The 56,504-nt window shown below is 55.1% G+C and carries 57 protein-coding genes, 1 tRNA gene and 1 riboswitch (1 of these 59 running past the window's edge); of the genes, 34 read left to right on the forward strand and 24 right to left on the reverse strand.

Annotated features, from left to right (window positions below; all coding sequences use genetic code 11):
* Positions 1–1,477 precede the first annotated feature (1,477 nt).
* Both BLQ99_RS10250 and BLQ99_RS10255 read left to right on the forward strand, forming a co-directional pair.
* Positions 1,478–1,879: a hypothetical protein gene (locus BLQ99_RS10250; RefSeq protein WP_216093661.1), complete on the forward strand. Its 402-nt coding sequence runs from the start codon at positions 1,478–1,480 to the stop codon at positions 1,877–1,879.
* Positions 1,880–2,026: 147 nt separating this feature from the next.
* Complete coding sequence (locus BLQ99_RS10255; RefSeq protein WP_093690673.1) at positions 2,027–2,365, forward strand: YmaF family protein; 339 nt, start codon at positions 2,027–2,029, stop codon at positions 2,363–2,365.
* 219 nt (positions 2,366–2,584) lie between these two features.
* Here the strand turns inward: BLQ99_RS10255 and splB are convergent, their stop codons facing one another.
* Positions 2,585–3,610, reverse strand: coding sequence for a spore photoproduct lyase (splB, locus tag BLQ99_RS10265; RefSeq protein WP_245690418.1), 1,026 nt, complete (start codon positions 3,608–3,610; stop codon positions 2,585–2,587).
* Positions 3,611–3,723: 113 nt separating this feature from the next.
* Positions 3,724–4,584, reverse strand: coding sequence for a YitT family protein (locus tag BLQ99_RS10270; RefSeq protein ID WP_093690679.1), 861 nt, complete (start codon positions 4,582–4,584; stop codon positions 3,724–3,726).
* 254 nt (positions 4,585–4,838) lie between these two features.
* Here BLQ99_RS10270 and citG point away from each other — a divergent pair, with 254 nt between their 5' ends.
* The 7 genes from citG to BLQ99_RS10305 all read left to right on the forward strand — a co-directional run bounded on the left by citG (position 4,839) and on the right by BLQ99_RS10305 (position 10,456).
* The gene (gene citG / locus BLQ99_RS10275) at positions 4,839–6,230 is read left to right on the forward strand and encodes a triphosphoribosyl-dephospho-CoA synthase CitG (protein WP_093690681.1); all 1,392 of its coding nucleotides are present in this window, start codon (positions 4,839–4,841) and stop codon (positions 6,228–6,230) included.
* Between the two features lie 58 nt (positions 6,231–6,288).
* The gene (locus BLQ99_RS10280; RefSeq protein WP_093690683.1) at positions 6,289–7,533 is read left to right on the forward strand and encodes an HD-GYP domain-containing protein; all 1,245 of its coding nucleotides are present in this window, start codon (positions 6,289–6,291) and stop codon (positions 7,531–7,533) included.
* Positions 7,534–7,651: 118 nt separating this feature from the next.
* Positions 7,652–7,727 (forward strand) — tRNA-Thr (locus BLQ99_RS10285).
* Positions 7,728–8,065: 338 nt separating this feature from the next.
* The gene (locus BLQ99_RS10290; protein WP_093690685.1) at positions 8,066–8,368 is read left to right on the forward strand and encodes a hypothetical protein; all 303 of its coding nucleotides are present in this window, start codon (positions 8,066–8,068) and stop codon (positions 8,366–8,368) included.
* A 221-nt stretch (positions 8,369–8,589) separates the two neighbouring features.
* Positions 8,590–9,612 (forward strand): Gfo/Idh/MocA family protein, encoded by a 1,023-nt coding sequence (locus tag BLQ99_RS10295; RefSeq protein WP_093690687.1) that lies wholly within the window; start codon positions 8,590–8,592, stop codon positions 9,610–9,612.
* Between the two features lie 151 nt (positions 9,613–9,763).
* Positions 9,764–10,174, forward strand: a complete 411-nt coding sequence (locus BLQ99_RS10300; RefSeq protein WP_093690689.1) for a YkvA family protein — start codon at positions 9,764–9,766, stop codon at positions 10,172–10,174.
* Between the two features lie 117 nt (positions 10,175–10,291).
* Positions 10,292–10,456 carry a (2Fe-2S)-binding protein gene (locus tag BLQ99_RS10305; protein WP_245690420.1) on the forward strand — a complete coding sequence of 55 codons (165 nt, stop codon included), beginning with the start codon at positions 10,292–10,294 and terminating at the stop codon, positions 10,454–10,456.
* A gap of 109 nt (positions 10,457–10,565) precedes the next feature.
* Here BLQ99_RS10305 and BLQ99_RS10310 read toward each other — a convergent pair whose 3' ends face one another.
* Together BLQ99_RS10310 and BLQ99_RS10315 are read right to left on the reverse strand one after the other, a co-directional pair.
* Positions 10,566–11,477 (reverse strand): fumarylacetoacetate hydrolase family protein, encoded by a 912-nt coding sequence (locus tag BLQ99_RS10310; protein ID WP_093690693.1) that lies wholly within the window; start codon positions 11,475–11,477, stop codon positions 10,566–10,568.
* The gene (locus tag BLQ99_RS10315) at positions 11,477–12,043 is read right to left on the reverse strand and encodes a hypothetical protein (protein ID WP_245690422.1); all 567 of its coding nucleotides are present in this window, start codon (positions 12,041–12,043) and stop codon (positions 11,477–11,479) included. The genes BLQ99_RS10310 and BLQ99_RS10315 overlap by 1 nt, the downstream gene beginning before the upstream one ends.
* A gap of 132 nt (positions 12,044–12,175) precedes the next feature.
* Between BLQ99_RS10315 and BLQ99_RS10320 the strand changes: the two genes are divergently transcribed.
* From BLQ99_RS10320 to BLQ99_RS14945, 10 genes are all read left to right on the forward strand, one after another.
* Positions 12,176–12,598 (forward strand): DUF6917 domain-containing protein, encoded by a 423-nt coding sequence (locus BLQ99_RS10320; RefSeq protein ID WP_093690695.1) that lies wholly within the window; start codon positions 12,176–12,178, stop codon positions 12,596–12,598.
* Between the two features lie 73 nt (positions 12,599–12,671).
* Complete coding sequence (locus tag BLQ99_RS10325; RefSeq protein ID WP_093690697.1) at positions 12,672–13,130, forward strand: RidA family protein; 459 nt, start codon at positions 12,672–12,674, stop codon at positions 13,128–13,130.
* A 13-nt stretch (positions 13,131–13,143) separates the two neighbouring features.
* On the forward strand, positions 13,144–14,616 hold the full coding sequence (locus BLQ99_RS10330) for a hypothetical protein (protein WP_093690699.1): 1,473 nt from the start codon (positions 13,144–13,146) through the stop codon (positions 14,614–14,616).
* Between the two features lie 18 nt (positions 14,617–14,634).
* On the forward strand, positions 14,635–15,936 hold the full coding sequence (locus BLQ99_RS10335; RefSeq protein ID WP_093690701.1) for an FAD-dependent oxidoreductase: 1,302 nt from the start codon (positions 14,635–14,637) through the stop codon (positions 15,934–15,936).
* Positions 15,937–15,949: 13 nt separating this feature from the next.
* The gene (locus tag BLQ99_RS10340) at positions 15,950–17,323 is read left to right on the forward strand and encodes a hypothetical protein (protein WP_093690703.1); all 1,374 of its coding nucleotides are present in this window, start codon (positions 15,950–15,952) and stop codon (positions 17,321–17,323) included.
* Positions 17,324–17,566: 243 nt separating this feature from the next.
* The gene (kamB, locus tag BLQ99_RS10345) at positions 17,567–18,673 is read left to right on the forward strand and encodes a lysine 5,6-aminomutase reactivase subunit KamB (protein WP_483880756.1); all 1,107 of its coding nucleotides are present in this window, start codon (positions 17,567–17,569) and stop codon (positions 18,671–18,673) included.
* Between the two features lie 25 nt (positions 18,674–18,698).
* A complete protein-coding gene (locus tag BLQ99_RS10350) occupies positions 18,699–18,944 on the forward strand; it encodes a hypothetical protein (protein ID WP_216093662.1) in 246 nt (81 codons plus the stop codon).
* Positions 18,941–20,764 carry a cobalamin B12-binding domain-containing protein gene (locus BLQ99_RS10355; RefSeq protein ID WP_093690707.1) on the forward strand — a complete coding sequence of 608 codons (1,824 nt, stop codon included), beginning with the start codon at positions 18,941–18,943 and terminating at the stop codon, positions 20,762–20,764. Before BLQ99_RS10350 ends, BLQ99_RS10355 begins: the two co-directional genes overlap by 4 nt.
* A 147-nt stretch (positions 20,765–20,911) precedes the next feature.
* The gene (locus BLQ99_RS10360) at positions 20,912–22,708 is read left to right on the forward strand and encodes a heme NO-binding domain-containing protein (protein WP_093690709.1); all 1,797 of its coding nucleotides are present in this window, start codon (positions 20,912–20,914) and stop codon (positions 22,706–22,708) included.
* A gap of 132 nt (positions 22,709–22,840) precedes the next feature.
* The gene (locus BLQ99_RS14945) at positions 22,841–23,119 is read left to right on the forward strand and encodes a hypothetical protein (protein ID WP_171904655.1); all 279 of its coding nucleotides are present in this window, start codon (positions 22,841–22,843) and stop codon (positions 23,117–23,119) included.
* A gap of 158 nt (positions 23,120–23,277) precedes the next feature.
* Here the strand turns inward: BLQ99_RS14945 and BLQ99_RS10370 are convergent, their stop codons facing one another.
* From BLQ99_RS10370 to ilvD, 4 genes are all read right to left on the reverse strand, one after another.
* Complete coding sequence (locus BLQ99_RS10370; protein WP_093690711.1) at positions 23,278–23,919, reverse strand: bifunctional 4-hydroxy-2-oxoglutarate aldolase/2-dehydro-3-deoxy-phosphogluconate aldolase; 642 nt, start codon at positions 23,917–23,919, stop codon at positions 23,278–23,280.
* A 10-nt stretch (positions 23,920–23,929) separates the two neighbouring features.
* Complete coding sequence (locus BLQ99_RS10375) at positions 23,930–25,468, reverse strand: gluconokinase (RefSeq protein WP_093690713.1); 1,539 nt, start codon at positions 25,466–25,468, stop codon at positions 23,930–23,932.
* A 15-nt stretch (positions 25,469–25,483) separates the two neighbouring features.
* Positions 25,484–26,761 (reverse strand): nickel pincer cofactor-dependent isomerase, group 22, encoded by a 1,278-nt coding sequence (locus BLQ99_RS10380; protein ID WP_093690715.1) that lies wholly within the window; start codon positions 26,759–26,761, stop codon positions 25,484–25,486.
* A 65-nt stretch (positions 26,762–26,826) separates the two neighbouring features.
* On the reverse strand, positions 26,827–28,470 hold the full coding sequence (gene ilvD / locus BLQ99_RS10385; protein WP_093690717.1) for a dihydroxy-acid dehydratase: 1,644 nt from the start codon (positions 28,468–28,470) through the stop codon (positions 26,827–26,829).
* A gap of 297 nt (positions 28,471–28,767) precedes the next feature.
* Between ilvD and BLQ99_RS10390 the strand changes: the two genes are divergently transcribed.
* Complete coding sequence (locus BLQ99_RS10390; protein ID WP_093690719.1) at positions 28,768–30,105, forward strand: hemolysin family protein; 1,338 nt, start codon at positions 28,768–28,770, stop codon at positions 30,103–30,105.
* Positions 30,106–30,131: 26 nt separating this feature from the next.
* On the opposite strand, the gene BLQ99_RS10395 is transcribed toward BLQ99_RS10390, so the two are convergent.
* Positions 30,132–31,292 carry a molybdate transporter family protein gene (locus tag BLQ99_RS10395; RefSeq protein WP_143005897.1) on the reverse strand — a complete coding sequence of 387 codons (1,161 nt, stop codon included), beginning with the start codon at positions 31,290–31,292 and terminating at the stop codon, positions 30,132–30,134.
* A 39-nt stretch (positions 31,293–31,331) separates the two neighbouring features.
* Positions 31,332–31,467, reverse strand: a riboswitch (molybdenum cofactor riboswitch).
* Between the two features lie 185 nt (positions 31,468–31,652).
* Between BLQ99_RS10395 and BLQ99_RS10400 the strand changes: the two genes are divergently transcribed.
* The gene (locus BLQ99_RS10400; RefSeq protein WP_093690721.1) at positions 31,653–32,234 is read left to right on the forward strand and encodes a YqaA family protein; all 582 of its coding nucleotides are present in this window, start codon (positions 31,653–31,655) and stop codon (positions 32,232–32,234) included.
* Positions 32,235–32,281: 47 nt separating this feature from the next.
* Here the strand turns inward: BLQ99_RS10400 and nrdD are convergent, their stop codons facing one another.
* Positions 32,282–32,563: an anaerobic ribonucleoside-triphosphate reductase gene (gene nrdD / locus BLQ99_RS10405; RefSeq protein WP_093690723.1), complete on the reverse strand. Its 282-nt coding sequence runs from the start codon at positions 32,561–32,563 to the stop codon at positions 32,282–32,284.
* A 178-nt stretch (positions 32,564–32,741) separates the two neighbouring features.
* Between nrdD and BLQ99_RS10410 the strand changes: the two genes are divergently transcribed.
* Entirely contained in the window at positions 32,742–34,646 is a 1,905-nt protein-coding gene (locus BLQ99_RS10410; protein ID WP_093690725.1) for a sigma-54-dependent Fis family transcriptional regulator, read from the forward strand.
* Here BLQ99_RS10410 and BLQ99_RS10415 read toward each other — a convergent pair.
* Complete coding sequence (locus tag BLQ99_RS10415) at positions 34,591–35,790, reverse strand: two-component system sensor histidine kinase NtrB (protein ID WP_171904656.1); 1,200 nt, start codon at positions 35,788–35,790, stop codon at positions 34,591–34,593. The two genes, BLQ99_RS10410 and BLQ99_RS10415, sit on opposite strands and share 56 nt — an antisense overlap.
* 148 nt (positions 35,791–35,938) lie before the next feature.
* Between BLQ99_RS10415 and trmB the strand changes: the two genes are divergently transcribed.
* The 3 genes from trmB (at position 35,939) to BLQ99_RS10430 (ending at position 38,372) form a co-directional block, all read left to right on the forward strand.
* Positions 35,939–36,577: a tRNA (guanosine(46)-N7)-methyltransferase TrmB gene (trmB, locus tag BLQ99_RS10420; RefSeq protein WP_093690729.1), complete on the forward strand. Its 639-nt coding sequence runs from the start codon at positions 35,939–35,941 to the stop codon at positions 36,575–36,577.
* 85 nt (positions 36,578–36,662) lie between these two features.
* Positions 36,663–37,883 (forward strand): DUF2935 domain-containing protein, encoded by a 1,221-nt coding sequence (locus BLQ99_RS10425; protein ID WP_093690731.1) that lies wholly within the window; start codon positions 36,663–36,665, stop codon positions 37,881–37,883.
* A 66-nt stretch (positions 37,884–37,949) separates the two neighbouring features.
* Entirely contained in the window at positions 37,950–38,372 is a 423-nt protein-coding gene (locus BLQ99_RS10430; protein ID WP_093690733.1) for an EamA family transporter, read from the forward strand.
* On the opposite strand, the gene BLQ99_RS10435 is transcribed toward BLQ99_RS10430, so the two are convergent.
* Complete coding sequence (locus BLQ99_RS10435; protein WP_093690735.1) at positions 38,353–39,294, reverse strand: YncE family protein; 942 nt, start codon at positions 39,292–39,294, stop codon at positions 38,353–38,355. The genes BLQ99_RS10430 and BLQ99_RS10435 overlap by 20 nt on opposite strands.
* Before the next feature lie 119 nt (positions 39,295–39,413).
* On the opposite strand from BLQ99_RS10435, the gene BLQ99_RS10440 reads away from it, so the two are divergent.
* The 7 genes from BLQ99_RS10440 (at position 39,414) to BLQ99_RS10470 (ending at position 43,213) form a co-directional block, all read left to right on the forward strand.
* A complete protein-coding gene (locus BLQ99_RS10440; RefSeq protein ID WP_093690737.1) occupies positions 39,414–40,574 on the forward strand; it encodes an FtsW/RodA/SpoVE family cell cycle protein in 1,161 nt (386 codons plus the stop codon).
* Positions 40,575–40,630: 56 nt separating this feature from the next.
* Complete coding sequence (locus BLQ99_RS10445; protein WP_093690739.1) at positions 40,631–40,915, forward strand: PspC domain-containing protein; 285 nt, start codon at positions 40,631–40,633, stop codon at positions 40,913–40,915.
* Positions 40,916–41,034: 119 nt separating this feature from the next.
* Positions 41,035–41,385, forward strand: a complete 351-nt coding sequence (locus BLQ99_RS10450) for a spore coat associated protein CotJA (RefSeq protein ID WP_245690424.1) — start codon at positions 41,035–41,037, stop codon at positions 41,383–41,385.
* A 15-nt stretch (positions 41,386–41,400) separates the two neighbouring features.
* Positions 41,401–41,649: a spore coat protein CotJB gene (locus BLQ99_RS10455; protein WP_093690741.1), complete on the forward strand. Its 249-nt coding sequence runs from the start codon at positions 41,401–41,403 to the stop codon at positions 41,647–41,649.
* A 24-nt stretch (positions 41,650–41,673) separates the two neighbouring features.
* Positions 41,674–41,886, forward strand: coding sequence for a manganese catalase family protein (locus BLQ99_RS10460; protein WP_281240888.1), 213 nt, complete (start codon positions 41,674–41,676; stop codon positions 41,884–41,886).
* 87 nt (positions 41,887–41,973) lie between these two features.
* On the forward strand, positions 41,974–42,153 hold the full coding sequence (locus tag BLQ99_RS10465; protein ID WP_093690743.1) for a hypothetical protein: 180 nt from the start codon (positions 41,974–41,976) through the stop codon (positions 42,151–42,153).
* Positions 42,116–43,213: a replication initiation protein gene (locus BLQ99_RS10470; RefSeq protein WP_093690745.1), complete on the forward strand. Its 1,098-nt coding sequence runs from the start codon at positions 42,116–42,118 to the stop codon at positions 43,211–43,213. The genes BLQ99_RS10465 and BLQ99_RS10470 overlap by 38 nt, the downstream gene beginning before the upstream one ends.
* A 449-nt stretch (positions 43,214–43,662) precedes the next feature.
* Here BLQ99_RS10470 and BLQ99_RS10475 read toward each other — a convergent pair whose 3' ends face one another.
* The 10 genes from BLQ99_RS10475 to BLQ99_RS10520 form a co-directional block, all read right to left on the reverse strand.
* Positions 43,663–44,091 carry a S26 family signal peptidase gene (locus BLQ99_RS10475; RefSeq protein ID WP_093690747.1) on the reverse strand — a complete coding sequence of 143 codons (429 nt, stop codon included), beginning with the start codon at positions 44,089–44,091 and terminating at the stop codon, positions 43,663–43,665.
* Positions 44,092–44,128: 37 nt separating this feature from the next.
* Entirely contained in the window at positions 44,129–45,028 is a 900-nt protein-coding gene (locus BLQ99_RS10480; protein ID WP_171904657.1) for a type IV secretion system protein, read from the reverse strand.
* Between the two features lie 154 nt (positions 45,029–45,182).
* Positions 45,183–45,908, reverse strand: a complete 726-nt coding sequence (locus BLQ99_RS10485; protein WP_093690751.1) for a TrbJ/VirB5 family protein — start codon at positions 45,906–45,908, stop codon at positions 45,183–45,185.
* A complete protein-coding gene (locus BLQ99_RS10490) occupies positions 45,901–48,303 on the reverse strand; it encodes a TraG/VirB4 family ATPase (protein ID WP_143005898.1) in 2,403 nt (800 codons plus the stop codon). The genes BLQ99_RS10485 and BLQ99_RS10490 overlap by 8 nt, the downstream gene beginning before the upstream one ends.
* On the reverse strand, positions 48,300–48,590 hold the full coding sequence (locus tag BLQ99_RS10495) for a VirB3 family type IV secretion system protein (protein ID WP_093690755.1): 291 nt from the start codon (positions 48,588–48,590) through the stop codon (positions 48,300–48,302). Before BLQ99_RS10495 ends, BLQ99_RS10490 begins: the two co-directional genes overlap by 4 nt.
* Positions 48,587–48,916, reverse strand: a complete 330-nt coding sequence (locus tag BLQ99_RS10500; RefSeq protein ID WP_093690757.1) for a TrbC/VirB2 family type IV secretion system protein — start codon at positions 48,914–48,916, stop codon at positions 48,587–48,589. The genes BLQ99_RS10495 and BLQ99_RS10500 overlap by 4 nt, the downstream gene beginning before the upstream one ends.
* A gap of 27 nt (positions 48,917–48,943) precedes the next feature.
* Complete coding sequence (locus BLQ99_RS10505; RefSeq protein ID WP_093690759.1) at positions 48,944–49,882, reverse strand: ATPase, T2SS/T4P/T4SS family; 939 nt, start codon at positions 49,880–49,882, stop codon at positions 48,944–48,946.
* Positions 49,875–50,195 (reverse strand): conjugal transfer protein TraD, encoded by a 321-nt coding sequence (traD, locus tag BLQ99_RS10510; protein WP_093690761.1) that lies wholly within the window; start codon positions 50,193–50,195, stop codon positions 49,875–49,877. The genes BLQ99_RS10505 and traD overlap by 8 nt, the downstream gene beginning before the upstream one ends.
* Positions 50,196–50,197: 2 nt before the next feature.
* Positions 50,198–51,838, reverse strand: a complete 1,641-nt coding sequence (locus BLQ99_RS10515; RefSeq protein WP_171904658.1) for a type IV secretory system conjugative DNA transfer family protein — start codon at positions 51,836–51,838, stop codon at positions 50,198–50,200.
* Positions 51,839–51,852: 14 nt separating this feature from the next.
* Positions 51,853–52,896, reverse strand: coding sequence for a TraB/TrbI/VirB10 family type IV secretion system protein (locus tag BLQ99_RS10520; protein WP_171904659.1), 1,044 nt, complete (start codon positions 52,894–52,896; stop codon positions 51,853–51,855).
* Positions 52,897–52,908: 12 nt separating this feature from the next.
* Here BLQ99_RS10520 and BLQ99_RS14950 point away from each other — a divergent pair, with 12 nt between their 5' ends.
* On the forward strand, positions 52,909–53,085 hold the full coding sequence (locus BLQ99_RS14950; protein WP_171904660.1) for a hypothetical protein: 177 nt from the start codon (positions 52,909–52,911) through the stop codon (positions 53,083–53,085).
* Between the two features lie 13 nt (positions 53,086–53,098).
* Here BLQ99_RS14950 and BLQ99_RS10525 read toward each other — a convergent pair whose 3' ends face one another.
* Positions 53,099–53,749 carry a TrbG/VirB9 family P-type conjugative transfer protein gene (locus tag BLQ99_RS10525; protein ID WP_093690767.1) on the reverse strand — a complete coding sequence of 217 codons (651 nt, stop codon included), beginning with the start codon at positions 53,747–53,749 and terminating at the stop codon, positions 53,099–53,101.
* Position 53,750: 1 nt separating this feature from the next.
* Positions 53,751–54,389 (reverse strand): VirB8 family type IV secretion system protein, encoded by a 639-nt coding sequence (locus BLQ99_RS10530; protein WP_093690769.1) that lies wholly within the window; start codon positions 54,387–54,389, stop codon positions 53,751–53,753.
* A gap of 495 nt (positions 54,390–54,884) precedes the next feature.
* Between BLQ99_RS10530 and BLQ99_RS10540 the strand changes: the two genes are divergently transcribed.
* A protein-coding gene (locus BLQ99_RS10540) for a MobA/MobL family protein (RefSeq protein ID WP_093690773.1) crosses the window boundary here: on the forward strand, positions 54,885–56,504 show its 5' portion. It continues 90 nt past the right edge of the window; the window shows 1,620 of its 1,710 coding nt (coding positions 1–1,620); its start codon is at positions 54,885–54,887; its stop codon lies beyond the right edge, outside the window.

Genomic DNA, 56,504 nt, shown 5'->3' on the forward strand with positions numbered 1-56,504 from the left:
TTCTGACTGACCAGTCCAATACCATGCGTTGGGAAATATTTTTTATTTCCCAAAATTGTTACCAGGTAATAAATTATCTAATCACAAAAACCCAAGGGGTAGTCGAGTTGACCATCCCCATTATTAGCGGGAATAGATATTATCGTTGTTTTTTCATTTCGCTATGCCTGTTTTTATGCCAAAAACCCTAGTTTAAACCCTATTTTTTCAGGTTGTATTTTGCGGTAAAGGGTTTTATATTAACCGCTATTTACAACCTCAAAAAATCGCATATTTTTTTATTTTCGCTGTTTAAATTCGTCGATATTGTCTAATAAACAAGCAAAAACAGCCGAAAAAGTATTTGTACATTTTGCTTATTCGTGATTGCTTGTTGTTGCTTGTTTTTTCTCTTGTTTATAATGATAAAAATAATGATTTTACCACAAAAAAAGCAGGGTTAAGGGTATCATACCTACCTGTGACAAAAAACCTGCTGTAGGGCTTGCTATGCGGTCTAGAGGGAAACAATTTCCCTTCCTGTTTTAGAACGGTTTTAAAGGTAGATTACCTAACATTAGAAAACGCCTGGCAACAGTTTTGTTCATTATATTTATGCATTGATTCTGCATATTTAAAACATATATTCATGCATAAAACCAACAGCCAGGCATATGATTTTGCCTGTTTTTGTATCGTAGAATGTGGACATTTTGCTTGTTTTCGTCCACGCTGTTGTTTATTATGTCCGATAACACAGCTTATGTTAAATTGCTCTATACCTGGTATACAGAGTCACGAAGGGGTTTGTTGTTAACTTAGGTTGTTATTATGTTAACAATACCTGTTAAAAGCCAGGGGGTATGTTTTGAGAATCCAAAGCCGGGTACCTGGCACGACAGGCGACGGTATTGTGTACGGTGAAGGTGTTTGTAGTGATTTTCCCTTTGTTTTTCCGTCATTCAGCAGATTTTTCATTGCAGGTTTTTCCAGGTATATTTCCATTGTGTATTTACATATGGTATAATATTGCGCAAGGAGGGAAAAAGGTCAGCCTATCAGCAAAATCACATATATGTGCAATAGGTCGCTTCTGCTTCCCAAGCCGAGTGCCGCGGGTTCGAGTCCCGTCGCCCGCTCCAGTAAAATCAAGGCCTCGCGGGTTTGCGGGGCCTAAAAAATTCCTTTTGGCGTGCAACCGGCGTGCAACGCAAAAAAGACTGTCAAAATGACGGTCTCATAGTGTAGACAAAACCCGCTTACAAGCCAAACAGCAAGTAAGCGGGTTTTTGTATATCTCAATCTATTTTTCTCTTTGTCGCCAGTCTGGCCTTCAACCATCGGGTTGAAGGCCTTTGTATTCGGCTATACCGTTTTTATCCATGCCCCAATTAGGGAGACATTTTTATCAGGCGCGAGATTTATCTGTAATATCACCTTATTTTACTCCGACGAATATTATGTATTAGCAAAAAAATATATTTGAGGAGGGAAAAAAGTGAAATTTCCCAAAAACAAAGGATTTGATCTGGCATGTGGCGTGGTTATAACAATAGTTCTTGATACGGTATTACATGATAAGCTTGTAACTTTGACCGGAACATTTCTGGGTGAAATACAAGAAAAACATCATGACAGGAGAGGCGATAACTTTCATGAATTCATATTGATTCAGTTAGCATGTCCTTTTTGTGAACGGGGCGGGCTTGAAATTCCCGAAGGCACGCTTTGCTTAATAAATGTAGATCAAATTCTGTTTATTATTCCCGGCATGAAATGCAACGATAAAAAGCATGATGACATTTGTGACGAGAAGGACCACGACAAAAAGCACATCATCAACATAAGCTGCAATCGTGAGGATAATAAGAAGGACAATAGCAAATGGGATGACAAATAATAGTGTTTTACTATATAGGCCCTGGTTTTCCAGGGTTTCGTTTTATGTTCGCCTGGCCAGCGTCTTGGTTCTATCGGTTTGGCGTCTTTGTAACATTATGGTTTTATGTTGCATAAAATATAATAGAATTATCAAGGAGGTGTTTTAATGGAAGATAATAGCAATCGCGGCCAGACCCATGTTCATGAATTTGAAGGGAGCACCTTTATCGCCGAAGAAGAGGAAGAGCCGCATAATCACCGTTTTGCCGGGGTAACAAGTGAAGTAATACCGTTTGGAGACAGTCACGTACACGAAGTATCAACAAATACCGACTTTTTTGAGGATCACCATCACGAAGTAGGAGTTAGGACGGGTCCTGCAATCCCGGTAGGTCCTAATAAACATGTCCATTTCGTATATGGCAAAACCACCGTAGAAGATAGACATTTTCATAAATTTGTATTTGCTACTCAAATTGAAGATCCCCTCGTATGGGATGACTAGTTGTTATTAAGCGCCCTCGAAAGGAGGGCGCTTCCTCGATTCTATTGAGCATTTTGATGGGCTCTTCCGTTTGTTCTGGCTTTTTTCGCAATTGCCTGTTCTCCGCGCCTGATAGCTTCCCGAATCATAGAGCCTATTTCACCCGTGGTAACATCGCTCCAATCACCGTCGGCGACCTTATCACCAAAGCCTAAAACCAAGGTCATGACAGTTTGGTGACTAGACGAAATACTCTGTCTTCGCCTCAGGGAAATAGGCGGCTACCTGGCGCTGCATGAAGGTTTTTACGGCCTGCATAACCTCGGCGGTATACACATACTTTCCATAGCCAAACTGGCCGAATTTAAACTTGCGGTCTTGTTCATTGAGAGGCAGGGTGGTTTGGGGAAATATCTCCAGAATATTTGCTTTGGCCCGGGTGGTGAACCGGTGGCTGATAAACTCAAACGTAACGTCTTTCCGGGCGTCAAGGGGCAGCTGGGCGTCAAGGGCAGAAAACATTGCCTGATAATCCTGCTCCCAGCCCGGATAAACGAAGATCGGCGCAACAATAAACCCTAGCGGGTAGCCGGCCCGGGCGACCTTCGCCGCCGCTTCCACCCTTTCGGCCATTGAGGCCGTGCGGTGTTCATAGCGGTCGATAATGGCCGCCGCATTAAGACTGAATCTAAAGCGCGTGTGCCCGTTATGGTCGGCGTTTAACAGCGATTCGACCTGGCTGTACTTGGTAACAAACCGAAACCGCCCTAACTCCTGCCGGCCGAAAAACTCAATGGTCCGCTTGAGGGCTCCGGTAAGGTATTCCGTCGGGACAGGGTCGGAGGTAGCTGAACCCTCAAAAACGGTAATTTCCGGCGCCCGCTCGTTAATATACGCCTGCGCTTGATCGAGGATTTCCTCGATATTGACATAAACGCGCAAGTACGGTTTTTTGCCTAGCGTCGTGGCAAGATAACAATATTCGCACATGCCGGGACAACTGGTTGCCAGCGGGAGCTGATAGTGGGCCGAAGGCTTGCAGGTGGCAAAGCTGCCGCTTTTTCTGACGCCGATAACTAATGTCTCTTTGGCCTCACGGTAACCCTCCCGGACTGTCTTACCCGGGATACCCGTTACGCGGTTGTGCGACGCCGTCATACGCGCCTCAATGTCTTTTTGACGGAAAAAGTCATATAACCGGCGCCCCAAACTATAGTCCAACGCCTTAGGTTCAAAAAAAACGCGCTTGGGGAGGAAAGGCTTCAAGAGGCAGTCTCCTTTCAGCACAAGGTTTTCCATAGTATGCGCCGGCTGCGGTAAATCTTGCACCCCCGCTCATATTACCTTGCCGCGAAGAGAAGGCGCCTCGTTTAATATACTTAATGGATGGCCTTCTTTTTAAATCTCCCGCCCATCACTTCATGGACTTCATTAATGGTGACGAAAGCATCCTCGTCGATTTCGTCGACTATTGACTTTAACTTCGATATTTCCAGCCTGGTTATTACCGAGTACAACACATTTTTGGCTTCGCCGGAATAAGCGCCCCGGCCGTGGAGAAAGGTAGCCCCCCGGCCAAGGCGGGCCATTAATGCTTCCGCAATTTCTTCCGCTTTATCTGAGACAATAATAACGCCTTTCGATTCATCCAGGCCCTCGATAGTGATGTCAATCAGCTTAAACGCTACAAAGTAAGCCACCATTGAATACATTGCCCGGTCCCAGGAAAAGACAAGGCCAGCGCTGCCCAAAATAAACACATTACAAAACATGATAATCTCGCCGACAGAAAAGCCGGTGCGCTTGTCTAAAATAATGGCGATGATTTCCGTACCGTCGAGCGAACCGCCGTAGCGGATGATTAGTCCTACGCCAATGCCCAGGATGATGCCGCCGAATACGGAGGCGAGAAACAAGTCTTGCGTTAATCCCGGGATGGGCCGAAAGAATGCTAGCCAAAAGGACAGTGAGCAAATGGAAAATAGCGTTGAGAGCGCAAACGTCCTGCCAATCTGCATATACCCGATATATAAAAACGGTAAGTTAAAAAGGATGACAAACAAACTCAGCGGCACTTGCGTCAAATGGCTGGCCATTATCGAGATGCCAATAATGCCGCCGTCAATAATTTGATTGGGGATTAAAAAGATTTCCAGACCAATGGCGGCAATGATGGCGCCGATAAACAATAATACATATTTTTTGATTATCCCTTTTATCGTTCCACCCTGTTTAGACATTGTTTTCTCCTCCAATCCACGCCCGTTGGCCTGTGATGACTCTCTTTCCGTATTTCGAGAAAGTACTGGCTGTCTCCTTTATTCTGGGTGTAAAAGTTCATTATTATATAAAGTAGGAATATATATTCGTACCCATAATTAAGTAAAGTTTGCCTAACGAATGGCGTTGTGCCCCTTCCAATTCTTTGCTATACTGTTGGCGGCAAGACCAGCATATTTCGATGCAACTTTTTTGCATCTTTTACGGGGGTAGCATGTTGGCAGACCAGCTTGTTTTATCAGATATTCTCGCCGCCAAAGAGCGGCGTCGCGCTCGCCAAGAAGCGCTGCGCGCAGAGTACGGCACGCCCATAATCAGTATTACGGTCAATATTCCCGGTCCGGTCAAGGACCGCCCGGAGGTGCGCCGCCTGTGCGACTACGCGGTCGCCGCTGTCCGGCGGCGGTGCGATGTGCTGGCGGTCAGCCGGTTGGATTTGGTCACCGGGCCGGAGGCGCTGATTGCCTTGCGTGGTGACGCTCACGCCATTAAAGATGTCTGCGTAGCGATCGAAGAAGAGGAACCGTTTGGGCGCCTGCTGGATCTCGATGTGTTTACCGCCGCCGGACAGCTCGTATCCCGTCAGGATGCGGGAAAGGCGCGCCAATGCTTTGTCTGCAGCCGGCCAGCAGTGCTGTGCATGCGCGAGCGGCGCCATTCGCCGGCGGAACTGGCGGCGGCGGTGGAGGAGCTGTTAATCCGGTTTGCCGCTTACGAGACACGGGCGGTCAGTCCCCGGGCCGAAAAGATTGGGGCGCTGGCCGTAGAGGCGATGCTGTATGAAGTGGCCTGCACGCCGGCGCCAGGGCTGGTAGACCGCAACAACGCCGGCGCGCACCGGGATATGGATTTCTTCACCTTTATGGCCAGTACGGCCGCGCTTAGCTTGACGATGGCTCGCTGCGCCGAAGCGGGCCTGCGCCATGGCGGATCTTTGCCGGCCCTGCTGCCTGTACTGCGCCGCATTGGCCGGGAAGGCGAACAATCAATGCTGGCGGCCACGCGCGGAGTCAATACGCAAAAAGGCCTGCTGTTTTCCCTGGGGATTGTTGTCGCCGCTGCCGGCTGGCTGGTGCAGCGCCGGCAGCCGGTAGCGCCCGCTGCTGTACTGGCAGCGGTGGCCGAAATGGTGGACGGCATTGTCGCGCGGGAACTAGGGGGTGTGGCGGCCAAACCGGCGGCGAAGCTAACGGCCGGTGAACGGCTGTATCGTGACTATGGCATTACCGGCATTCGCGGCGAAATGGAGCGAGGCTTGCCGGCCGTGCGGAATTACGGGCTTCCTGCGCTCAGGCAGGCGCTGACGGCGGGGCTAAGCGTGAACGATGCACTGGTCGAAACCTTGATGGTGCTTATGGCCCATGTAGAGGATACGACGGTGATGAACCGGCATAACCCCGATACTTTGCGGCAGTGGCTGCGGCCGCGGGTGGCGGCCTTTTTGGCCGCAGGCGGCATGTACGCGGCTGATGGACGGGAACGGGCCGCGGCGCTTGATGAAGAATTTATTGCCCATAACGTTAGCCCCGGTGGCGCTGCCGATTTGCTGGCCGTTACCTGGTTTCTTTACCGCCTGGAAGAGGTTGGCGAATCTCTTGACGAATAATTTGTTTTAGCATAAAGTGATTGTAAAGAGAAACGACCTGTTTGACAAGGAGGGGCCAATGCAGTTTAACATTCATCCTGTCAATCTTATCCGGGCCCTGTCGCAGGCACTTGAACTGTCTACCGACGGTTTATCCCGCCACCACTGGCGGACGGCGTATATTGCCAATCGCTTGGCTGAGCATATCGGCATTGATGGATCGCAGCGGTTAATTTTAGTTTACGCGGCACTGCTCCATGACCTGGGGGCCGCGTCCAACTGGGAGGAAAGGCTCCGCCTGCCATCAATGCTGACCGGCACCGGCGGTAACATCTACGCCCACGCCGAAGCCGGCTATGAACTATTGAAGGACTCGGCGCAGCTTGGCATAGTGGCCGAACCGATCCGCCACCACCATGACTACTGGGACGGGTCGAGTCCTTCCGGGGTAGGCGGTAAGGACATTCCGCTTATTTCCCGGATTATTAATCTGGCCGACCGGGTAGAAGTCCTCTTGCGCGAGGACGATTTTATCCTAACGCAGCGTCCCGCAGTTCTGGCCGCTATCCGCAGCCAGAGCGGCATTTGTTTTGATCCTGAATTGGTGCGTGCTTTTCACGATTTTGCCCGGGAAGAGAGCTTTTGGTTTGACCTGGCTAATCGGCATTATTACCAAAACTTTTTCCGGGATATTGACGACTATGGCCGCATGCGGTTCACCATCGACGACGTTATTAATGTGGCCGAGGTTTTTGCCACCATCATTGACCGTACCAGTCGGTTCACGGGCGCTCACTCTCGCTGTGTGTCCCTTGTGGCGTCTTTTCTGGCCGAGCTCAAAGGCTACAGCGCCGCCGAAGTAAAAGCCATGCGCATTGCCGGCTTGTTCCACGACCTCGGGAAGCTGGCCATCCCCAACGCCATCCTGGAGAAGCCGGGCAAACTGTCAGAGCAGGAATTTGCCCTTATCAAGCAGCATGTCTACTACACCTACCGGATCTTAGAGCAAATCGACGGCTTCGATATCATCGCCGAGTGGGCGGCCTATCATCACGAGACGCTGGACGGGACGGGGTATCCTTTTCGCATTGATGAAAAAAGACTACGGCTCGGATCCCGCATTATGGCAGTGGCCGATGTATTTACCGCCCTCAGCGAAATCCGTCCTTATCGCGAGCCTCTGCCCTACCAAAAAGTAGAGAGTATTATGCGCGGTATGGTCGATAGCCGCAAGCTGGATGCGAAAATTACGGCTGAACTTTTCGATAACGGAAGGGAATTGTACGACCTTATCCAAAGTATGACCAGTGCCTATGGGCCATGAAGTAAAAGGACGATACCCGGCAGAGAAGGGTCTGCAAAAAACTTTATGGGAAATATTGCTTGGACTAGAGGTGTTGACTTTTTTTGCTCCCGACGGTAAAATATATAACGTGAAAAACGCCGATATAGCTCAGCTGGTAGAGCAGCGCATTCGTAATGCGCGGGTCGCAGGTTCGAATCCTGTTATCGGCTCCAGTAAAAACAAGGGCTGGCAGATTTGCCAGCCCATAATTTTTGTTTTTGCGTCAAAGTTTGCGTCAATGACTATTTTGCGTCAATAATACTGTACAGTTTTTGTTGCCTTTGCTTCATAGCTTTTATCTGCGAAATAGATACGCTATGCATGTAGTTTTCTGTTAACACTTTTGGCGAGCATGTCCTGTCAGAACTTGGATTGTAGCCGCTGTCTTGGGTGTAATTAATAAATAAGCTTGGCCGCTTCGTCCTACGGGCTGGGGCGGCTTTTTTAGTTTATGGCAGACAGCTAGTGTTTTACATATAATAGAATAAGAAGCAACATGGGAGGCATCCTTGTGGACCACTATTTTGGTATACCCAATTGGCCTTTGCCGAAGTCCACTAAAAAATGTGTCAAAACCTATACTTCGACCTTAAAATTATATGAAGTTTCTTTCTTTAGATTATATAAGGTATGCCTGTGGTGCGGTTGCGAATTTGATTATTACAATTTTCATGGCGTATGTCCTTTTTGTGGCGACAATCCTAATGGTGATAATATTGACGATCCCCCTCAACCTGGTTTCGTGTTTTTTCCAGAACTCCTGCTTGCAACTTCTCCGCTCGCGCTTTTCCCGGAACTCGCGTTTTATCCATAGATTGCTGGTGAAACTATGCCGTGTTGCTGCGCCCACACCGTGTCAAAAAAAATAGCGGCTTAACCTGGTCATCTCCCGTTATCAGATTGCGATAAAAATATATTTTCTTATATTTTCTTTATGTCGGTGGTTTGATTGCTCTGCCAAACAAGGAAATAAATTTCAATCGATGAATGGATATAAAAACACTGGTAATTGTTTAAAGGAGCGGAGAAAACAAAATGGCGTTAGGAGTGGCGATTATCGGGGCTGGCATGATTGCCAATATTCATGTCACAGCCCTTCAAGAAATACCCGGGGCGAGGATTACCGGAGTTTGGAGCCGAAATGCGGAGGCAACGGCTAAATTTGCCGCCAAACACGGGATAAAGGCTTTTAAATCGTATGAAGATGTTCTGGCTGACGCGAAGACCGATATTATTAGCCTGTGCCTCCCGCCAGGCCTTCATGTCGACTTCGGTTTGCAGGCAGCAGCGGCGGGAAAACATCTTATAGTAGAAAAGCCGATGGATATCGACGCGGCAAAAGCGCGACGGCTTATTGAAGTGTACCGTGCGAAAAATCTTGTTTTGTCGGTAATTTTTCAAAACCGGTTTACTCCCGCCGCGCAGCGGGTTAAAGCCGCCCTTGACGCCGGGCTGCTCGGCAAACTAATCCTGGGAGATGCATACGTTAAGTGGTATCGTTCTCCCGAATATTATGCCAGTGGCGCCTGGCGGGGCACTTGGAATATTGAGGGTGGCGGAGCGCTTATCAACCAGGCAATTCACACGATCGACCTTCTCCAATGGTTTATGGGCGGTGTAAGATCCGTTTCCGGAATGATTAAGACATCCATCCATAAAATAGAAACGGAAGATTTAGGCGTTGCCGCAGTGGAGTATCATAACGGCGCGCTTGGCGTCATTGAAGGCTCAACGGCCATTACACCCGGTTACAAAGAAAGGATCGAAATCCATGGAACTAAAGGCTCTTTTATATTAGAAGGCGGTATGGTGAAAGAGTGGAAGGTGGAAGGCTGCAGAGAAGAAGATTATATTGATACTCAGCCAATTTCGTACTGCGCGACGAATTCGCCGGCTATTTCGAGCGTAAACCACAAGGCGCAAATGCTGGACATTCTCCGAGCCGTTGAGCAGGGGAAGGATCCTTTGGTTACCGGCGAAGAAGGGCTCAAATCATTGGAAATCGTGCTGGGTATTTACGCATCGTCGCGGAAAGGGCAAAAAATCCAGCTGGCCTAGGCCTTATTGCCAAAGCATTTTCTCCCTGTTTTAGGAGTTATAATTGGTCGCACCTGCTTTTGTAATAAGGCAAACCTGACTCCGCCGCCTATTGAACCCGGCCGTATTTTGTGCGACAATGGCAGTAAAAGGGTTTAGGAGGCTGTGGTCGATGTCCGAACCAGAGAAAAGACCGGAACAAGCGCTTACCCTAAACCAACGGCTTAAAGAGTGGGCGCGCAAGCTCAAAGGTGATGTCATCGCCGTTTATTTTGCGCTCAAGCACCCCGGCACTCCGCTTTACGCCAAGGTGGTTGCCACCATTGTCGTCGGTTACGCATTAAGCCCCATAGACTTGATCCCAGACTTCGTGCCGGTGCTTGGGTATTTGGATGAGGTAATTCTGCTGCCGCTGGGCATAGCCCTGGCAATAAAGCTGATACCGGCAGACGTACTAACCGCCTGCCGCGAAGAAGCCCGCAATAACCCGCCGGCACTGAAGCCTAAGATTTGGATCGCGGCGTATGTCATCGTTTTTCTCTGGCTGACTGTGATTTATGCCGTGTACGCGTGGCTTAAATAGCAGGATGCGCCTCAAGTACGGCCGTTCTATCGGCGAAGCGGTAGTGCAGGCGGGACGGAAGGTGTTATCTGATAGTTGCGAAGAATAATAGAAGAATAATGAAAAGAGGTGACTTTTATGAAAAAGTCAACGACCGTCTGTTACTGCAAAAACGTCACCGAAGAAGAAATTATCGAGCATGTCGCGGTGCGGAAGTGCTGCTCCAGTCTTGAGGATATCCAAAGGCATACCGGGGCCAATACCGGGACGGAGTGCCACATCAAGAATCCGGCCGGTGTCTGATGCGGTCCGGTCGTGCAATCGGTGATTGCCAAAGCGCTGACCATGCGGAAATAGTTGTCTGGCGGCAAAAACCCCTTAACTCAGGCTAATATGAGTTAAGGGGTTAATTTTATTCTATCGTATTTTTCAGGATGCCGATGCCCGCGATTTCCAGTTCCATTACGTCGCCGGATTTCAGGAATTTGGGTGGGTTAAAGCCCGCGCCGACACCGGAAGGCGTGCCGGTGGCGATGATGTCGCCCGGCTCTAAGGTGATACCGGCGGAGATAACTTCAATTAAGGTAGGGATATCGAAGACCATGTCCCGGGTATTGGCGTTCTGTCTGATTTCCCCGTTAATTTTGCAGGAGATATTAAGGTTATGGGGATCAGGGATGGCGCTTTTGTGCACCAGGCATGGACCAAGCGGCGCAAATGTATCGAGCCCTTTGCCCAAAAACCATTGCAGGTGGCGTTTTTGCAGGTCGCGGGCCGTCACGTCATTCATGATGGTATAGCCGAAAACATAATCATATGCTTCAGCTCTGGAAACTTTGCTTGCTGTTTTGCCGATTACCACGGCCAGTTCCACTTCATAATCCAGCTGGCCGGTAACATCCTGGTGGCTTTTAACGACTGCGCCCGGGCCGACAACAGTGGTCGGCGGCTTGGTAAAGACAACGGGATATTTGGGTACCGCGGTGTTGGCATCGCCGGACTTGTCAAATTCCAACGCATGCTCGACATAGTTTTTGCCGATGCAGAAGATATTCTTTTTCGGCCGGGGAATAGGTGCCAGGACGGTTACGGCGTCAACCGCGACGAGGGGGAATTTGTTATCGGCCGCGGCTTTTTCCGCCAGCTCCTTAATCTTGGCGACAACGTCATCACCGGCTTCGATAATGGCCTGCATGTCATCCGGAATAGCCGCACTGCCCAGGAAATGCTTTTCCGCGGCGGCAATCGGGACGATAAACCGTTGTTCTTGCGTAAAAAGCCCCACATGCTGCTTGCCGTCTTGCACATAAGTTACAAACTGCATCAACATCCCTCCAGCTCAATTAATCCCAGATTAATTATACTGCTTTCGCCATTTTCATGGTAAAAAAAGTAAATATTACCATTTTTATTATAACTTATGTTACGCTGCGTGTATAGGGGGGAGGGAAGGAATTTAACGCCAATATCTTTAACGAAAACTTCCGCGCAGCAGTTCGGACAGCCGCTAACGCCGATGCGCACCTTGCCAGGCGCTTGTTGACCGAAAAATTCACTATCCAGCGCTAAACCCAGGGCAGTGCTGTCCTGTTGGGCCATTGGGCAATCCGGCTTTCCGGGGCACATGGCGACGGCCCGCACCGACTTGGCGATAAAGGATTCCGGTTTACAGCCCAGTTCGGCCAGGGCTTTTTCTCCGTCGGCCAGGCTAAGGCCCATAATTGTAATACCATTGCCGACGATTTTGAGCCGTCCGCCGTATTTTTCCGCCACGGCGGCAATTTGGCGGAGCTGTTCAGGCGTGGTCAGGCCGCCGGGGATATGCGGAGTGACCGGGAATTTGACTCTTTTATTTAAAAACGGAATATTGGCCAGCGGGGGAAGTGCCATAAGGGACCTCCTTGTCAGAATTATGTAAATCAATTTAATTATAACGCATAATTGGGTGGTTGGATACATATTGCAAAACCTTTACAGGCACAATAACAAAAGAAAATGCGGCCGCACGAAGGGAGGACAGTTATGGCCGATCCTTACGCGCGCAATATGTTTGGCGATTTTAATCCCTATTTTGCCAAGCGGCCGGTAACCGGCAGACTTGTCGTCGTTTTGGACGGCGTTTTTAACGGACGGGGCCTCCAGTTGATCAAGCCTTCGTCGCGGGCGCTGCTGGCGGGCGAGATTCATGAACTGATCATCACTGACGAAGACGCCAAACCAGGCAGCCAGGTTGACCGCATCGCTTATCTCGGCTTTTTCGAAGTGGAAAAAGGCGGGGTGATCGTGGTCGGCGACCCAGTAAAGGTAGGCGGCAAAGTGGTGGGCCGCATTGCCGGCTATGACGAGACCCACATGCCCAACCACCTGAATATCGTCCTGACCGGCGAACGCGTGTCCGGACGGGAGCGGGGCGTGGCGCTGGAAGTCGGGCTGGTAATCGGATAAAGCGGATAATAAGCAGCCGGTCGCTTCTGGCGGCAGCTTATCTAATTTTAATCACTTATTAAGGAGGGAAAGTGTGAGCTACGAAGCCAAACTGCAGGAACTAGGGCTAAAGGTACCGGAAGTGGCCAAACCGGTAGCCGCTTATGTGCCGGCCGTCAAGGTTGGCGATTATGTGTACACATCAGGCCAAATCCCGTTTGTTGAGGGTAAGCTTAAGTATGTCGGCAAGGTCGGCAAAGACTTGTCGCTTGAAGAAGGGTACGAAGCTGCGAAAGTCTGCGCCCTCAACTGCCTGGCCGCGGTAAAAAGCGTTATTGGCAGCCTGGACAAGGTAGAGCAAATCGTCAAAGTGGTAGGCTTTGTCAACAGCGCCCCCGGTTTTGCCGACCAACCCAAAGTGGTTAATGGCGCCTCTGAGCTCATCGGCCAAGTTTTCGGCACCGCCGGCGAACATGCCCGGTCGGCCGTTGGCGTGGCTGAGCTGCCGCTTAATGCTGCCGTTGAGGTAGAAATGATCGTAAAAGTAAAATAGGAGGTATTTGTTCATGGCAAAACCCAAGTACAAATTCCAGATGTACCGGCAACTGCAGGCCAACATTGCCAACATTTACGCCGACGCCCGCAAGGCGGCCGACGAGATTGGCATCCCGAAGGAAATCCGCGGTAAGTTTGGCCTGACCGGCGCGATCTCCGGCTGCCCGGCGCCGCTGCGCGACGATATCATGAAAGCCGGCGAAGAAGGCGCCAAAGAAGTTATCCCGCTGGCCAAACTGGTTGACGAGCTGCGGGAAATCGTCAAGTCGGTGTATGGTGACGAGTGGGACTGCGCGCCGACCTCGACCTGCGAAGCCGGCCTGTGGGTAACCTTTGACTGTCTGTTCAGCCCGCCGCTCCTCGGCCGTGGCGACAACTACCGTTCCCGTTACATCGCACCTTACGAAAAGCACCTCCATCACCAGGGCTCATACGGTCGCCCTTTCCCGCCGCGCTTTAAGGATATTTTCGCCGACCGGGGCTCGACTGCCGGTGAACTTGGCTTCTACGGCAAACGTCAGAACAACCTCGATACCATTATCGTGCCGCTGGCCGGCGCCCGCTATGACGTGCACGGCATTAAAGCCCATCCTGTGCCGCTCTTAACCGACGTCGATCCCGAAGAATCCATTGAAATCATCGGGCAGTACGCCGACATCCATCTGCCCATGCTGGCCGGCTTTACCAGCCTGGGCTATGAGACGCCGGGCTACGGCTACGCCGTTAAAGATGAAGACGGCGCCCCGCTCCTGCAAAAATATATCGGCGAACTGGCCCGCTCGTATGATCTGCCTTACGTCATTGACAACGCCTGGGGCCTGCCGTTCGTCGGCTGCGACCCGCGCAAAGCCAACGCCGATGTCATCATTTACAGCATGGACAAAGCGACCGGCGCCGCAACCAGCGGTCTCATCATTGGCCGGGAGGAATTGATGGTACCCATCCGCCGGGCGCTGGGCATGCATGGCGACCGCTACGGCACGACCGCATCCTACGGCAAAGCGGCCTATGTTACCTTTGACCCCGGCAAAGAAGCGTTGCTGACGCAAGTTCAGGCGCTGAAAGTGCTGCGCGACAATCCGGAAGTTCTCACCAAGCCGGTTGACGATCTGGAGCGCATTGTGCGCGAAGAATTTGGCAAAATTAACTTGCCGGCCCGCCTGAAGCAGGGCATCATTATCAGCAAGTCTTACAACTCGACGGCGGTGGAAGTCAACTACGAAAAAACGTGGGCGGGCGGCGAACTTGGCATTCCCATTTTTTCCATCGAAGACATGTATGCCGGCACCAACATCTTCCAGACTGGCTGCGCGCAGATGGGCGTCATCCCGACGGTGGCTTACGATGGCAACATTTATATTTCTCCTGGCCTCGGCACCTGTGACAGCAAGGGCCAGCTCATCGAAGACGTCACCCGCTATGCTGTCCGCGCGCTGGTCCGCCTTATCGAGATTACCTGCAAGTACGCCGGTCTTACCGAATAAGTACGAGGAGGCTTTGCCATGACCAAAAAAGTAGTAGTGGTAGGCGGCGGCTGGGCCGGTTCGGCCGCCGCGCTCGCGGCGCGCAAGGCCGGCTGCGAAGTAGAACTGTTTGAACGGACGGACATGCTGCTCGGTACCGGGCTGGTTGGCGGCATTATGCGCAACAACGGCCGCTTTACGGCCACCGAAGAAATGACCGCGCTCGGCGGCGGCGACCTCTTTAAAATTGCCGACGCTGAAGCCCGGCATACCAATGTGGAGTTTCCCGGGCACAAACATGTCACGTTATACGACGTAGCCCGCATCGAGCCGGCCGTCCGCAGGGCGCTCATTGACGCCGGCGTTACCGTTCACCTCCATGCCCGCGTCAAGGAAATTGAAAAAGAGGGCGATAAAATTACCAAGGTCATTGCCGATAACGGTCACGGCGAAAAGGACATTGTTGCCGAGGGCGACGTGTTTGTCGACGCTTCCGGTACCGCCGGGCCGCAGGGCAACTGTATGAAGTACGGTAACGGCTGCGCCATGTGCATTTACCGTTGCCCGACTTTTGGCCCTCGGCTCAGCATCGCCGCCCGAGCCGGCGTCAGTGAAATCCTGGGTCTGAAAGGCGACGGCACGGTGGGCGCCATGAGCGGGTCGTGCAAACTGCATAAAGACTCGCTGAGCAAAGATATCGTGGAAAAGCTGGATAAAACGGGAGTGGCAATTATCCCCATTCCGGAGCACCTGCGCAAGAGCGTTAAGTCGCTCAGTGAAAAGTGCTGCCAGCAGTATGCCCTGATTGAATTTGCCGAAAACATCATTCTCCTTGATACCGGTCATGCCAAACTGATGACTTCTTACTATCCGCTCGAAGTGCTGCGCCAAGTGCCGGGCTTTGAAAATGCCCGCTTCGAAGACCCCTATGCCGGCGGTATCGGCAACTCGATGCGCTACCTTGGCATGCTGCCCCGCAATGACGCCCTGAAAGTCGAAGGCTTGGCCAACGTGTTCTGCGGCGGCGAGAAGGCCGGTCTCCTGGTGGGGCATACCGAAGCGATCGTTACGGGAACGCTTGCCGGTCACAACGCGGCCCGAACCGCCCTGGGCCTGGAGCCGCTGGTGCTGCCGCGTACACTGGCGGTGGGCGACGCCATCGCGTATGTGCGCGAGGCCATGCAGCATAAGGAAGGCTTGACCAAAAAATATACGTTCTCCGGCTCGGTTTACTTTGAGCATATGAAGAAGCAAAACCTCTATACTCTGGACCTTGATGCCATTCGCGACCGCGTGGAAAAAGCCGGACTCACAGGAGTCTTTGCCCGCTCGCTCGCTTAAGGGAGGGGAAAATATGCAGGCGGTCCAACTGACATCGCTACACTGGCTGTTTTTGTTTTGGGTCCTGGTGGTCATTGGCGTCATGGGCCTGCGCAAAGACCCGCTTATTCCTTGTCTGCTCGGCCTGTTTACCGTAGGCTGGGGGTTTAAAGGCAATCTGATTGGCGGCATTACCACCATCTTCAACGCCCTGATTGTGGCGGGCGGCGAATTTTGGGGGATTATCGTCATTATCTCCCTCATCGTCGCCCTTTCCAAACTGCTCGCCGAAACAGGCGCCGACTATCTTGTCATGCGGCCGGCGGCCAAACTCATGGTTAATCCCGATATTTCCTACTGGGTCCTTGGCTTGGCCATGCTGTTTGCCTCCTGGTTCTTTTGGCCCTCGCCGGCCACGGCCCTAATCGGCGCCATTATGACGCCGGTGGCGCTGCGCGCCGGTTTGCCGCCGCTGGGCGCGGCGGTGGCCATGAACCTCTTTGGCCACGGTATCGCCCTGTCGACCGACTATGTTATTCAAGGCGCGCCGACCATTACGGCCAAGGCGGCCGGGTTTGCCAATCCCAGCCCGGTTATTTCGGCCAGCGTACCGTTGGCGGTGACGATGGGCCTGGTGGCCACCATCACCGGCTACATCATCGTCAAGCGGGACCTGCGGCAAAATAAAGCCGGGCAAATGGAAACAATCGTCGAGCAGGAAGCGAAACGCCAGCTCGACTGGGTGTCTTACCTGCTGGCAGTGGCCACGCCGGTTGCTTTCGCCCTCGATGTCGCAGTCATGCTGACCACCGGTCTCAGGGGCGGCGACGCAACGGCGCTCTTAGGCGGTACGGCTACGATCATCCTGGCGGTGGGTTCGCTGCTTAAGTTTGGGTTCGAAGGCCTGGAGAAAATCACCGATTACGTCCGCAATGGCTTTATGTTCGGAATTAAAATTTTTGCACCTGTCATCATCATCGGCGGCTTTTTCTTCATGGGCAAGGGCGAGCTCGCCCAGGGCATTCTCGGTAAAGGCGCCACCGGCTTTCTCGAAGACCTGGGGCTATACTTGTCCCAGGCTGTGCCGCTGAATAAATTCTTTGTCGCTCTCATTACTTTGGCGACCGGCATTGTCGTCGGCCTTGACGGTTCAGGTTTTTCACCCCTGCCCTTGGTCGGCAGCGTGGCCGCCACTTTTGGCAAGGCCATCCCCATCGACACGGCAACACTCGCCGCCCTTGGCCAGATTGCCGGCGTCTGGGTCGGCGGCGGTACCGTCATTCCGTGGGCGGTAATTCCGGTAGCGGCCATCACCGGCGTCAATCCGCTTGATCTGGCCCGCAAAAACTTTTGGCCGGTAACGCTGGGGTTTATTGCGACCACGATTGTGGCGGTTCTGCTCATGTAGTATAAAACAGCGACTGAGGAATAGAGAACGCTCTGTTCCTCAGTTTTTGTCTACCTTGGCAAGTGGCAAGTAGAAAGTAAAAAGTAGAAAGTGGTAAGTTGCGAGCGGAAAGTAGTATGAAGTATGAAGTATGAGGTATGAGGTAAATGGCGTATGGTGCCAATTTAGTGGCAAGATTATTTTTGCGGTGAGTAACCATTTAGGAAGGGGCAAGTACCCCGGGAGGGAAGAGGCTTGCTGGAAATGTGTCTGGGTATCGCCGGTACGGCCAAAAATACGGGCAAAACAACGACGACGGCGGCCATTATCAGCGAGCTGCGGGCCCGCGATATTGCGTTTTATCTGACCAGTATCGGTTATGACGGGGAAAACTTGGACAATATCACCGGCCTGCCCAAGCCCAAACTGCGGGTGGAGCAGGGAGATGTGGTGGCGACAGCCGAGCGGTGTCTGGCGGTCAGCACGGCCACGTTTCATGTATTGGCAAAAACCGCGATTTCCACCCCGTTGGGGAGGGTGATTATAGCCAAAGTGGTAAAACCGGGCCTCATTGTCACCGCCGGCCCCAATAAAAGCTCGGAGGTGCGCGAGTTGCGCGCTTTGCTGCGCCGCCTGGGGCCGGGCGTTATCATTTTTGACGGCGCGCTCAGCCGCATCGCCCCCATGGCGGAGACCGACGGCTTCGTCTTGGCTACCGGCGCGGCAAAAACGCCCAATATTCCCCAGCTGGCGCGGGAAACCGAGCTTATCTGGCGGATGGCCAACCTGCCGCTGGTGCCACGGGCGGCCGAAATCGCCGCCCGGCGTTATGCGGTCGTAACGCTCCTTGCTCCCGACCTTAGCGAAGTGCGGCGGTGGAACCGGCCGTCCCTGCTGACCGGCCAGGATATCGACCAGGTGTGGGAAGCTATGAGCGGTGACGGCAGCTACTTATATATTCCCGGAATTCTCAATGTGACGGCGCTGAAGGCGCTGGCCGCGCGGTGCGAAACGCAGCGCCGCCGCCTGGCTTTGACTTTTGCCGACCCGATCAAGCTGATGGTAACCGGTGACCTCGGCGAATACGCCGCGGTTTTGGCCAAGATCGAAGCGGCCGGTATTTTTGCCGGCGTGCTGCGGCGGGTGCCGCTGCTCGCCATAACGGTTAATCCCTTTTACCCTGATTACCGGTACGAGACGAAAACCTATGAACCGGCTTATGTGGATTTTAACCGTCTGCAGGTCGCCGTACAGCGCCACGTGGCAGCGCCCGTATTCAATATCGTTAAGCAGGGGGCGAAAGGCTTGGTGGATATTATCCAGGTTCACGCCCGGCCGTGGGAAAATCCCGCGGCGGTGCATTTTGACTGATTGCCTAAGTTTGGAGGTGCAGGAAGTGAACCCATTGGCGCAAATTATGGATGCGCTCGATCTGGAAACTTTTTTTATTTGTGACAATGAGCAGCAGGGGCGGAGCCTTATGCTGGCCCTCTTAAAAAGCTGGGGCTTTACCGACGTGGATGTGGTCTTCGTCCAGCATGTTGGACCCGGCGCGCGGGTGCGGGGGCGGGCCTACGTCTACCGGCCGGCCGACAAGTACGGCTGGCTGACAGGCGGTGCGGCAGGGAGGGATAACGGATGAAAAAGCGGGTACTCTTATCCCCGCTCGACCCGGTGCATGACATCGGCCTGAAAATGATTGCCCGCGGCCTTAAGCAGGCCGGACATGAAACGATTTTGCTGCCGCCTGATACGCCGGCGGAAGAGATTATTGAGTATGTCTTTAGCCGCGCCCCGATCGATGCGCTGCTCCTCAGCCGCACCCTCGGCTACGGCGTGGGCGAGCTGCTGGCCAAGTTCATTGATTTGGCCGATGCCGCCGGTATTCGCGAAACAGTCAAAATCGGCATCGGTGGCATGGCCATCCGGCCCGAACTGGCCGCCGAGCTGGGCTTTGACGCCGGCTTCGGCCCGGGCACGACGGTCGAGGAAGTGATCTGCTTTGTGGAAGGACGGGAGTATAAGCCCGACACCGCCCGGGTGCGCAAAGTAAAGACCGATATGACCGCAGGCTATGACTATAAGTATCTCCATCCGGCTATCGGCGCCAAACTTGCCCGTATTTCCGAGATGATTATGGACTGGGTGAAAGACAAGACGTCCGACGGTGTTGAGCGGGCCAGGCTGCGCGATGCGTATTGGGACGTAAATCGCTGGCGGAGACGGGAAGGGGACGGCGATTTTTACCAGCATTATGCCAAGCTGTGCGGCGACGTGCCGCGCAAGTTTTACACGGCCGGCGAACTGCACCCCAAGACGCGGCGTTTCACCAAAGCGGAAGTGGAGGGCCTGGAAAAGTTCCTGGCCGAGACCAAGGCGCGCCTGGCGGTGCAGAAGCTCCAGCACACCCGGAAAAAACCGCTGGTCTTTAACCAGTATGGCACCGGCTGTCCATTCATGGATATCGGGCACATCCTGGCCAGCGAAGCCTGGGGGGCCGACGGCGTCATCCACTTCGACCCGTCGTGGGGCGCGCGGACCGAGGGCTTTCTGGACGGCTTTCTCACCCATCAGGAGGACGGAACGGTTATCACCCCGGCCAACCTTAACCGGATCAGCCTGGCCCGCGCAGAGTCAACGCTATGGCAAGTACGGGCCCACCGCGGCCTAAACTCGCCCGAGACGGTGGTGTTGGCCGGCAAACTGGGGGCCGACCTGACGAAAATCAACATTGTCTACGGCGCCCTCGCGGCCGGCACTGATCCGGCGCGGATGACGGTGGACGGTTACCACGCCATTTTATATGCCCAAAAATATAACCTGCCTTTTGATGTGGTCACCAACGAAGAACTGGCCGGAGTGCCAGCATATAAAGCATTTGCCGGCATGCTGATCGTGGCCGATTTAGGCGTGCGGCTGGGGGCGCGGCCCATCTTGCAGCCCCTGTTCAGTTATTCGCCGGAAGTGATGATCCATGGGTACATGGCAGACAATTACATCGATTTCAACGCCGGGAAAATCTACGCCCTGCGCGGCATTATCAACGCGCCTATCTGGCCGGGCGCGCCCATTGGCTTTCTTACCCATACCGAGGAACGGGTGCAGTCGGCCATGACGACCGCGCTCCATGCTAGTCTCGCCATGTCGCTTGGAGTCGATGCCGTCTCGATTGCTTCGACCGATGAGGCCTATTCCGGCGGACCTATTTCCGTTCCGGCCAAAATTGATACCCTACGGGCCGTGCAGGAAGCGTTTCGGTTCTTCGGCCAAGCCGGCATCAGCCCGACCAATAAAGCCAAAGAATATGCCGACCGCATCACGACCGGCATTGAAAAAGTGCTGGACGACGTAATCGCTGCCGGCGATTTTGTCGAGGCCATCTACCAAGGTTGTCTGGGCAGCCGCGAGGAAGGCGCCTATCCCGGACGGGCCGGCAAGGACACGGTGCGCCCCGTTAAATAGCGGGCCAAGCAACCGCTGCGCCGAAAATAATTACGAAAAAATAATTTTTCCGTACTGGCGAAAAAAGGAAAACCGACAAACTTCCCGAATATAGTACACAATCTTCCATTTTTATCCTACTACTTGGCAAACGGAGTGAAGCGGAAAATGAAAGGGACCGTTGTCGGTACTTGGGTGAACACCGCCCGGAATGTGTGGGGCGAGGACCTAGCGGCCGAGGCGATGGAACATGTCGGGTGGCCCCGGGATAAGATTTTTCTGCCGACGGAAGAGGTAGCCGACGAGCAGCCGAAAAAATTTGCGGCGTACATCGCCGCTAAGACCGGTCAGCCCGAAGAAGCGGTATGGTTGGCCATCGGCAAGGACAATATCCGGACCTTTTCCCAGGCCTATCCGGCCTTTTTTCGCCAGGAAAACCTCTATTCTTTCCTACGCTCCATGTACGATGTCCATGTCGTCATGGTCAGACGGATTCCCGGCGCCAACCCGCCGGAACTTCTTATCAGCCCTGTATCGGAATATGAAGCGGTGCTAAGCTACCGCTCCAAGCGGGGGATGTTCGGGTACCTTAAGGGGCTGCTGGCCGGCGCGGCGGAATATTTTAAAGAAGACATCACGACCGAAATCCTGGAAGCGTCGCCCGAACATATGAAAATAAAGATCCGTTTTCCCCGGCCTATTACCCATACCGTGCGGTACCGGCTGAATGAGTGGCTGTCGCTGGGGATAATCCGCCGTCTGGCCGGCAAGATCGGTCTGGCGGCTGCGGCAATTACCCTGGCGGTCGTCGCCGGATTAAACCTGGTCGGCCTTAGCGTGCCCTGGTGGACAGCCCTGGCCAGCGGCGCGGGCGCCGGTATTGGTGCGGCCCTGCTGCTCAGGCCGTTCACCATGGTAATGGACGAGATCAAGGGACTGCAGCAGCACCGCTATTTTACCGAAACCAAAATTAAGTCGGGCGACGAGTTCGAAACCGTGCTCGACATGCTGGCCGCTTACAAGCAGCAGGTCAAGTCGGATTTTACCGGGTTTAAGGGTATAGCCGACGAGATGAACAAATATGCAGATGACTTTAACGGCCTGGCTGACCGCATGCGCGCCACCTCGGAGGATATTTCCGGCGTTGTCAACGACGTGGCTGCTGCCGCCACCAGCCAGGCGCAGGAGACGGAAGGAGCCGTCGTCATCCTGAACGGCAATCTGGAAACGTTGCGTAGTGTTGTCGACGAACAAAGCCGCAACAAAGAGCGGCTGGAGGCGGCGGTGAGCGAGATCAATAAAGGCTTTGCCGAGGTGGAGTCTTCCAGCAACAAACTGGCCCACAGTCTCGAGCGCTTTGCCGATGTGAAGGATTCGGCAGCGAAACTACAGGCCCAGGCCAGTAAAATCAACGAAATCACCGGGCTGGTGGCAGCCATTGCCGGCCAGACCAATCTTCTGGCCCTTAATGCCGCCATCGAAGCCGCCCGGGCCGGCGAGCAGGGGCGGGGCTTTGCCGTCGTGGCGGAAGAAGTCCGGAAACTCGCCGAACAGTCCCACCACCATTCGGACAGCATTTCCCGCGACCTCAAGGTGCTGATGGAAATAATCAGCAGTGTTGTGGCGCTGATCGAGGAAGAATATGCCGTCCTGGATGCGGAAAGCCGCCAATTGCGCGAGGTCGTGGCCGGCAATATCCGTCATGTGGAGAATATCCATCGGGTAGCGGAGAATATCGTCGAAATGGCCGGCAAGCTGGAACAGGAGATGGCCGGTCTCAACCAGGTATATGGCAAAATCGAATCGCTGGCCGCCATCTCTGAGGAAAACTCGGCCGCCAGTGAGGAAGTGAGCGCCGCCGTGCAGGTGTATAACGACAAACTGCAGGACATGATGGACAAAATCCGCGAATTCAAGACGGTTATTCAGCATTTCAGCGAAGATATGAATGTTTACCGGACATGAAGTCAAAATAAAGAGCCGCGTACACCGGTACGCGGCTTTGGTATACGAATATGGGTGCCGACGAGAAGTCCCGGGGAAAATTTGGTGCTGCTGAGTGCAGGACGCTCAGGATAATCTTGGCAGGGCTTTGCCTTGTTAGCGGCGCGGGAAGCATTGACGCGGGAAGCAGCCAAAGGGGAAACACTGACGGGGGAAGCAAAAACGCGGGAAGCACTGGCGCGGGAAACATTGCCGGGGGAAACAAAAACGCGGGAAGCAGCTAAAGGGGAAGCAGCGCGGGAAACAAAATCGGGGACGGCAGCCAAAGGGGAAACATTGGCGCTCTTCCTGCCGCATCGGTTCTATGTCCTCGTCCTCCCAGTCCTCTATTTCCGGGTCTTCCCATTCATCAGACCACCATTTTTCTTTTGACACATAATACCCTCCTTTCAAAGAGATCCTATTACATAATATGCAGACCCTGATATATGTGTTAGATAAAAAAGGCAGCAAAAACGCCAGAGACAATTGTCCCTGGCGCAATGTTTTCTGCGGGCCAAACAAACTACAAGCTTATTTATTCTTATTTATTATTTATTATCTTTAAAAAGCTGCATAAACTGCCGCGCTTTTTCGGTAATAAGGGCGTAGTTTTGCTGGGCAATGGCCTCTTTGTCCACCAGCTCGCTACCGATGCCGAAGGCGAAGGCGCCGGCTTTCAAAAAGTCGGGGATGTTCTGGGCGTTGATCCCGCCGACCGGCATGAATTTCATGTGGTTAAGCGGGCCCAAGACCTCCTTGAGATACCGCGGGCCAAGGGCGCCGGCAGGGAACAGTTTCACGATTTCCGCCCCCAGTTTATAGGCCTGCACCATTTCCGTAGGGGTGGTCACGCCCGGCACGGCGATTTTACCGTATTGATTGGCGACTTTGATGACATCGGCATCCAAATTGGGCGCCAGGATAAATTCAGCGCCGGCATCGATGACGGCCTGGGCGGCCGAGGGGGTAAGGACCGTGCCCGCGCCGACGGCCATCCGGCCTTTCATCACGGTGACGAGGGCCTCGATCATACCTAAATAGCCGACCGTGTTGCAGGTAACCTCGATGGCGCGGATGCCGCCGGCGTACAGGGCCTCGGCGATTTTAACAATTTCCTCCGGCCGGGTGCCGCGGACTATGGCGACAATCCCCGTTTCCTCAATAAGGCGGACAACTTCGGTCTTGGTCATAGCAGCCTCCTCATTCCTCTGCCCATTCCCGTTGGATACGGGCGATTTCCTCAAATTCCTTTTGCAGGTTCCAGTAAATCCGCTCGTAGATGGCATACAGGCGTTGGTAGCGCTCATGATGGCGCTCGTTTGGCAGATATTGTTCTTTTATATTGACAAATTTGGCCACGTCTTTGATATTGCCGAGAATTCCCAGCGCGTTCATGCCGAGGACGGCGGCGCCGAAGGCCGAACCTTCCGGTTCACCGGGTACGCTGATCGGCCGGCCGAAGACGTCGGCCATGATCTGCACCCACAGTCGGGAGCGGGTGAAGCTGCCGCTGACCCGGATTTCCTTGGCCCGGCCGGCCACTTCTTCCAGCGCGGTGAAAATACTGTACATACGGTAACAGATGCCTTCCAGGGTGGCCCGGATGAGGTGGCGCTTGCCGTGGTTAAGGTTAAGGCCGAACAGGACGCCGCGGGCGTTGGCGTTCCAGTACGGGGCGCGTTCGCCGGCAAAGAAAGGGAGCATAATGAGACCGTCCGAGCCGGCCGGCTTCTGTTCGGCGTAGCGGCTGAGGATTTCGTAGGTGTCTAGGCCCAATTTTTCAGCCACGAACTGTTCGGTAGCGGCAAATTTGTCCTTAGCCCAGCGAAAGGCGATGCCGCCGTTATTGATGGCGCCGCCCAGCACCCAATATTCGTCGGTAAGGTTATAGCACCAGGTGCGGCCTTTCGGGTCGACTGCCGGTTTATCGGTGACGACGCGCACGGCGCCGCTGGTGCCAATCATCGCGGTGAGCTGGCCGGGCAAGACGGCGCCTGACCCTACACTGGACAGTACCCCGTCGCCGGCGCCAAGCACCACCGGCGTATCGGGACTGAGGCCGAGTCGGTCGGCAATAGCCGGGAGCAGCGGTCCTTCCACGCTAGTGGTTGACGCCACCGGCGACAGCTGGTCCTCGGTCACCCCCAATAGCTCCAGCAGTTCGCCGTCCCAGCACCGGTCATGAATGTTGTATATGCCGGTACCGGAGGCGATGGAGCGGTCGACGACATATTTGCCAAGGAAGCGGTATAAGATGTATTCCTTAATGGAGATAAACCGGGCGGTGCGCCGGAACAGGTCGGGCCGCTCATGGCGCAGCCACAGCACCTTGGAAAGCGGATACATCGGGTGGAGGGGACAGCCGGTACGTTCATAAATGGCCTGGGCATCGCGCTGGCGTTTAAGTTCCTCAGTATAGCTTTGGCTGCGCGAGTCGGCCCAGGTAAGCATGCGGCCGAGAGGCGCGCCGTCTTTGTCTACGGGGATAAAGCTGTGAAAGACCGAGCTGAAACACAGCCCGGAAATTGCTTTTGGCGGTAGGGCCGCCTGCTGGATGGCCCGCGCGGTAACGGTCAGGACGGCCTGGAAAATTTCTTCCGGATCCTGTTCGGCCCAGGCGGCCTGGGGGGTATAAAGCGGGTATTCAAGCGACTGATTGGCTAACGCGACGCCGTCTTCGCGGTATATAGCGGCGCGGCAGCCGGTGGTGCCAATATCTACGCCGATGATGACTTGCATTGACTAAGGCTCCTTCTATAGTTTGTCGATTAACTCGCCCTGGTCATCAAACCGCATGGGGGCAGGGTCGGTCAGGATGGTTATGCCCGGCTTGGTACGGGCTTCGTCCAGCATAGCCTCGGAAATGTAAATTTCCCCAAGGTGCAGCGTGTTCTTGATACGGACAATGCGGACTTTGGTCAGGTCGCGGGCGTTACAGGTCTTGATCGCGGCCTTGATGGCGTCACGGTCGTTTTCCAGCACGGTGGGCATGTGGGTAGGGCCGACGACGGTAGAGGTCAGGCCGTTGGCGTAGGTCATGGGGAAGTTGACCTTGTTTACCAGTTTGCGGGTGGTAAAATCGGCGGCGCCCATACCGTTGCCGTTGCCATGGGTCCGTTCGGTGAGGTCGAGAATGACCATCTTGGACACGTCCGGTCCCCCGCTGGCATACGGTGTGGGGTAGCGGCCAGTGATATTGGGGTCGGCGCCGTCGCCGGAGATATCTTTGCCAATTTCATCGACAATTAACACATCAATCTGGTCAAACATGATGCGGGGCATATTGGCTTTGGCCTCGACCAAAAGTTCCCGGTCGGTTTCAATGATACTTTCGGCCGGGACGGCAATGATTTTGGCTATCCGGTCATAGGCATTTTCCACCGTTGCCACCCCGAACAGGATGGGCAGACGCTCAAGGGCGATGCTGGCCATGGCAACGATGTGCTCGGCCATATACTTGAAGCTGTAAGCATGGCACGACTCCGCCCCTTTTTGTTTACCGAGACCAATAGTGATCATTTTCACCAGACCGCTTTCGTTAGGGCCACGGAAGGCGGTATGGGGCTTGACGCGGTTGATGACGACAATACCGTCCGCGCCATAGGCGTGTTTGTCTACATAAACCGGCAGGCCGTTTTCCAGGCGGCCGATTTCCACGACCTCCATTGATGATAGGATGGGGCAGCCGGCGCTTGCTTCCGTTACTCCCAGGTTGGCCAGCACTTCTTTCTGGCCCTCGGCGGTAGCGCCGCCGTGACTGCCCATGGCGGGGACGATGAAGGGGTGGGCGCCCCGTTTTTGCAGTTCCTCGACGGTTATGCGCACCAGGGTGGGGATTTCGGCAACGCCACGGCTGCCTACGGCCACGGCGATGCGCATACCCGGCTTGACACGGCTCATGATGCCGGGCTTAGCGAGTTCTTGGCGCAAGGTCCCGGCCACATCGGTAACCTCCGGAGCGGGAAAAGTTTGGCGCACTTTGGCCATGCGCGGCAGGGGGATATCTTTTAACAGCTCCTGAATAATATCCATTAGGCGGCCTCCTCAAAACAGAATTAATAATCTATTTGACAATAGTTGCCGTTGTCCTCTCAGAGCTAAAAGTCGTGTTTGCGGATTGCCCCCTGGGCGGCTGACAAGGTGGCGGCGCTGTACAGCTTAAGGAAGGCGCTGTCCGTTTCCGTCCGGCGGGGCCGGGCGGCTGCGCGGCGCTGGGCGGCCGTCTGCTCATCGACTTCCCAGGTCAGCGTGCGGGCGGCAATGTCGATAGCGATGATGTCGCCGGTCGCGACTAGGCCGATCGGGCCGCCGAGCGCCGCCTCAGGTGAAAGATAGCCGATGGCTAGCCCGCCGGAAGCCCCGGAAAAGCGGCCGTCGGTAATAATGGCCACTCTGCCGACTTTGCTGAGGATTTCGGTAGCGCGGTGCATTTCGCGCATGCCAGGGCCGCCGACCGGTCCTTCGTTGCGGATGACGATGACCTCGCCGCTCCTGATCGTGCCGGCGTCGGCAGCGGCCATACATTCTTCTTCACTCTCAAAGACGCGGGCCGGTCCACGGAATTGCCACAGTTCACGGGGCACGGCCGAGCTCTTGACGACGGCCCCGTCGGGGGCAAGGTTGCCCTGGAGGACGGCGATGCCGCCTTCGCACTGGTAGGGGTTGCTGAGCGGCCGAATGACCTGACCGTCCGCGCTGTTGGCGCCGCTTAGGTTGTCGGCGAGGGTACGGCCGGTAACGGTAAGGACCGACAGATCGAGCAGGGGGGCCAGTTCTTTCATCAGGGTGGGAACACCGCCAACGGGATGGAGGTCGGCGACGGTATATTCGTCACTGTTGGGGTAAATACGGGTGATGAGCGGCGTGCGTTTGCTAATGCGGTCAAAGTCGGCCATGGTGAGGGTCAGACCGGCCTCGTGGGCGATGGCCGGCAGGTGCAGCACCGTGTTCAGCGAGCCGCCGATGGCCAGGACGACGACGAGGGCATTTTCCAGCGCCGCCCGGGTCATGATGGCGCGAGGCCGGATATCCTTGTTCACCAGGTCGACAATCGCCCGGCCGGTTGCGTAGGCAAGCCGGTCGCGTTCGGCCGACAGGGCCGGCGCCGTACCCGAACCGGGGAGGGCCAGACCCAGCGCCTCGGCGACAATGCTCATGGTATTGGCCGTGCCGAGGAAGGGGCAAATGCCGGGGTGGGGGTAATACTCCCGGGTCACGTCGACCAGGGCCTTCTCGTCGATTTCGCCGCGGATGAAGCTTTGCCGGGCCGCTTTCGACTGTTTGGGTTTGATCCGGTTGACCATCGGCCCGCCGGTGAGCATAACGGCCGGGATGTTGAGGCGGGCGGCGGCCATGAGCATGGCCGGCGTTACTTTGTCGCAGGAGCCGAGCAGCACCATGCCGTCAAAGATACCGTGGCCGCGCACCATGATTTCAATGGAATCGGCGATGAGTTCGCGGCTGGGCAGCACATATTTCATGCCGTTATGGCTTTGGGTAATGCCATCGCAGACGGCGATGGTATTGAACTCCAGCGGCAAGGCGCCGGCATCGGCAATGCCCCGTTTAACGTGGGCGGCCAGGTCACGCAGATGGGCGTGGCCGGGGACAATTTCATTCCACGAATTAACGATGGCGATAAGGGGCTTATCGAGGTCAGCGTAAGCCGTACCGCAGGAACATAGGTGGCCTTTGGCAATAGCCCGCTGATAGGGAGAAAAACTGCTGAGCCTGTTGGTCATGGAACGTTCTCCTTTTCTGTAAGCGAAATTGCTTTTTGTAAAATTGGCAAGATTTTAGACCAATTATATACCTGTTCGGCCGGCGCCGCAACACCTGCCCGGGCGTAAGGCTTAAAGGCATGCGGGGGATGGCTATTATCAACTGATTAAGGGAGCATGACGACGCGCTTATCAGAAGAGCTTATCGAGGAACAAAATTGAAGAGGGTTTTGCTTGCCGATCGCTAATTAACTAATACTAGGGCTCTTGCCTGGAGATATTACCACTACGGATGCATTCAAGAGGTGAGCGCGTACTTTGGAAACCTCATCAGTTACCCTGGAGATTACGGTCATCATCCTGTTAATCCTGGCCAACGGGCTATTCGCCTTAACCGAAATGGCGATAGTATCATCCCGTAAACCCCGCTTGGAAAAGATGGCCAACGAAGGCAGTGCCGGGGCCAAGGCGGCCTTGGAGCTGGCTGATGATCCGACCCAACTGCTATCGACCATTCAGGTGGGTATTACCTTAATCGGCATTCTCACCGGCACCTTCGGCGGCGCCACGCTGTCCCGGGTGGTTGCCGCATGGCTGAACCAGGTGCCGCTATTGGCGCCTTACAGCGACAGCATCAGCCTGGCATTCGTCGTCGCCGCCATTACCTATGTATCGCTGATTGTGGGCGAACTGGTGCCCAAGCGCGTAGCGCTCAGCAATCCCGAGCCGCTGGCGGCCTTTGTCGCCCGGCCGATGCGCGCCTTTTCCCGTCTGGCTACGCCAGTAGTGTATTTCCTCAGCACTTCTACCAACCTGGTAATGCGGGTGCTTGGCATCAGACCATCGGAGGAGCTGCCGGTGACAGAGGAGGAGATTAAAATTCTTATCGAGCAGGGCACCGAAGCCGGCGCCTTTGAAAAGGCGGAGCAGGACATGGTTCAGCGCGTATTCCGCTTTGGCGACCTGCGTGTATATGATTTGATGACGCCGCGGACCCAGATGACGTGGCTTGACCTGGAAGATACTCCGGAGGAAAACATAAAAATCATCACGGAGAGCGGCTATTCCCGCTTTCCGGTGGTGCGGGGCAATCTGGACGAAGTGGTTGGTGTTGTTTATACGAGCGACATTCTCGTCAGTTGTCTGGCGGGCAAACCAATTGACTTGGAAGCGTGTATCCGCCGGCCCCTGTTTGTTCCGCGTTCTATGCGCGCTTTTCGCGCCTTGGAGATGTTTAAACAACAGGGCGTCCACGAAGCCGTCGTGCTGGATGAGTTCGGTGGCGTGCTAGGGTTCGTCACACTTCATGATTTACTGGAAGCCATTATTGGCGACATGCCGCTGGCAGACGACACGGAAGAGCCGATGGCGGTGCAGCGGGATGACGGCTCCTGGCTGGTGGATGGGATGATGCCGGTGGAAGACTTCAAGGAAATGTTCGGTATTGATGAGCTGCCGGAAGAGGAGCGTGATCATTTTCACACCGTAGGCGGGTTCGTCATCTCTTATCTTGGCCATATCCCGGCCGTATCGGAACAGTTTGCGTGGGGCCGGCTGCGCATTGAGATCATCGATATGGACCGCGTACGGGTGGACAAAATATTGGTGACAGTGGTGGATAATGAGGCGGTAGAACAGCGAAGGGACCGGGCCTAGGTTAGCGGGCGCGGTCCCTTTTATAGCTATTCCAGAAGGCGCCGGGCGATGATAATCTGCCGGAAAGCGATGCCGGTAAGGAAGGCAACCGTCATGTCCCGGGTCGCCATTGTCACCGCCGCGATGATGATAACAACCGCCAGGTCCTGGCGGGAACGGACATCCTGAATGAGCAGGCCGTGTTCGATGCCCACGTAGATGAGCAGTACGCCCAGAATAGGATAAGGAAAGAAAGCGAAGACCGAGGTGCCAAAGTAGTATACCGCCGCGGCCAGAAGGATGTAAAACAGTCCGGCCAAAGCAGTGGCCATGCCTGTCCGGGCGCCGAAGCGGTAGTGGGCGGTGACGCCGCCGCAGCCGTGGCAGCAGGGGATACCGCCGGCAAGGCCGGCCAGCAGGTTAAAAAGCCCCATGCCGAAGGCCAGCCGGTTGGCGTTTACCCGGTTGGCCTGCCCGGCAAAATAGGTTTTGAGCGTGTTTTCCGTGGCAATGATGGCGTTGCCGAGGCTGAGCGGAATTTGCGGCAGAACAAGCAGCCAAAAGGCCTGGAGGAAAGCGGTGGCGGCGGGAAATTCAGGCAGGCGAAAAGCCGCCGGCCCGGCGGGCGTCAGTTTGGCGCCGAACAGGAGAGCCAGTATAGCGCCCGCGGCCACTAAGATGAGGGCGGCGGGGTATTTGGAGTGAGGTATGGCCAGGAGCAAGAGGCTGGTTAAGAAGATGCCGAGCAGCAGGCTGGCTGGCAAAGCAACGCCGAAAAGCGCCACCGTTTCCGCTGGGCCGCCGATAATGACCTGAGGGGATATAAACAGCTTAATGCCGCTGTCGATCAGCAGCAGGCCGGTGCTTAACTGGATGCCGCGGATTACCGGCAGGGGAAAGAGCTTCTTTATGCCCTCCATTACGGCCGGAACGGACAGCGCCAGGAACAAAAAACCGATGAGCAGCGCGCCGGCGTGGATTACCGCCGGGGCTAACTTCGCGGCCAGGGCCACGGTGCAGAATACTTTAAGGGGCTGGACGGGAACGGGCACGCGGTAGTACATTCCTGTTGCCAGGTAAAAGAGCCCGCAGGCCGATAAAGCGATAAAGGGGTTAACACTACCCGTGGCGGCCAGCGCAACGACAAGCGGCAGGAGGACGCCGATGTCAGCCAGGCTGCCGGCCAGTTCAAACCGGTTTAGCCGCATGACTTCGACTCGCTCCTGCCCCCGACAGTAACCATAAAACCAATCATATTTATACCTCCTTTTCACAGTGGGAAGGCATAGCCGTTTCCAACTATACCCCGTGGGCGCACAGGCCCAGGCCGGTCTGCCGTGGGACGCTGCCTTTAGGCGGACGGGCTCGAAGGTGTATTTCATATTATTATAGCATTATTATAGCGCGGGAAAAGGCGCGAAAACAATGAGTTTTGGGAAAATTTAACGGCAATAAATTTGCCGCTTTTTGGCAAATGCATTGACACCGGCCAGCCTTTTCGGTACGATAATAATGATTCGCTATAGGCGGATAGGTTTTACAAAGGCAATATGAAGGGAGGGATGGGTATGGACCAGCTGCTGCAGGTACTCTTGGCGTACGGCCTTATTGGCCTTGTCATTGCGTCCTTTACCGAATCCTTTATCTCGCCAGTCCTCCCCGACCTTTTGCTTATTCCGCTCGCTCTGGCCGCGCCGGACAAAGCCATTCTTTACGCCGTGGCAGCCACGGCGGCGTCGGTAGCCGGCGGCGTTATCGGCTATTTTCTCGGCGGCCGGTATGGCGTGCCACTGGTTAAGCGGATAGTACCGGCGCAACACATCGCTTCAATCCGGCGCTGGGTTACGGCCTATGGCCCCTGGGCCATCATCCTGGCGGCACTGGCCCCCATTCCCTATAAATTTGTGAGTATCAGTGCCGGTGTTTTCCGGATAAGTTTTGGCGTCTTTCTCCTGGCTTCCGTTGTCGGCCGGGCCAAACGCTTTCTGCTGGAAGGGCTCTTAATTTACTACTATGGGCCTCAGGCCGTTGACCTGATAAAAAAGTATTCCGATGACACCGTCATTGTTGTTTGCGCGGTCGTGATCGCCATGATCGTGCTCATCAGGCGGCTTAGATCAGCAGGTGCGCCGACAACTCCGGCGAAATAAAGTAAGACAAAACCCTGTAGCAAGGCTAATATGCTACAGGGTTTTTGCTAGCAATGGGTGACGCGCGCCTCACATTCGGCCCGCTTGGCATCGTTGAAGTTTTCCAGAGCACTCAGGTAGCCGGTGATGCGGCGGACGCGGCGGATCGGCGATTTTTCCACGGCCCGCACCACGATGCTGTCACCGTCCAAGGTGAGCTCCAGGCGGCCAAGGGTTTTGTTCTTGTCCTGCCAGAGTTTAATTTCTTCTTCGACCAAAGCGGTGATTTCGGCGGTGGTCAGCGACGGGTCGGCGGTGACGGTCACGCCATGGATTACCAGGTTTTCCATGGTAAGTCCCTCCAGATTTTTATTTTTATTATATATCAGGAATTAATATTGGTAAAGAATGAATTTCTCTTTTCCGTGACGCTACGACAAGCAGGGGAAAAGAAGAAACGGGTATAATATCTTTACTGACAAACTTTGCTCTTTTTCGCGCATGACAAAATGTTGGGAGGTCAGGGGAATGATTCGCGAGCGGCGCAGCAAAGAAAAACTGCAAAACTATTACTATAAATTCGTTAAGCACGGGGAACTGGATCCTAACGTTCACCCCTGGGTGGCCGAATCGTGGCAGCGCAGTCGGGCGGCGGGGGTGCCTACTGACCGTATGCCGCCGCTCAAAAAACTGGACAAGCAGGAATTAGCCAGGCGGCGGGAGCGGCACCGCGTGGCTCTCGCGTATTTGGACGGCCTCTTCCGGGAAATCCGGGAGCATTTTAATGTCTACAACCTGAGCCTGCTGCTCTTGGATCAGGAATGTTACGCCCTAAAAAGTTACGCCCTGCCCTTCTTCCAAATGACGCCGGGCGAACTGGAGGGGGCGCGGTTGACCGAGGCGGACATCGGGACGTCAAGCATCAGTATCGCTTACCGACATCAAACGCCCTTTCTCCTGTTCGGGCCGGAGATGTGGATTGCCGAGTGTCAGACCGGCGACGCCTGCTCGACGCCGGTCATGCCGGAGGGCGAGCCGGAATATGTTCTAACGCTTGTTTCGGTACAGCAAGAGGAGATTCCTTACGGGGCGGTAATGTCTTTGCTACTGACCATGAAATACGCCCTGGAAAATTACCTGCGGCTGGAGCGGCGCCTGGCCGTCAAGCGGACCATCTTGGACGCGGTGCCGCTGGCTGTTTACCATATCCTGCCTGGCGGCGAGGTGGCTTACACCAACCGGCTGGGCCAAAACCGCCTGTCGGTAATAACGCCGGAAGGGCAGGCCGGCGAGCCGCCTAACTTAAGCGATGTGGTCCTCAACTACCGCCACACGCCGCTCTACAAAGGCTTTCTTGGCATCCCGTCTTACAATAAGGAAGTTACCTGGATCACGCCGCAAAAAACGTACGAGGACATTACGACCGTGGTGCCGATCGAGCGCGATGGCCAGGTTGCCAGTGTGGTCGCCGTGTCCATGCCGATCGAAGATTTGCGGACCATGGTGGCCCATGCTGCCGGCTATACGGCCCGCTACAGCCTGGCGAGCATCGTCGGTGAAGCGCCGGCGATCGTCGCGCTAAAGGATAAGGCCACGCGGGTGGCCCGCGGCCACGGCCATCTTTTGCTGCAGGGCGAACCCGGCACCGGCAAGCAACGGTTGGCCCATGGCATCCACCAGGCCAGCCACCGTGCGGCCGGCCCGCTTATTGCCGTACGGTGCGCCGATATGCCGCCCGATCTGTTGGAGGCCGAACTGTTCGGGACCAAGGCGGGCGGGGATGAGAGCCGGCCGGGCAAACTGGAATTGGCCAATGGCGGCACCCTTTTCCTCGACGAGGTGGAGAAGCTGCCGCCCCACTTGCAGGCGCGGCTGGCGCAGGCGCTCACCGCCGGTCAGGCGGCCCGGGTCGGCGAGGATGTGCTTCGCTCGTTCGATGTGCGGGTCATCGCGGCTTGCGACAGTGATCTCAAACGGTTGACGGAAAAGGGCGCTTTTTTGCCACAGCTGCATGAACTGCTGGCGAAAACGGTGCTCCGCATTCCGCCGCTCAGGGCCCGCGCCGGGGACATCCCGCTGCTGGCCGCCCATATCATCGACGAACTGGCCCAGCAGCATAATCTGCCGGTCAAACAATTGTCGGAAGCAGCGGCTGAGCTTCTCATGTCATATGACTGGCCGGGCAATATTAAGCAGCTCCAGGGCGTGGTGGAGCATGCCTTTTTCCATACGGCCGGCCAAACAATAACCCCCGGCGATATCATTCTGCCGGGGGAAGTAGGGCCCAGCAAGGCCTGGAAAGAAGACCGCGAGGTATTCATCGAGGCGTGGAAGGCCGCCGGCGGCAATATCAGCCGTCTGGCCAACATGCTGGACGTCAGCCGGGTGACGCTGTATCGCTATTTGAAAAAATACGGCCTGGAACGGCAGTGACGGCTTCACTGCGTTCAGGGGGAAGGCAGCGGGGTAAGAGGAGCGTGAAAGTGCTGCCCTGACCGGGCGTGCTTTCGACCTGAATGTCGCCACCATGTTCATGCATGATCTGCTGGCAGATCGCCAGGCCCAGGCCGGTGCCGGTTTCCTTGGTGGTGAAAAAGGGGGTAAAGATCTGTTCGATAATGTCCCGGGTCATGCCGCAGCCGGTGTCGGAGAGCGCTATCTTTACCGTAACGGCGTCGGCAGAAACTGAGAGGGTTAGAATGCCACCCGGCCCCATGGCCTGGAACGCGTTGCGGCAGATGTTAATCAGCACTTCTTTCAGCTTATCGATATGGCCCTGGACCCATAACTCCTCCGGCGGCAGTTCGGGGCGGAGCGTTATGCCGGATAGGATCGCTTCGCCATACATAAAGGCGATAACGTCATGGACGATCTTCACGATGTTGAGCAGGGACAGTTGACGGGTATGGGGGCGGGCCAGGGAGAGGATGTCGCTCAGGATATTGTTGACATGATCAATTTCCTGCATGATCAAGCGGCAGTAATCTGCGGTAGTCGCATCGCCACGCCTGAGCGCCCGGGCCTGAATAAGCTGGGTAAACCCTCGTATCGACGTGAGGGGGTTGCGGATTTCATGGGCCGTGCCGGCGGCAAGCTGGCCCAGGGCGGCCAGCGTCTCTAAGTGGTGCATCCGGTGTCTAACTTCGCGGATGGGCGTGATATCCAAGGCGGCACTGATCGCGCCGGCAATGGTTCCCGCCTTATCGTAGAGCGGGGCCGTGCTAACCAAAAGGCGGCTGCGCCGGCCATTGTGGGGAAAGCTGATTTCCTCATCTACGAAGCGCCGGTTGCCATTGATCGTCTGTACCAAAAAAGACGGGTATTCAGGCATAGTATTGGCAAACACTTCCCGTACATCCCGGCCAAGAAATTTTTCCCGCGGATGACCGGCGAGCTCTTCCGCGGCCCGGTTGAAGATGGTGATGCGCAGCCGGTTGTCAACGGCCAGGACGCAGGCGGGAATAGCGTCATACAAGGCGGCGGGAATGTTCAGCGGGTCTGTCGGCTGGACAAAGGGCGGGGGGTTGGTGAGGAGATTTAGACAAAATGCTAATAAGTCCGAAGCTAATGGGCGCACGAAATCACCTGCCAATTATCAAATTGATTAACATATTTTTTATTATTCAACCATAGTGTAAATCCTCTTTTTTGTCAAAAAAGGACAAGGCCCGCGCTTTTTAGCGCGCCGGCTGTCGACGACTAAAGAAATGCGAGGGGACTTTGCAATGAGGCTGCGGAAAAAGCCCTGGATTAGTCAAGCTCTTGCCGAATATACCGATATCGTCTACCGCCCTCCCCTGCCCGACTTGCGCGGGCGCTGGCGGGAGGTTTTTGGCCGCACGGCTCCGCTTCACGTGGAGTTGGGTACCGGCAAGGGGCGTTTTATTGCCGGAATGGCCGAACGGGAGCCGGCCATCAATTTTGTGGGCGTGGAAGCCCAGCAGGATGTTTTGTACTATGCCGCCAAAAAAGTGCGGGAGCGGCAGCTAAGCAACGTCCGGCTGGTCGTTTTCGATATCAACAACTTGCTGGAACTGTTTGCTCCCGGCGAAATTGACCGCCTGTACATCAATTTTTGCGATCCCTGGCCGAAAAAGCGGCATGCCAAGCGGCGACTCACCCATAGCAATTTCCTGGAAAAGTACCGGGTAGTGCTGGCCCCCGGCGGCCAACTCTTCTTTAAAACCGATAACGAGAAACTGTTTGAGTTTTCCCTTAACCAGTTTGGCGCCATGGGACTGAAAATGGGGAATATTACCTTTGATCTGCACAATAGCGGCTATGAAGGCAATATTATGACCGAGTATGAGGAAAAATTCAGTTCCCAGGGGATGCGCATCTACCGCTGCGAGGTAACTTTTTAGCTGGATCGTCTTATGGTAATTTAACAGTTCTTCCCGGCGCGGCATAGAATGTAGTGTGAAAAGCAAAAGCAAGCGAGGTGTTACTATGTCACGCCCCTCTGTTGCCACCGGTGCGCCAGGGCTGCTGCCCAATGCGGAGGAACTGTGCTTCTGGCTGGATATTCTGCAGGAGCACGCCCTGTTTATTAAGCTGGGTTTGCCTTGCGACAAAACCGACCTTATTCGCGAAGCGGAATACTTTTATGACGAATTGGGAAAACTCAAGGCCCGTGTCGGCAAGACCGGTGATAAAAAATTTGCCGCGCTGGTTGAGGACGCGGCTTGCCTTATTGCCCAGTTTCACCACTACAAACACCACCTTGTCCACCTGGCGGTATCCTGCCGAATAGTGCCTAATTTGCCGCCGCTTATGCTTGAACATATGGCCCGCGAGGCCGAATATGTCCTGCGACTGCTTACGAAAATGAAAGACGGCAAACATGCCCTCGAACAAATGGCCAAGACGCAGGAAATGCTGTTCTGGGTCCGCGTCATGGAGGACCATACCTACTTTATCCGGGGACGGCTTGATCCGTCGGAGCGGATTATGATGGGGACAGTGGACGAGTTTTCCCAGGAATTTGACGAGCTCTATCTCCAGGCTCGCGATTTTGCCGGCCTGTACCACCATCATCACCATCGCCATGCCCATGGCAGCAAAGGCGCACATGCTTATCGCCATGATCACGGCGTCATGCCTGCTTACGCGCGCTTTATCAAGGATGTGCGCGCCGCCACGGTGCGGCTGCGGGACTTTAAGAAGGCGGCCCACCGGCTGATCGAGGAGTGCAAGCTGGTCAGCACCATCCCCGCTTTGTTGGCTGATCATGTCCGGCGAGAGGCCGACCATTTCCTCATGGTTTTGGCCATGATGGATAAAGGCATGATGGAATGCCCGCCCGATGAGGAAGAACCGGTTTGTGGCTACGCTGATAGCATGGAATGTGAGGACGATTTTGGGCCGCCGCCTATTATGGAGTGCGACGAGAAGATGCCGTGCGGCATGTGGGAAGAGGAAGAAGAAATGGTGGAGGAAGACGAAGAGGAATGTTTCGAGGATGAACTGCCGCCGGTAAAACCGCCCAAGTTCGCCTTACCGCCGAAAAAATTCAAGGAAATGGCGCCACCGCGCGAAGAGCCTAGTCTTGAGCCGGCGCCGACCCCGGAGCCCGTACCGCAGCCGGAGCCTGAGCCGCCCAAGCAGGTTAAACCGGCGAAATACAAATGGAATAACTGGCCGCGGCCGCTCGGTAAAGTTAAGGATTAAATAAGCAGAAAGCCCCTTTCCTGACGAAAAGGGGCTTTACCTAGGTTATAGGGGGGACAAGACCTGATGCTTAAGAGTTTTAGTTTTGCCATCCTGGCCCTGTTCTGCTGGGGAGCGGCCCCGTTATTCGGCAAGCTTGGCCTCGGCGGCCTGGAGCCGCTCACGGCGCTCACCATCCGCAGCGCTGTGGTAACAGGCCTGCTGGCATTGGCTGTGACCGCCGGGGGCAAGTGGCCGGCCGTTGCTGCCGCCGCCCCCCGTGATGTATTGTTCGTGGCGCTCGAAGGAGTGTGCGCCGCCCTTTTGGGACAGCTGGCTTACTACTACGCCCTCAAATACGGCGAGGTCGGCCGGGTTTCGCCGGTCGTTTCCGCTTTCCCGCTGGTGGCGCTCATCCTCGCGGCGGTGTTTTTCGGCGAAAAGATTACCGCCGGCAAAGCGGCGGGGGCAGCGCTAATTGTAACCGGCATCATTCTGCTCCGTTACTAGCCCCGCCAATGACCGCGAGGTAAGGGGCCAGCCGGTAATCGGCGGCAAGCGTTTGCGCGGCGCCTTGCTCAAGCGCGATCAGGTGCAGGCTGCCGGCGGTGCTGACGGCGGCGGCATAGCGGCCGCCAGGCAGCAGGCAGAGCGATGAGAGTGGCAGGCCAATGTCGATTGTCCGCGTAACGGTCAGCCGGCTTAGGTCAAAAATGAAAAGGGTTCCCGTGCCTTCACCCGCCACATACGCCCTGTCGCCTACCGGCGACAGGGCGGCGGCGCCGGGCCACATTGGCCCTGGCGGCAGCCAGGCCAGGCCTGGCGCTATGCCGGCGGCGCCATCGCGGTAGAGCGCCAGTCCTTTCCGGCCATCGGCGCCGGTAAACAGCACCAGTGTTGTTTCTCCTTGCCGGCAGAGGGCGGTTGGGACGCCGGGCAGCAGGCGGTCATACAGGAGGTTGCCGCAATGTGAAAAACAGGCCAGGATGCCGCCGGCTTCACTTTCCCAAATGGTATAAAGGCCGGTGCGGTCAACTGCCAGTCCCGCGCAGCAAGTGACAATGCCCGGCTGGCCGCAGCAGCGGATGGTTAAATCCCGGGTGTCCAGGCGGTAGAGTGTGCCGGACGGCTCGATCACCGCGGCCAGAGGGGCGCCGGGAATTAGGGCAAAAAAGGCGGGGTGCGGGATTTCAACGGGCAGGCGGTAAACGGAAAGAGACCGCAGGTTTAAGACAAAGAGGGCACCGGCGCCGCCGCTGCCGGCCATGGCCGCAAAAGCCCTGCTGCCGTCTTCGGTCACCGCAACAGCCGTGGGCGTAAAACCGTCCGGGTAAGCCATTTCGGCTGCTATAGCGCCGGACGGACCATGCACGATGAGGAGGGCCCGCTTCTCGGTATCGGCCGCCAGCAGGCGGAAGGACGGAATATCCATACCATCACCTTCATGCACAAATAATTAGTATATAATATTAAAAGCCGGGACGTTTGGTCAGTGGGCGGCCATGGGTATTTTTGGTATAATAGGGATTGATAAAAAAGTGGAGGTTGTCCATGCGGAAAATTGCGCTGCCCTGGTCCGGCCCGGTGGAGGCGATAGTATACATTACCCTTGCTCTTGGCCTTATTGGTACGATTAATATTTTCAGCGCCAGTTTTGTTAAAGCGGCGCAACAGTTAAACGATCCCTACTTTTATTTGAAAAAGCACCTCCAGGCGGCTGCTGTCGGGGTAATAGCCTGTGCGGTCCTGGCCAGGGTCGACTACCGGCGGCTGCGACCGTTTGCGCCGCTGTTTGCTTTGGGCACTATTGCCCTGCTCTTCGCCGTGCTGCAGGTGGGCCTGGTGGCTAACGGCGCGAAACGGTGGTTAAAACTTGGCATCATCTTTCAGCCTTCCGAGTTTGCCAAACTGGCGGCTCTGCTTGTAACCGCCGCCTTTTTGGGCCCGCTTATTGACCGCCGCCGGGCGGTGACCATTTTCTCCTGGCCAGCCGTGCTAACCGTGGCGATGGGCGCCTTGGTTTTCAAGCAGCCGGACATGGGGACAGCGGTTGTCATCGTCGCCCTATCGCTGCTATTGTATGTTTTGGCCGGACTACCGAGACGGGAGCTGATCCTGCTGGCCGTTGCGGGAGCCGGCGGCGCCGTGGCAGCTGCCATCGCCGCTCCTTACCGGGCACAGCGCATCGCCGCCTGGTTTGATCCTTGGGCACACCAGCAAGACGCCGGTTATCAAATTGTCCAGTCACTCCTGGCTATTGGTTCTGGCGGTCTGACCGGCGCCGGACTGGGTATGGGCGCGAGCAAGTTTTACTATTTGCCGGAGGCTCATACCGACTTTGCTTTCGCTATTCTCTGCCAGGAACTCGGCTTTGTGGCGGCGGCTGGAGTCCTACTCATGTTTATTCTCTTCGCCTTGTATGGCATGCAGATTGCCTTTCGGGCGCCTGACGGCTATGGCATGCTCTTGGCCACGGGCGCGACGGCGCTCATTGTTTGCCAGGCCGTTGGCAATATTGCGATGGTCAGCGGCGTGCTGCCGGTTACGGGCGTACCGCTTCCCTTTATCAGTTATGGCGGCACGGCCTTGATGGTAAATTTGGCCGCCATCGGGCTGCTCATCAGTGTCGGCCGGCAGGCGGCGGCGTCCCGGGGGTCGGCTGAGCCTAAGCCGGAGCCAAAGCGGTTGCGCGTTACCAGGCATCATGTTTAAAATCCCCTCTATCCGGGTAATACTCCTACTAAGAGAAACGGGTAGGGGGCTTTTTTATGCTGTGGCTTATCCGGGCAGGTGCGTATGCTTTGAGCGGTCTGGCCGTATGGCAGTTTATCCAAAGCGGCTTAAGTCCGGCGGACATTTTGCCGGTGCACCGGCAGCTGGCGCTAGATCCTGCCCACGGCATGATCTTCGGCGTTTGCGCCGGGTTTAGCAATTATACGGGCGTGGACGTGACGCTCATCCGGCTGGCCTGGGCCATTGCCGGGCTATACCGGGGCATTGGGCTTGGGTTTTATCTTCTTGCCTTCATTATTATGCCGATGCCCTCACCATAAGATAAAGCGGGGCTAACCGGCCGCATTGGCCGGTTGGCCCCGCTTTTTTTCGTTGGTAGTGTCACTATGTCGCCACTCGCCATAAGATATATTAGGTAATTTAGAGAGGAGGTTATTTTGTGGCAAAAGTTAAGAAACCCCGTTGGGTTGAGGGAGGCGAAGGCGCCAGCGAGTTGCCGGGCCGCAAAAAGTATAAAAAAACTTATATGTATACCGACAAAATGGAGGACGACATGACAGAAGAGCCTATGGAAATGTGCGAAATGGGTGAAATGGGTGAAATGGGCGGAATGGACGGAATGCACGGGATGCACCCCATGCACCACATGCATCACATGCCAATGGGCATGATGCTGGCCCATGCGTATGTTCCCTGGCAGAGCTATGAACAAGCGTTCAGCCCCAAGGAAGCGCTCATGAAAGGGACGCTGTTCCCGGAACTGTGGGGCGCATACCCGATTCCTGAGTAGTGGAGGTGCAAAACTATGGATTGTGAAAGACAGTTAGCAATGCTCAAAAGGGTGCAGGAAATGGAGTTTGTAGCCATTGAGCTCGGCCTGTATCTTGACACCCATCCTTGCGATGAGGATGCCATCTATGATTATAACTGTGCCATCGACCTACTGAAGAAATACATTAAGGAATATGAGGACCAATACGGACCGCTGACGCCAATGGCGAAGTCCAAAGTGCCCTGGCAGTGGGCGGAAGGGCCTTGGCCCTGGGAACTTTAATCTTGCACGGAAGGAATGGTGAATATGTGGATATACGAAAAAAAACTGGAACATCCCGTTAAGGTTTGCCGCCCGGACGTCAAGTTCGCCAAAATGGTCATAGCCCAGTACGGCGGTCCTGACGGCGAGTTGTCGGCGTCGCTGCGCTACCTCAATCAGCGCTATTCCATGCCGACCAGCCAGGCGAAGGCCCTTTTAACCGACATCGGGAAGGAGGTTTTAGAAATACTTAATTAAAACAAATAAAAAATGCAGAAAAAGTGGCAAAAGGCCCCCGCATATGAATAAAATTTGTAAATATATCAAAAAAGGGGGGCGAAAGGAGTGGTGCATAGAATTACGTTTGTCAAAAATGGAAAAATTTTGACGAATGAAGAAACACAAATAATTATATTCCAAAAATTGGAAGAAATAAAAAGAAAAAACAAGGAGGCGAAAAAAAGCGGAAAAGGAGATATATGTCTTAATGTTGAAGAATCTATACATGCCAAACGCGATGATTGAGGCCGGCTGGTGTTTTTCTGAACTTGAGCATCACATACTTTTTCACGTTTTTGCTCAAGTGAATGAGAAAAGTCAAGTTATCATGTTGCAAGCGAAAGATATTTTTGACGAAATTGACGATTGGAAATATAAGGAAATTAAAAAAGCGACTGCACGGCTAATTTCGAGAGTTATAATTGTAGAAGAAGATGGAAAGACTATCCAAATTCCACTTTTTCAAAAAGTAGAATATTCAGCAGGAAAAATTTACATTCAACTCGATAAGTATATCTCTGAAATGTTCCGGGCGATTAAGGCGGGTCGCTACACCAAAATACCTTTGGAAGAAATTGGAAAAATAAAAGGTAAATATGCACACAGAATATATATGCTCGCAAAGCAATATGAAAAAAAGAAAAATCGCGAAATCGCGATTGATAAGCTATGTTTTGCACTGAATATTTCTGTTTCTGATAAAGAGTATAAAACAATAAAAAGAGATTGTCTAGTTCCCGCTTACAATGAAATTAATAAAAAAACTAATGTGGAATTAAATGTAAAAGAAGTAAAAAACGGGAAAAAGGTTGAAAAAATCATACTTGAAATCAATTCAAAAGAAAAAACCGACCCGCGATATAATGAATTGCTAATGTATTTTTCAGAAAGTGAATTAAACGAATTAGTGGAAAAATATGGAATAGAATACTGTTACGCAAAGTATTTGGGTCTTAAAAAAGAAAAAAATGTAAAAAACATAAAAAACGAAGGGGCCTGGCTAAAACAAGCGATTGTAAATAATTGGAAAACAAGATACGAGGTAGAAAGCGAAAATAAAGATCGTAGAGAAAAAGAAAATGCAGAACGCGAGGCGGTAGCGCTAGCGGCGGCGGAAGTGGCGGCGACGACAACAAAGGAAAAGATAGAGCTATCCGACAGCCAAATACTGGAAATAAGAGAAAAAATAATGATAAATCCAGATTCGTTTGCCGCGAGGCGGTTAGCGGCAACAACGATCGAGCAAATACGTTCATCTCCGATTTTGATGACACTTATCGAAGAATATTTTAACACCCCCTCCTAGGGGGTGTTTTTTTGCTTCTGGAAAATCGGGGTTTTTTCTCACCTATGCCGGGGTTTTTTCTCACCTATGCCGGGGTTTTTTCTCACCTATGCCGGGGTTTTTCTCACCTATTGGAAAAATTTTACACACGCCGACTTTCTAGATTTGACGCGGGTTTGCGGGTTTTTTCGCAAAAAAACCTTCCATTTATATAAAAATATATAAAATATAAAAATATAAAAATATAATAAACACCACAACTATATATATAGCGAACTCAAAAAAAAGAATCCCCCCTAAAGGGGGTGGTTGTGGCGGTTTTTTAGCAGCCCTGGCAAAACGTGAAAAAGGGGGGATACCCCCCTTTTAACCCCCCACCGCCGGGAAAAAGAAAAAACGCTTGACTTTGCGAACAATCACTCGCGCTTGCACCCCGCAAACCCAACAAATTCGCGGCTTCGCTGGCTTTTTCAAAAACGAAAAACCAGCCGCACTGGCCGGCACTTTTCCACAGAAACCGGTCCAAAGTAGCGGCTGTCGAAACTGTCATTGCCTTGGCCGGCCAGCCAAACATGGCCGGCCGGGATAACGTGCCGGCCCGGGCCCGGCGTTGCTGGCACATCGCTCTGGCGGCGAAATTCTTCCCCAGCCACGACCACGGTGTCGCCGGTGACGACGTATTCATCACCTGCAACTGCGACGACTTTTTTCAGCAGCCGCGGGCGGCGGCCCCAGTCAAATACGACATAGTCACCCGCTGCCGGCGGACCAGCGGCGGCAATATATACGCCGGCCGGCGCGGAAGATGAAATATTTACCACCAGCCAGCCCGCGTCGCCAGCAAAGCCGGCCGCGGCCAGGACCAGCAGCAAGGCAGCGAAAAACTTTCGACGTATCACGAAATCAAATCACCGCCTAATCACAAAATTTTTATGATTAGTTACGCCGAAACGCTTGCGCCGCGTTTTTCACCGCTTGGGCGGCCCCAGTGCCTGCCGTCCGCGCCATCCGGCCGGCGGCAATCGTGGTTGAAATCGCACTCACGGCGCTGCCAATCGCCCCTTGGGTCGTGAGCGACGGCGCACCGGCAAGCAGTGACATGGCCAAGCCCGGCGCCTGCCAGGCGAGCAAAGCGACGGTTAGGGCCGTGAAGAATACATGCAGCATGTCGCCCTCATTTGCCGCGGCCGGCAGTGTCGCGTTCAAAAGAAGCGGCTGGGAAATTCCCACAATCGCGGCTAGAACCAGCATTTTCAGGCCGAGCGACACCACCGCGCCAATCGCCTTTTCGGCGAGGAAGGCAGTGCGGGAATGACCAGCGAAACCGATGAGCGCGAAGGCGACGGCGGAAATGAGGTAGAACTCGGTGTAGGTCAGAAAAACCTGCACGGCCACGAGGAAGTACGCGGCAAGGACGAGCAGGGCGCTGGCGACTGTCATGAGCAGTTTCACAATATTTGCCAGAGCCACGTCCATAATGGAAATTTTCCCCAATATGGGCTGGACAAGTTCATACCCTTTTTTCATGATGGCCGACGGGTCAATCCCCTGCGTCGCGCCGCCTGGCGCAATTTTTTCTGCGAACTGAAAACATCCCTGTATCCATGTATTTACCAAATATTGGTAATTATAGATGATAAAAAAGAAAAAGCCAAAACGGATAACTTCGGCTACCAGTAGGCGAATGTGGTCTGTATCATCACCTTTCAACATGTGATTAAGTGCAATAGAAATAGTTACGAGCGTCGCAAATATTCCCACAGCCACCGGCTGGATGGCGCCGGTAGCCGTGGCGAAGATGTTCGCAAAGTACTGCATCATTTCACTCATGCCCATATTTTTTACACCTCCCGGCCCGGCTGGCAGTAGCCGGGCCATTTTTATATTTACATAACACATTAACACGAATTATTTTGGCCTACAAGGCGGGTAAAAATTTGCGCAAAGGTTTTCTATCGTACCAGCTTCAGAAAAAAATTCCTGCAAAATTCTAGCGCAGCTGGTGAGGCTGTGAAAGCGGCCGCGACTGCTCGTTTTCGACAGCTCGCGACAAGTCAAACCATTGCGCCGCTGCAGCAGCAGCCGCGGCCCGCTCCTGGAGCTGTTGTTGGTACCAGGCCGCTTGCATTTGGTTGGCCTGGGACATAATTTGCCCCAATGCCATCATTTGCTGGGCCATGAGGGCGGCAATCTGATTGCCCGCCTGGGCGGCGGCCAGCGCCCCTGGCGCGGTGGCAGAAGCGGCCATCAGCGTCTGAAGCGCGGCAGATGTGCTTGGCAGCTGCGCTCCGATGAGCTGCTGGGCGCGCATGGCATCATAGATAGCCGCATTCGTCTGCGCCAGCACCGCTTGGGCGGCGGTGGAATATTGATCGGGACTGTACCCGGACCAGGCGGCAAAATCGGGGTACACCTGGGCCCAGGCGGCCTGAAAGTCAGCATATCCGGCCACGAGTGACTGCATCGTGGCAAAATTTTCCGCCAGCTGAGCAAGTGCCTGCTGCACAGCCGCCTGGCCGTATGCGCTGGCGGCGGCATCCATGTTGGCCAATTGGGCCAGCTCGGCCTGGAGCTGCTGGTTTTGAATTGCGATCTGTTGAACGAGTTTTGCCACCGCGGTCGGGTCGTACACCACCAGCGCCTCTGCCGGCCGCGGCGGGGCGGCGGCAAGAATCAGGAAGAATATTGAAAAAATGGAAAAGATTTTTTTAAACATAACGGATTCCTCCTTTTTCTCGGATCCAAAATTCTAAGAACGGCCTACCCGGACCGGTTTGGGCCAAAACCTCCCCTGCCCGCTGCCGGTCGGTGGCACTAGTAGCGGCTAGCAGCGCCAGCGCGGCCGGACCGTGGGCCAGCTCAAACAGTCGTCTACCGGCAGGCGATCGGTAATAATACTGCCGTTTCGGCACGGCGGCGGCAAGAATCTCAATTTCTCTCGCGTTTAGTCCTGCCGCGCGATAGAATTCGCGACTGTATTCGTCCATTGCCGAGGCATTCGGCAGGAAAATTTTGGTAGGGCAGTTTTCAATGATGGCAGCGGCGATAGAGGAAGTCGCGATGTCGGACAGCTGCTGCGTCGCGAACACCACGGCGGCGTTCCATTTTCTGAGTGTTTTCAGCCAGTCGCGAATTTTCGCAGAAAACGTCGAATCAGAGAGAAACAGCCAAGCTTCGTCGAGTATCAGAAGCGTCGGCACGCCAGTCAGCCGCCGCTGGATGTCGCGGAAAATAACCTGGAGTACGGCCGGGACCAACCTGGGCAAACCATATAGCCGCCCCAACTCATAAACGGTCAACCTGGCAGGCGCTGCGCCCGATCGCGGCGCGAATACGGCGGCGTATTGACCCGCTACGTAGGGCATGAGGGCCTGAACCAGGACCGGGTCCTGGAGGAGCGCGGAGAAGACGCCGAGGTTTTGGTTTTGCGCCGGCATTGTTCTGAGCTGCATCAGAGTCGCAAAAATGCGCTCCTTCTCCGCAGCCGTCACCGGCCGGGCCAGCTCGCGCTGCAGCACATCTATCAGCCATTCAGTTGCGAAAACAAGGTCGTCGTCAGAGAAAATCGCGAGTGGATTCAAGTTATACACGCTATTTGCAGCGCCTAGGTCGAAGAACGCGCCGCTCGCGGCGGTGGTGGCGACGAAGCTCGAGGCATCTTTGTCTACGTAGAAAACTTGCGAGTTCGGGTATTTCATGAAATTCGCCGCCAGGGTGGCCAGAAGGACCGATTTGCCTGAGCCCGTTGGGCCCACGATCAGCGTGTGGCCGACGTCGCCGACGTGGAGGTTCAGGAAAAACGGGTTCGACGAGTCCGTTCGGGTATACATCAGCGCCGGTCCGCGAAGGTGCTGATTTTCTGCGTCGCCTGTAAATATACTCGTAAATGGCGCGAGGTGGGCGAAGTTTAGGGCCGAGACCAGCGCCTGGCGGACATTCGCGTATATTTGTCCGGGAAGGCTGCCTATCCACGCTTCGACAGCGTTCATTTTTTCCTCGACCGCCACCGCCCCGGCGTTTCTGAGCGTCGTCAGTATTTTCCCCGCAGCCTGGTCCGCTTCCGCATCGCTGGCGGCAGTGACGACGATCGTCGACGTGAGGTATCCGAAATTCGTGTGGTCCAACGCCGCCAGTGCTTCTTCGGCGTCGTCGGCCCGGCGCAGCGCCTCCTGGTTTTCGCGGGCGGTTTCTGTTTGGGTAACGACCTCGCGGACGAGGTCGAGGACTGATTTTCTGGCCGCGAACCATTTTCGCGAATAGTTCGCGATAGCTTCTTTCGCTGCCCCGCGGTCAAGATGCGAGAAGCGTGTGACGTATCGAAATTCGACGTCGAGATAGTTGAGCACGTCGAAAATGCCAGGCTCCGTTTGCCCCGGCAGGCTTTTCACGCTTATTACCTTCAGCGGCTGCCCGCCTAGCCGCGGGGCAAAACCGGCCACAAAATCACAGTCGGAAAGGGTACAGTCGAGAAAAGTTGTCACGCCGGCCAGTCGCCGGACCGGGTGGTGGTGCGTGCTGATGCACGAATGAAGGTATGTGAGAAGATCGTCGTCGCCCAGGTCTCGCAGGGACACGATGTCTGCCAGCATATCAAAAATGCGGCTGGATTCGGTCTGAAAATGCTTCAGCCAGCGTTTGGCTGAATACGTTTTCGCCGGCGTGGTGAGGAGCCACCGACTGAGCCGGTCCACCCGCTCCGGCGGCAGGTACTGGAGTGTGAGAAAATACCGGGTTCGGTACTGAGAATACGCGAGTCGCTGCTGACGCTCGCGTTCGAGGACGACATATAGGTCGCAGGATGTGTCTCCCGGTGCCAGCGGATAGCCGGGGATGCGCTCACGGCGAGCCTCGATGAATGTATACCACCCGCTGCCCAGACGGCTGAAAATCAGGTTCAGCCGGGCGGCGTAGGCGGCCAGTTCGGCCGGCGTCGCCGCGGCCAGGTCAGGCCCGCGAAATTCTGCGCAGCGAAGGAAACTGCCGTCCTTGTTCAGGACTATGCCAGGGGCCACCAGCATGGCCCATGGTAAGAGGTCGGGCAGGTGGCCGTGGCCAGGTTTTCTTTTCGTGATGGGGAGGCGATACATTTTTTTCATCACCTTTTTCTTCAATCGTCGAAATCATATATCGAACGACCGTGTTGGCTATATATTTTCCTATATTTGGAAAATCTGATAAAAATTTTCCGGAAATTGGGTTCGTGGCGGGCGGCGATATAGCAAAAAACATGAAGAATGGCGCTGAGAATGAGAAGCGAATACGCGCCGGCCACCACGAAGGCCGCGCCCAGGCAAAAGTTCAAATAAAAGAGTTCCCGCGGCACGCCGGCGAGCAGCAGCGGCTCAGTGAGCGAAAGGAAAACCGGCACGCGCAAGTCTTCGCGAGAGGTGGGGGTCATATTGCCCCCACCGCCCGCAGCAGGTCAACCGTTGCACCGGCCGTCGCGCCAAACAGCGAGGACATGACCGAACTCGCGAAAAGCGCGATGGCCAAACCTATGACGGCCTGGAGCAGCCGCTTCGTCAGCGCTCCGTGGTCGCCCATGGCCAATGTGATGCCCGCGCCGACGATGACGATGAGGCCCACGAGTTTGGGCACCGGACCGGTGAGGCTATCCGCAATTTTTTGAAGCGGGGTTTCCCAGACCATACCCGTTTCGGCCGCAAAGGCGGTGGTAGAAAGAAGCATACAAAACACGAACATGAGAATGACTTTTTTCGACATTTTTCATTCCTCCTAAAATTTGGTGATTTATATTTGGATATAAACGAATTCATGTGAGGACGTAAGGCGTTTTTCGACTTCGATGACTTCGTTGATGCGCCGCCTGCCGGCGGCCTGGGCGATGAACACTACGACGTCGACCGCGTCGGCAATAAGCTGCCGCTGCTGGCCGGCCGAGGCCATTGCCACCAGCTGCTCCAGCCGTGTCAGCGCGGCCGGCGCGGAGTTCGCGTGGACGGTCGCGATGCCACCGGGATGCCCGGTATTCCACGCTTGGAGCAGGTCGAGAGCTGCGCCGTCCCGCACCTCGCCGACTATTATTCGGTCGGGCGTCAGACGCAGCGCCTGGCGCACAAGGTCGCGCGTGGTAGCGCTGGAGCAGGATTTTAAATATACCACGTTTTCACTCGATACCGCCAGTTCCCGTGTATCTTCTATCACCACGAGCCGGTCGCCGGCCGGGATTTCGGCGAGGAGGGCGTTCGCCAGGGTCGTTTTCCCGCTCCCGGTCCCCCCGGCGATGACGATGTTTTTGCGGCCGCGCACGGCGGATTTTAGGTAGCCGTAGTATTTTTGCGTCATCACCCGGTCGTCCAAATACTGCTTCAGTGTCCGTGATACAAAGACTTGTTTGCGTAGAGTAAACACCGGCTGTTCAACCACGGGTGGCAGGCACGCCGAAAAGCGGTACCGGCGGCCGGGGTAGTAGAGGTCGTCCAGCTCGACGCTGAGCAGCGGCTGCTGTTCGTTCGCCACCGTCCCGGCGATTTTTGCCGCCAGCCAGGCCAACTGAAGCCGGGTGGGGGCGTCGAGGACAATGTCCGTTTTCACCTTTCGGCCTTCGGCCAGGGCGAAAACCTCGCCGGCGGCGGAGTTAGTCATAATTTCTGAAACTGACTGATTTTCGAGCAGCTCGTGAAACGCTGCCGGCAGCAGCTGGCGAAAAAGGTCGTAGACTTCATTCATTCTTCTTTGCCGCCTTTTCGGCCGCGCGGCGGGCGAGGATGCCGCGGCCGAGATTCACGAGGTGTTGCTGGACATTTCCATTTTGCTGTACCCGCTGGCACGCCTCGGCTATGGCGCCCACGATGAACTCTTTTTGCTGCGACGCCTCCATTCCCATTACCACCTCGACCAAGCCGCCCAATTCGATGAGGCGGCGGGCGCGTTCGCGGCGTTCCCGCTGCTTCTGCGCGTATGTCAGCGCCCTCAGTTCTTCGGTAATTTTTTCCTTTTTTTCCAAGAGTTTCTGTTTCCGGAGTTCGATACTTTCGGGCATTTTTATTTCCTCCTTTTCTGGTAAAATTTTCTAAAAAATGGATCGTCAAAGTAGCGAATTTTCTCCGCCATGATCGGCGGCCGGTTCGCAATGAGAATGATTTCTTTTTCCCGGTCCAACGCCCGCACCTCGGCCGGATCAAGCAGCGGCCGGCCGGTTTCGCTTTCAGACAGACTTTGCCTCGCCAGCGGGCCAAAACCCGAGTAGGTCTGCGAATTCACTCGAATCGTTTGCCGTCCGAGGGCTTCGGAGATATGTTTTGCGGTCTCGGCGTCGTTCGGATTCGGTGCGTAGTACACCTGAACATGACAGTTGTCTAGCACTGAAGAACGCTGGCCATAGACGTGGTATATCTGATTCATGGACTGTGCCACGATCAGCGTTTTCACGCCGTATCCAGCAGTGAACCCGAGGGCCGACTGGAAAAATTCCAGTTTGCCGAGGGCAGGGAATTCGTCGAGCAGGAAGAGGAGCTGCCGGCGAGGTTTTTGGGGCGTTTCAGTCAGTCGCCGCAAAGCGATGTTCACGATCAGCCGCAGCAGCGGCCGCAATCGCGAAAGGTGAGCCGGTGGGATGATGATGTAGAGCGTGGCTGGCTGTGGGGCGTGGAGAAGGTCCGCGAAATCCAGATCGTTGGCGCTGGTATTGGCGGCGACAATCGGGTCCCGATAGAGGGAGAGGTAGCTCGCCGCAGTGGAGAGGACCCCAGACCTTTCGCGCTCATCTTTGGCCAGAATCTCCGCGGCCGCCTGGGCAGCCACCGGGTGCGGACTCGCCAGCATTTCATTCTGAATCGTCGCCCAAATGTCTGGCCGCGACAGCCAGGACGCCAGGCCGGCCAGCGTCGCCTGGCCATCACTAGTTGCCTTGAGGTGAAGAATGACACCAGTGAGCAGCGCGTGGCTGGTTTTCTGCCAGTGGTCTTCGAGGCCGGTTCCATGTGGATCAACGAGAATATCAGCCACCATCTGCGCGTCCTTCACTGAATTCTCGCCCGGCCTGACGGCGGCGAGAGGGTTCAGCCGACAGAGATGCGGATTTTGGCCCGGCATTTCGGCCGGCGCGAAGCGGTATATTTTTTGCTTCAGCCGCTTCTCGCGGTGGGCGGCCGTGACGTCGTAGTTTTCCCCTTTCAGGTCGTTTACGATCGCCGACCCCCGCCACACGGTGAGGGTCGGGATGATGACCCCCACGCCCTTCCCGGACCTGGTCGGGGCGATGAGGGCGATGTGTTCAGGTCCTGCATGCGCGAGTATGTGGCCGCCTTTCCGACCCAGCACGACGCCGGAAACGTTCTCCTGAATTAGGTCGGCGTAGTCTTTTCTGCTGGCCCATCGGGCCGAGCCAAACGCCGTGCTCCGCCGGAGTGACGTCCGGTACACTACCGCCAGCCCCACGCCGGCGAATAGCCCGACAAGGTATATCAGAAGACCGGTATCGAAAACGGCTGGCGCGGCCGAATACCAGCGCCAAAACCAGATGAGGAAGTCGGCGGGGGAAAATATCGCGAAGTCGAATGCGGTGAACAGCGGCGGCGTTGGCGGCCGGCCCAGCGCCGTAGCAACGTAGCTGGCGGCGGCCGAGAGGCCGAGAATATTGGCGGCGAGAATGAGAAGCGAGGGAACGAGAATTTTCTTCTGCACGCATTCACCCCTTTTCAAATCGTAATGTCTTTGGCCAAGACGGCGTTCAGGCGGTATCCAGCCCTGACAGTGATGGTCGGCTTCACATTCAGGTTTTTCTCGATGATTTTCGACATGGTATTTGTGATGGCGTCCACGGCCCCGGCCGCAGCGGCCTGGGCGGCGTCGCCTGCCTGCCCGGTGGCGGCTGCCGTGGCGGCGGAAACGATGGCGGAGAGTATGGCGGCGTTCACCGTCCGGTTCGTGTGGTGGTCCACTCGGTCCCTGAATCCTGCGGCACCGGCCGCGTCAGCACCGTAGCCGGCCAGGTTTACCTGCCGGCCGTCCGGCAGGATGATTCTTTCGAAGTCAATTTTCAGCCGCTCTTGGGCGTAGGCCAGGTCAGTGTCATATTTTCCTACCAGCCGCGACCCGGCGGGTATAAGCACAAAATTCCCTGTGCTTGAGTCGTAAACGTCTTGCGTGACCATCGCCACCACCACGCCAGGGGCGTCGCTCGAAATGGCCTGCATCAGCACGGCCGGGATGACCGTACCGGCCAAGAGTACGCGGCCGGTGGTTTCTACCGCTTGGCTGGCGGTGGCCTTTGCCTGGCCGGCGTCGGCACTGTAGACCATGATTTTGCTTCGTCGAGCGTCTTCCTCTGCTTTCTGCTGGGCCTGCTGCGCCTGCCAGGCGCTTTGGCTGGCGGCGAACTGCTGGACCTGCCAACTGCCTGTGGCCGGCAGGCTGGGCGGCGGAATGAAGGCTGGCGGCGTCGTCGGCATGGTCGGCTGCCGGACCGGCTGCTGCGGCAGGGCGGCCGGGTTCATTGCCGTCGGCAGTTGCCCGGCTGGCAGCTGCTGGCTTGGAATTTGAAGCGGCAGTTGCCCTGGTGGCTGTTGGGGCTGGCTTGGTTTTTTCTCGTCGGTTTTTGGCGTTTGCCAAATGGTCGAGATTTGCTGCTCCCGTTGTTGCGCGAGCGGTGAGCTGGAGCTAGAAGAAAATATTGAGTACCCTACGACACTGGTCACGCCGACGGCGGCAGCCGCAGCAGCCGCCAGGAGCCATTTTTTCACGCCGACATAGCGTTGGGAAAAATCGGGGTCGTCATATTCGTCGTCGCTTTCGTCGTCATCGAGGCCGTCGTCGGCGTATTCGTCGTCGCCGTCGGCGGCGTCGTCGGTTTCTACGTCGTTGTCTTCATCTTCGTATTCCTCGTCCTCGTATTCGTCCTCGTCAGCAGTGCGGCGGCGAAAACGGAATAGGTTCAGCACACTTTCACCTCCTGATCTTTATCTCACCCTTTACGTTTTCCCAAATAACGGTCAAGCTATCGAAAATATCGTTATCAATTACCAAAAATTGGTTTTTGTAGCGCGCATTCACGGCCACGTCTTTACCCAGAATTTTTGCTGCAATACTGGGAATTTCTGGGAAGTTAGGATTGAGCTCGATGAGCGTCTTTTTCACGCCGAAGCCGCGGATTCGGTATACGCCGGCCGGTTTCAGCCGCGGGTCGCCAGTGTAGGTGTAATCGCAAACGACGGCGTAGGTCCGGGGGTCGAGGTCGATGCGATTTTCGTCTTTTGCCACCGGGGCGGCGGCAGGGAGGACAACGTCAGGGTCATAGTTTTGGTCTGATGTTACGAGGTAGAGGTGATACCGCTCATTATTGGTAATTACTACCAAATCCGTATTTATGACCGACTGCGTTGGTTTTATGTAAATTACATTGTCAACTATTTCCAGCATCAACTTCGTTGAATCGCCGGCGAGGACGTTCCGCACGATAAGCGGTTGGGAAAACCAAATCTGTGTAAGAAAGCCTGGTTTGAGACAGATTTTTCCTTCGTTCTCGACCAGCCGGGCGGCAAAAGCTTGGGCGGGGAGAAAAAAGAGCGCCAGCATCAGAACCAGGAGGCGATGCATATTAGTTCACCTCCGCTGTCACTGAAAAATCAGTGACGACAAGGCCCAACGGGTTTCGCATGATTTGCGCCTGCGGCCACTTCGTTATGTCCATCCGCTTGAGCGTGATGATCGCGACGTACTTCTGCTGCTGTGCCAGCCCGCCTGTGCGGCTGGCCAGGCGATCCACGAAACGAACCTGATACGAGTCTTTCGAAAGCTGCGAAATACTGAGGATTTCAACGTATGCAACGTAGTCACGCGACAGCTGAGCGCGGCCGTCGATGACATTTTGAATTTTTTTTGCGACAGCGTCAGAAAGAAATGCGCGAACGTCAGTGATGTTTGCGCGATTCAATTCAGCGTCAGCGGAAATGGTGTAGATTTTTCGCACGAAATCGCTGAGGAAGTATGAAATCACCTGCGTCGACGGTGAATATGAATTTCGTGAGATGTCTACCACCTTCGTGACTTGACCGTCAGCAACTTCGGCGACATAAACGTACGAGTTCACGCTGCTGACGTAGTACACCAGCGCCCCGCCGAGTATTGCCGCGACGGCGGCGAAAATCAGTGCCGCATTGCGCCAGGCGGTGGCAACCACGACTACCTGGCCGACTCGCCGGTCCCATTCATTTTGCGCTGCTTTGTACCGGTCCATTTGCCCCTCCTTTTTTCACGGTTTTTAAAAAAATTCATGGTCAGAATTTCACCTTCTTTTTCTCGGTTTTTTGAAAATTCGTATGTAAAAAGTTTAGTTTTTTGTGTTCAAAAAACGCAAAAAATCAGTGCATTTTGGCAAATTCCCATTTTTTTAATTTCAAAAAAAGACCGGGCGATTTTCGCCCGGTTTCATTTTGATTTTTTTAAAAAATGGAGGTGAAAAATTACCCGGCATGATGGCGGAAAACCGATGTTTTCAAAAAAGAATGATGGATGAATTTCATCCGGCAGTTTTCCGTGAAAATGCGTGTTTCAGAGAAAAAGTACGCTGAAATTTTGCAATATACGGTTTTCGGTCAGTAGACTATCAGTAGCGTCAGGTCATGTAATGCTCACTTAGGCGTTTCTCACAGAGTGAGAAACGCAATTCGCCGCCTGGGACGGCGGCGAACTCAACTGCGTTGCCAAAAAACCGCGAAAAAAGGAGAAGAACATGGCTACCTATCACTTCGAGATGAAACCTGCTTCCCAACTCCTAGCTAGCGCCCAGGCAAAATACGAGTACATCACCCGCACCGGCCGCTACCGCGCTGGTCAGCGGAAAAATGACCTCATCCACGTGGAAAGTCAGAATATGCCGGAATGGGCAAAAGAAAACCCGGCCGAGTTTTGGGAGGCGGCCGACCGCTATGAGCGGGCGAACGGAAATACCTACCGCCAAATCATCGCTGCGCTGCCGGTGGAGCTCACGCACGAGGAGCATGTGGAACTGGTCCGCGAATTCGTCCAGAAACACCTCACCAACCACACAGTGACGTTCGCGATCCATGAAAACGCAGCTTTCCTGGCCACGGCGCTGGGCGACAACTTCGACGGGGAACACATTCTACAGAAAAACCCTCATGTCCACATCATTTTTTCGGAGCGCGTGAACGACGGCATCGAGCGGCCGGCGGAGCAGTATTTTCGCAGATACAACCCAAAACAGCCTGAACTCGGCGGGGCGAAAAAGGAACGCTCTTGGTCCTCCTTGGACCGAGCGGGAAAACTTCGCGAGTTGCGCGAGTCATGGACTGAAATCCAAAACCGTGCCCTGGAGCGGGCCGGCCATGAGGCCCGCGTCGACCACCGCACCCTGGCCGAGCAGGGCGTCGACCGCGAGCCAGAGCCTCGCATCCCTGTTCTCTACCTGCGGCAGGAGGTGCGGGAAGCGATTCGCTATGCTTGGACAGGCCGGAGTTTCGTCGAAATGGAAGAAAAACGGCGGGAATACATCCAGTCCCGCGGTGACATTCGCCTTCAGCTGATTTTCCTTCGCCGCCAGCTGGCCGGCGTGGAGAGAAGCCTCAGTCACGCCCAGGCCCAGGCGGTGGCCAATTCCCTCGAACTCATCGACCGCCGCGCCACCGCTCCCGCGCTGATGGCCATCGAGCAGGCCCCGGCACACATCCTGCGCCGATTGCCGGCGCACCCCGCGGCAGCAAGCCGCCTGCTGGCGCCAGAGCGCCCGGCGCAAGAGCGCCTCACGCAGTCGACATCCAGCCGCGTGGAAGGGGAAAGGCAGCCAGCGTCGCAAGCTCCGCAGCCTGCCCCAGAGCCAGCCCGGCAGCAGCTGGACCCGGCAAAATACTACTCGAAAGAGGAAATCCTGGCCATCGTCGAAGGACAGGTGCGACGGTTTGAACAGCTTATTTCCCAATACATGGAAAACGCAAAGAAACTGGAAAAAGAAAAAGTCAGGACAGACGAGCAATGTCGGGGCATTGCCCTGGCGCGGGCAACAAAGGGGATATACACAAAAGTCAAAAACCTAGAAAAAGAAGGAAAAGAGGACACAGAAGAATATCGTGCGCTGCGAAATCAACTGGGTGAAATGCTGAAAAAGCCAGCGGTTCAAAAGAAAGCGCTGGAAGTGTTTTCGCGCGTGCAAGCTGACAGCCGAGCTACACAAGAATTAGTGATGGGCTACATAAACAGCATAAAGCTGTTGGGCGAGTCTACTGCGAAACTGCTGGCCATACGGGAAAAACTGGTCCATGCCGATGTCCAGATCAGCCGTCAGGTCCGGCCCCACGACGTTCTCCAGAGCCTCTCGAAGGCCCTGGAAAAAGCA

Source organism: Sporolituus thermophilus DSM 23256 (assembly GCF_900102435.1).
Lineage (GTDB): Bacteria > Bacillota > Negativicutes > Sporomusales > Thermosinaceae > Thermosinus > Thermosinus thermophilus.

Coding starts and splice junctions, on each gene's coding strand:
- BLQ99_RS10255 (WP_093690673.1), top strand. CDS start 2,027: ATGGAAGATAATAGCAATCGCGGCCAGACCCATGTTCATGAATTTGAA.
- BLQ99_RS10505 (WP_093690759.1), bottom strand. CDS start 49,882: ATGAATGAAGTCTACGACCTTTTTCGCCAGCTGCTGCCGGCAGCGTTT.
- BLQ99_RS10270 (WP_093690679.1), bottom strand. CDS start 4,584: ATGTCTAAACAGGGTGGAACGATAAAAGGGATAATCAAAAAATATGTA.
- BLQ99_RS10525 (WP_093690767.1), bottom strand. CDS start 53,749: ATGCATCGCCTCCTGGTTCTGATGCTGGCGCTCTTTTTTCTCCCCGCC.
- BLQ99_RS10530 (WP_093690769.1), bottom strand. CDS start 54,389: ATGGACCGGTACAAAGCAGCGCAAAATGAATGGGACCGGCGAGTCGGC.
- BLQ99_RS10280 (WP_093690683.1), top strand. CDS start 6,289: ATGCAGTTTAACATTCATCCTGTCAATCTTATCCGGGCCCTGTCGCAG.
- BLQ99_RS10300 (WP_093690689.1), top strand. CDS start 9,764: ATGTCCGAACCAGAGAAAAGACCGGAACAAGCGCTTACCCTAAACCAA.
- trmB (WP_093690729.1), top strand. CDS start 35,939: ATGAGGCTGCGGAAAAAGCCCTGGATTAGTCAAGCTCTTGCCGAATAT.
- BLQ99_RS10370 (WP_093690711.1), bottom strand. CDS start 23,919: ATGACCAAGACCGAAGTTGTCCGCCTTATTGAGGAAACGGGGATTGTC.
- BLQ99_RS10310 (WP_093690693.1), bottom strand. CDS start 11,477: ATGCAGTTTGTAACTTATGTGCAAGACGGCAAGCAGCATGTGGGGCTT.
- BLQ99_RS10360 (WP_093690709.1), top strand. CDS start 20,912: ATGAAAGGGACCGTTGTCGGTACTTGGGTGAACACCGCCCGGAATGTG.
- BLQ99_RS10440 (WP_093690737.1), top strand. CDS start 39,414: ATGCGGAAAATTGCGCTGCCCTGGTCCGGCCCGGTGGAGGCGATAGTA.
- BLQ99_RS10485 (WP_093690751.1), bottom strand. CDS start 45,908: ATGTTTAAAAAAATCTTTTCCATTTTTTCAATATTCTTCCTGATTCTT.
- BLQ99_RS10425 (WP_093690731.1), top strand. CDS start 36,663: ATGTCACGCCCCTCTGTTGCCACCGGTGCGCCAGGGCTGCTGCCCAAT.
- citG (WP_093690681.1), top strand. CDS start 4,839: ATGTTGGCAGACCAGCTTGTTTTATCAGATATTCTCGCCGCCAAAGAG.
- BLQ99_RS10480 (WP_171904657.1), bottom strand. CDS start 45,028: ATGGGCATGAGTGAAATGATGCAGTACTTTGCGAACATCTTCGCCACG.
- BLQ99_RS10500 (WP_093690757.1), bottom strand. CDS start 48,916: ATGTCGAAAAAAGTCATTCTCATGTTCGTGTTTTGTATGCTTCTTTCT.
- BLQ99_RS10445 (WP_093690739.1), top strand. CDS start 40,631: ATGCTGTGGCTTATCCGGGCAGGTGCGTATGCTTTGAGCGGTCTGGCC.
- BLQ99_RS10320 (WP_093690695.1), top strand. CDS start 12,176: ATGGCCGATCCTTACGCGCGCAATATGTTTGGCGATTTTAATCCCTAT.
- BLQ99_RS10495 (WP_093690755.1), bottom strand. CDS start 48,590: ATGACCCCCACCTCTCGCGAAGACTTGCGCGTGCCGGTTTTCCTTTCG.
- kamB (WP_483880756.1), top strand. CDS start 17,567: ATGTGTCTGGGTATCGCCGGTACGGCCAAAAATACGGGCAAAACAACG.
- BLQ99_RS10395 (WP_143005897.1), bottom strand. CDS start 31,292: ATGCGGCTAAACCGGTTTGAACTGGCCGGCAGCCTGGCTGACATCGGC.
- traD (WP_093690761.1), bottom strand. CDS start 50,195: ATGCCCGAAAGTATCGAACTCCGGAAACAGAAACTCTTGGAAAAAAAG.
- BLQ99_RS10400 (WP_093690721.1), top strand. CDS start 31,653: ATGGACCAGCTGCTGCAGGTACTCTTGGCGTACGGCCTTATTGGCCTT.
- BLQ99_RS10315 (WP_245690422.1), bottom strand. CDS start 12,043: ATGGCACTTCCCCCGCTGGCCAATATTCCGTTTTTAAATAAAAGAGTC.
- BLQ99_RS10470 (WP_093690745.1), top strand. CDS start 42,116: ATGTTGAAGAATCTATACATGCCAAACGCGATGATTGAGGCCGGCTGG.
- BLQ99_RS10435 (WP_093690735.1), bottom strand. CDS start 39,294: ATGGATATTCCGTCCTTCCGCCTGCTGGCGGCCGATACCGAGAAGCGG.
- BLQ99_RS10340 (WP_093690703.1), top strand. CDS start 15,950: ATGCAGGCGGTCCAACTGACATCGCTACACTGGCTGTTTTTGTTTTGG.
- BLQ99_RS10355 (WP_093690707.1), top strand. CDS start 18,941: ATGAAAAAGCGGGTACTCTTATCCCCGCTCGACCCGGTGCATGACATC.
- BLQ99_RS10335 (WP_093690701.1), top strand. CDS start 14,635: ATGACCAAAAAAGTAGTAGTGGTAGGCGGCGGCTGGGCCGGTTCGGCC.
- BLQ99_RS10375 (WP_093690713.1), bottom strand. CDS start 25,468: ATGCAAGTCATCATCGGCGTAGATATTGGCACCACCGGCTGCCGCGCC.
- BLQ99_RS10455 (WP_093690741.1), top strand. CDS start 41,401: ATGGATTGTGAAAGACAGTTAGCAATGCTCAAAAGGGTGCAGGAAATG.
- BLQ99_RS10305 (WP_245690420.1), top strand. CDS start 10,292: ATGAAAAAGTCAACGACCGTCTGTTACTGCAAAAACGTCACCGAAGAA.
- BLQ99_RS10295 (WP_093690687.1), top strand. CDS start 8,590: ATGGCGTTAGGAGTGGCGATTATCGGGGCTGGCATGATTGCCAATATT.
- BLQ99_RS10460 (WP_281240888.1), top strand. CDS start 41,674: ATGTGGATATACGAAAAAAAACTGGAACATCCCGTTAAGGTTTGCCGC.
- nrdD (WP_093690723.1), bottom strand. CDS start 32,563: ATGGAAAACCTGGTAATCCATGGCGTGACCGTCACCGCCGACCCGTCG.
- BLQ99_RS10410 (WP_093690725.1), top strand. CDS start 32,742: ATGATTCGCGAGCGGCGCAGCAAAGAAAAACTGCAAAACTATTACTAT.
- BLQ99_RS10380 (WP_093690715.1), bottom strand. CDS start 26,761: ATGGATATTATTCAGGAGCTGTTAAAAGATATCCCCCTGCCGCGCATG.
- ilvD (WP_093690717.1), bottom strand. CDS start 28,470: ATGACCAACAGGCTCAGCAGTTTTTCTCCCTATCAGCGGGCTATTGCC.
- BLQ99_RS10430 (WP_093690733.1), top strand. CDS start 37,950: ATGCTTAAGAGTTTTAGTTTTGCCATCCTGGCCCTGTTCTGCTGGGGA.
- BLQ99_RS10330 (WP_093690699.1), top strand. CDS start 13,144: ATGGCAAAACCCAAGTACAAATTCCAGATGTACCGGCAACTGCAGGCC.